Source organism: Buttiauxella noackiae, assembly GCF_000737905.1.
GTDB classification, from domain to species: domain Bacteria; phylum Pseudomonadota; class Gammaproteobacteria; order Enterobacterales; family Enterobacteriaceae; genus Buttiauxella; species Buttiauxella noackiae.
In genome coordinates this window covers 922,399-979,034 of sequence record NZ_JPRU01000001.1, presented here as the reverse complement: position 1 = coordinate 979,034, position 56,636 = coordinate 922,399, and the positions used below count along the sequence as shown (strand labels likewise).

Genomic DNA, 56,636 nt, shown 5'->3' with positions numbered 1-56,636 from the left:
GTGAAATTTCAGGATGAGGACGGGCGGCTGTTTGTTAAAGCTCAAGAACAGTTGCAGCCGGTACATGGCTTGACAAGCGAGTCTGTGGCTTCGGTCGCGCATTGCGAGCTTTGCCTGCAACAAGTGAAAGAAAAACCAGACACCCTGACGCATCTTAATGCGCAAGTATTTGTGGCGAAAAATGATCCTCGGCTGGCGTTTCGCGCCAGCCTGGATAGTTCGATTGCTACAGCGGTATGGCTGCAAACCGAATTTGATAAAACAGTAGCACTTTGGCTGGCGGATATTCGCTCGTTGCTCGGCAACATTATGCGTGCTGATGCACTGGAACAGGCGCTGGCAGAACAACAAATCTTTGGTTTATCGGCTGATGATTTACACCGTTTATCGCATCAACCGCTGAAATACCTTGGGCACGATCATCTGGTTCCTGATGCGGCTCATGGGCGTGATGTTGCGCTGTTAAATCTGCTGCGCACCAAAATTCGTGAAACAGAAATCTGTGCTGCAACGGTGTTTATTGGCGCGGATTACCACGTACAAAAAGCCGATTTATTGCAAGCGCTAAACCGGCTTTCTAGCGCGGTTTATGTACTGATGATCCTGTGTCTGAAAAAAGAGTGGCCAAATGCGGATGCGCTGCAACGGCGGCTGGCAGGAGGCAAACATGCTGCTTGATCGCTGTCGTCGCCAGGCGCAAAGCCAGCCTAAGCGTATCGTCTTTCCGGATGCGCAAGATGCCCGCGTAATTGAAGCGGCGCATTACCTGCAACACCACGCTCTGGCGCAGCCCATTCTGTTGGCCAATCCGTTTGCCTTACGCCATTTTGCCCTTGCTGCTGGATTACCGCTCGACGGGTTACACATCATTGACCCGGCAGCGTCACTTGACTGGCAGGCACAGTTTTACCAGCAGCTTGTGCAGCGTCTGGGCGATAAAACCCCGGATGACGCAGTAGAACGCTTGCGCGATCCAATCTGGTTTGCGGCGGCGATGGTTCAGGCAGGTAAAGCTGATGTGTGTATCGCCGGAAATATCTCCTCTACCGCTGCTGTTTTACGCGCGGGATTGAAAGTCATCGGCCTGCGACCCGGGGTAAAAACGCTCTCTTCGCTGTTCTTGATGTTACCGCAAGAAGGTGAGCGGATCCTTGGATTTGCTGATTGTAGTGTGGTGCCACAACCCACCGCCGCACAGCTTGCTGATATTGCTATCAGCAGCGCAGAAAGCTGGCAGGCCATCACAGGGCAATCCGCTTGCGTCGCCATGCTGTCATTTTCAACTAATGGGAGCGCCAGGCATCCTTGTGTTGCCAGTGTCCAACAGGCGACAGACATGGTACGTGAACGTGCTCCAGATCTCTGTGTGGATGGCGAGCTGCAATTTGATGCTGCGTTTGTTCCCCAGGTCGCGGCGCAAAAAGCGCCAGAAAGTGTGCTGGGAGGGCAGGCGAATGTATTCGTTTTCCCGTCGCTGGAGGCGGGCAATATTGGCTACAAAATTGCACAACGCCTGGGAGGATTTCGTGCTCTTGGCCCATTGATTCAGGGATTGAACGCACCTTTACACGATCTTTCTCGTGGCTGCAGTACGCGTGAAATTATTGAGCTGGTGTTGGTTGCTCAAACGACCCTCATCCCATCTCTTTCCCTGAGGGAAAGGGAGCAAACAGTCGAACTCTTGACGTAAGGGAGAGGGCGATTATCGAACCCGCATGAAAACAGATTTTTAACCGAGTGAGAGGAATAAATCATGGAAGCACTAGGACTTATCGAAACCAGAGGTTTGGTTGCAGTGATTGAAGCATCGGATGCGATGGTTAAAGCCGCACGCGTCAAACTGGTTGGCGTGAAGCAAATCGGCGGCGGGCTGGTAACCGCAATGGTTCGCGGTGATGTGGCGGCCTGTAAAGCTGCAACGGATGCCGGGGCCGCTGCAGCCCAGCGTATTGGCGAATTGGTGTCTGTTCACGTTATCCCGCGTCCACATGGCGATTTGGAAGAAGTCTTCCCGATTGGCCTGGGTAGCGACAAAACCATCGATTGATAATCGGTGACGTCATCCCTGGACGTCACCTTTCTTTAACTCGATTAACGGGCAGCCTGGGCTGTACCTGAATGTTGTCCGGAGGCGAGCATGAAGCTGGGAATGGTCATTGGTCAAATCGTTTGCACAGTCCGCCACAGCGGGCTTGAGCACGACAAATTGTTGATGGTGGAAATGATTAACCGCCAGGGTGAACCGAGCGGCGAGTGTGCAGTAGCCACCGACAGCATTGGTGCCGGGAACGGCGAATGGGTGCTGTTGGTGGGGGGCAGTTCCGCCCGCCAGGCACACCACAGTGAAGCCTCTCCGGTCGACATGTGCGTGATAGGCATCGTCGATGAAGTGGTCATGGATAGAGAGATAATCTTCCATAAATAGTGAGGGTTAAGCGACATGGATCGGCAACAAATTGAGCAAGTGGTGAAAGCCGTGCTGGCAGGTATGGCCGCTAATGCGACCTCAGAACCCGTCACAAAACCTTGCAGCGTAGGTGTATTTTCCTCCCTGGATGATGCGGTTCAGGCAGCCGTTACAGCACAAAAATCTTTAACCAGCGTGGCGATGCGCCAGAAAGTAGTTGCGGCAATCCGCTTCGCAGGTGAACAACATGCGCAGGCGCTTGCAGAAATGGCTGTGGCTGAAACTGGAATGGGCCGGGTTATAGACAAATGCGCTAAGAATATTGCTCAGGCGCGTGGTACGCCTGGCGTCGAGTGCCTGACACCTCAAGTGTTAACTGGCGATAACGGTCTGACACTCATCGAAAACGCCCCGTGGGGTGTGGTGGCCTCTGTTACACCATCCACCAACCCGGCGGCAACCGTCATCAATAATGCCATCAGTATGATCTCCGCAGGAAATAGTGTGGTATTTGCGCCCCATCCGGCAGCAAAAAAAGTCTCGCAGCAAACCATTACCTGGCTTAACGAAGCGATTGTGGCAGCTGGCGGGCCGGTGAACTTATTGGTGACGGTTCTGAATCCAGATATCGCTACCGCACAGCGTTTATTTAAATATCCCGGAATCGGTTTGCTGGTGGTCACCGGTGGCGAAGCCGTTGTGGATGCTGCGCGAAAACATACTAACAAACGTTTGATTGCCGCGGGTGCCGGTAATCCGCCAGTGGTGGTGGACGAAACCGCCGATATTCCTCGTGCAGCAAGAGCCATCGTGAATGGTGCTTCGTTCGATAACAACATTATCTGTGCTGACGAAAAAGTGCTGATCGTAGTGGAAAGCGTAGCTGATGCTTTGCTGGAAGAAATGAAGCGCAACCACGCGATTTTGCTCAACGATGAGCAGGCTGAAAAGCTGTTACCTATTTTGTTGAAAAATGTTGATGAGCAGGGAAAAGGGCAAGTTTGCCGTGATTGGGTTGGGCGTGATGCCGCCAAAATCGCTGCGGCTATTGGTATTAACGTAGCGCCTGAAACTCGCTTGTTGCTGGTACAAACCACGGCGCGCCATCCCTTTGCTGTAACAGAAATGATGATGCCAGTATTGCCGGTGATCCGCGTGGCTAACGTGACAGAAGGTATTTCTCTGGCTGTGAAACTGGAAGGCGGATGTCACCACACGGCGGCCATGCATTCGCGCAATATCGATAATATGAACGCCATGGCGAATGCCATCGACACCAGTATTTTTGTCAAAAATGGATCTTGTATTGCCGGTCTGGGGCTGGGGGGCGAAGGCTGGACTTCCATGACCATCACCACACCAACGGGCGAAGGTGTGACATCGGCCAGAACCTTTGTGCGCCTGCGTCGTTGCGTACTGGTCGACGGTTTCCGTATCGTTTAAGGAGAGTAGTCAATGGCTCGCACGGAACAGACCTGGCTCAATGAACGTTTATGTAACGCGTTTTTGTTGTGCAATGGGCAACCCAATGTGGCGCAACAACCGCTGTGGCTGGGTATCGATCTTGGCACATGCGATGTGGTGTCGTTGGTTGTTGACAGCGACTGCCAACCCGTTGCCGTTTGCCTCGACTGGGCCGATGTGGTGCGTGACGGCGTGGTATGGGATTTCTTCGGTGCGGTACAAATTGTGCGCCGCCACCTCGACCGACTCGAGCAGCAGTTAGGTTTTCGTTTTAGCCATGCCGCAACGTCATTCCCTCCCGGCACCGACCCGCGAATTTCAGTCAATGTGCTGGAATCTGCGGGGCTGGAAGTCAGCCGTGTGCTGGATGAACCGACAGCCGTTGCCGATATGCTGCAACTCGACAAAGCGGCGGTAGTAGATATTGGCGGTGGTACAACGGGCATTGCGGTGGTTGCACAAGGGCGCGTGATTTACTCCGGTGATGAAGCCACTGGCGGGCACCATATCTCCCTCACGCTTGCGGGTAATCAGTGTATTGCACTGGAAGACGCTGAACAGATGAAGCGTTGCGGCGATGCTAGTCTCTGGCCGGTGGTTCGTCCGGTGTACGAAAAAATGGCAGACATTGTCGCTCGCCATATTGAAGGCCACGACGTTGAACAGCTTTGGTTGGCGGGTGGCTCTTGTATGCAGCCCGGTGTGGAAGGGCTTTTCCGTCAGCATTTCCCTGAAAAAACCGTAATGCTGCCGCCGCACTCTATTTTCATGACGCCGCTGGCAATCGCCGTTTGCGGTATGACACAAGCGGAGGGCGCACATGCACAGTGAACAAATGCAATCCGCGCTGTATCAGGCGCTGGACATGATGAATGCCCGTAATGTGCATGAATTTGCTGTACCGCCCACCACCTTTATGGGGCCAGGTGCAGTGGCTCGTTGTGGTGAGGCGTTACGTGAGCGCGGCATTCAACACCCTTTGGTGATGGTTGATGGCATGTTGCATCGTGCCGGAATGACGGATGTTCTGGAACGTAATCTGAAGCACAGCGGCATCGCATATGAAATCTGGTCTTGCCCACCGGGCGAACCAATTGACAGCGACATCGGTGCCGCGGTTGAGCAAATCAGCCGTAGTCAGTGCGACGGCATCGTCGCGCTGGGTGGTGGTTCGGTTCTGGATGCCGCAAAAGTGGTGGCGGTGATTGCCACCAATCCTGCGTTGGCCCTCGACAATTTAGTAGCCGGAACGGCATTAAATCGCCGCCTGCCATTTATCGCGATCCCCACCACATCAGGCACAGGTTCGGAAGCGACCAATGTAGCGGTGATTATCGCGGCAAACACGCACCGTAAACAGGTGCTGGTTCATGCCATGTTAATCCCGGACTTAGCGATTATTGATGCGTGTCTGACGCTGGGTGTTCCGCCGCATATTACCGCCGCCACGGGAATTGATGCTTTAACCCATGCCATTGAAGCTTATGTGGCAAGCAATGGCACGCCGTTGACGCGCGGACTTGCGTTTCGCGCCATCCACAGTATCGGGCAGGCATTACCGCAGGCGGTCGGGCAGGGGCAAAACCTGAAGGCTCGCGAAGCCATGATGCTCGCGTCTTACATGGCGGGAATGGCTTTTTCTAACGCGGGTCTTGGTTTGTGTCATGCCACTGCACACCAGATTGGTGCGGCCTATGGCATTCCCCATGGCAAGGCTAACGCCATCATGCTTCCTTCGGTGATGAAGTTTAACCAGCTCGTTTGTAAAAGCGCCTATGGCGAAATCGGCCACGCACTGACGGGCAAATCGTGTGCGGCAAGCGAAACAATCGCTTTCGTAGAACACTTTATTAATGAACTTGAACCAGGCATTGGATTACGCGCCGCAGGTGGTTGCGAAACCGACTTTGCCAATTTTGCCCGCGCGGCGTTGAGCGACATTTGCATTACCACCAATCCACGCACTGTGACGGAAGCCCAGATTATTACGCTGTATCAGGACGCCTGAACGGATATCACACCCGCTTGCTTGCAGGCGATGAAGGAGAAGGGACATGGGTATTAACGACATTATCATGTACATCATGATGATTTTTATGCTGATTGCCGCCGTTGACCGCATTTTTACTCAGTTTGGCGGCTCAGAAAAAATCCTTGGTTTTATCGGTCTTGGCAAACTTGGGAAAAGTATCTCCGGTTCAGGAGGCCAGTTTGAAGAAGGTTTTATGGCTATGGGAGCGCTGGGATTAGCGATGGTCGGGATGACGGCGCTGGCACCGGTTCTGGCTTACTTACTTGGCCCAGTGATTATCCCGGTCTATGAAATGCTTGGCGCAAATCCGTCGATGTTTGCAGGTACCTTACTCGCCTGCGATATGGGCGGTTTTTTCCTCGCTAAAGAACTGGCTGGAGGCGATGTTGCCGCCTGGCTTTACTCTGGGCTTATCCTCGGTTCCATGATGGGGCCAACCATCGTGTTTTCGATCCCCGTAGCGCTGGGGATTATCGAACCTTCTGACCGTCGTTATCTGGCGTTGGGCGTGCTGGCGGGAATTGTCACGATCCCTATTGGTTGTATTGCGGGCGGCCTGGTGGCGATATATTCCGGCGTGGAAGTAAATGGGCAGCCGATTGAATTCACCATGAGCCTGATTCTGCTCAACATGATCCCCGTGTTGATCGTCGCGATTCTGGTGGCGCTTGGGCTGAAATTCATCCCGGAAAAAATGATTAACGGTTTTCAGATCTTCGCCAAAATTCTTGTTGCGATTATTACCGTTGGCCTTGCCGCCGCGGTGGTGAAATTCCTCGTGGGCTGGACGATTATCCCCGGACTTGATCCTATCTTTATGAGTGAAGGGGACAAACCCGGCGAAGTGATGCGCGCCATTGAAGTGATTGGCTCAATTTCTTGTGTACTGCTTGGCGCATATCCGATGGTGCTGCTGCTCACTCGCTGGTTTGATAAACCGTTAATGCGCGTCGGCAATTTACTGAAAATTAACAACATTGCTGCGGGCGGCATGGTGGCAACACTGGCTAACAATATCCCGATGTACGGCATGATGAAGAACATGGATGCGCGGGGTAAAGTCATCAACTGTGCTTTCGCAGTGTCAGCGGCTTTCGCTCTCGGCGACCATCTGGGTTTCGCAGCGGCCAATATGTCACCGATGATCTTCCCTATGATTGTCGGCAAGCTTGTCGGGGGTGTCACGGCGATAGGTGTTGCGATGATGCTGGTGCCCAAAGAAGAAAGCACCCAGGTGATGGCTGAATCTGTGGAGGCGCAATCGTGAAAATTCGCGAACTGCTTAGCGTTGGCATTGACGTCGGAACTACCACTACACAGGTGATTTTCTCCTGTCTGGCATTGGTGAACCGGGCTGCTATTTCGCAGGTGCCGCGCTATGAGTTCGTGAAACGTGAAATTACCTGGCAAAGCCCGGTCTTTTTTACTCCAGTGGACGTGGATGGGCATCTGCGCGAAGCCGAGCTGTTAAGCCTGATTCTCGCGCAGTATCAGGCCGCAGGTATCGCTCCTGAATCCATTGATTCAGGGGCCATTATTATTACCGGTGAAACGGCCAAAACTCGTAACGCAAGACCTGCGGTGATGGCACTTTCCCAACAGCTTGGTGATTTTGTTGTTGCCACCGCAGGGCCACATCTTGAATCAGTTATTGCAGGTTATGGCTCCGGCGCACAGGCGTTATCCCAGCGCCAGTTAAATCGGGTCATTAATATTGATATCGGTGGTGGCACGGCGAATTACGTGCTGTTTGAAGGTGGCAAGGTGGTGGCTTCGGCCTGCCTGAATGTGGGGGGACGACTGTTTGAAACCGATACCCACGGCAACGTTACGTTTATTCATCGACCAGGGCAGTGGATTGCTGACGAGCTGTTTGGTGAAGGCAAACATACGCTGACCCCCGAGCAGCTTGAAACTGTTGCAGACCGTATGGCGCAACTGCTTTACGAAGTGATCACTGGCGAAATTTCACCGCTGGCCCAGCGTCTGTTAATGACCGATGCGCTGCCGGTGGGTAAGCCTGCTGATGTGATTACGCTTTCTGGTGGGGTGGGAGAATGCTATCGCCAGCCGCCAGAAACCCCGTTCGGCTTCGGTGATATTGGCCCGCTTCTGGCTCAGGCGATTCATTGCCATGCCGGATTTACCACGCTGCCGCTGCGTGTCCCTGAACAAACTGTACGCGCCACCGTAATTGGCGCTGGTGCGCACACGCTCTCGCTTTCAGGTAGCACCATCTGGCTCGATGAGCTGGCGTTGCCATTACGCAATATTCCTGTAGTTCATGCCTTAGAAAATGATGATCTGGCGCAGGGCTGGCAGCAGGGGCTTGGGCTGATGGATCTTAATCCGACGCAAGATTGCTACGCGCTAGCGGTGCCTCCCGAATATTCAACCAGCTACGCGACCGTACAACAAATCATTAATGCGTTGAAAATTTTCATCCAACACTTTCCCAGTGTGCAGCCGCTGATTGTCGTGGCAGAGCAAGATTTGGGTAAAGCGCTGGGGATGCTGCTTTATCCACAAATGGGGCAGCGAAAAGTGGCGGTGATCGACGAAGTGGTCACCCGTACTGGCGATTATATCGACATTGGTTTGCCGTTGTTTGACGGATCGGTTGTCCCGGTAACTATCAAATCACTCGCCTTTCCTTCCTGAGGGATCGACACAATGAAACTAAAAACCACGCTGTTTGGGCAAGTTTATCAGTTCAAGGATGTTAAAGAAGTACTGGCGAAAGCCAATGAATTACGCTCCGGCGATGTGTTGGCTGGTGTTGCCGCACATAGTTCGCAGGAGCGTGTGGCGGCTAAACAAGTGCTGTCTGAAATGACGGTTGCCGATATCCGCATGAATCCCGTTATCGCTTATGAAGATGACTGTGTGACGCGAATTATTCAGGATGATATCAACGAAACGTCCTATGCGCGGATTAAAAACTGGAGCATTAGCGAGCTGCGCGAATACATCCTCAGTGATGAAACCAGCGTCGATGATATTGCCTTTTTGCGTAAAGGCATTAGCTCTGAAGTTGTAGCGGCAGTCGCTAAAATTTGTTCCAACGCGGACTTAGTCTACGGTGGCAAGAAAATGCCGGTGATTAAAAAAGCCAATACTACCATTGGCTTACCGGGCACCTTCAGCGCCCGTTTGCAGCCGAACGACACGCGCGACGATGTACGTAGTATTGAAGCGCAAATTTATGAAGGGTTGTGCTTCGGCGTGGGCGATGCGGTTATTGGCGTGAATCCGGTAACGGATGATGTGGGTAACCTGACCCGTGTTCTCGATACCATCTATAGCGTCATCGACAAGTATTCTATTCCGACGCAAGGCTGCGTACTGGCTCACGTCACCACGCAAATTGAAGCCATCAAACGCGGCGCACCCGGCGGACTTATCTTCCAGAGTATTTGTGGCAGCGAGAAGGGGCTTAAAGAGTTTGGCGTTGAGCTTGCGATGTTGGATGAAGCCCGTTCTGTGGGGGCTGAGTTTAATCGTATCGCCGGAGAAAACTGCCTGTACTTCGAAACCGGGCAGGGATCGGCATTGTCTGCCGGGGCTCATTTTGGCGCAGATCAGGTCACCATGGAAGCGCGAAACTACGGGCTGGCCCGCCATTACGACCCTTTCATCGTGAACACCGTGGTGGGGTTCATCGGACCGGAATATCTTTATAACGATCGCCAAATTATCCGCGCCGGTCTTGAAGACCACTTTATGGGCAAACTCAGCGGCATTTCTATGGGCTGCGATTGTTGCTACACCAACCACGCCGATGCGGACCAAAACCTCAATGAAAACCTGATGATCCTGCTGGCGACCGCCGGGTGTAACTACATCATGGGTATGCCGCTTGGCGACGACATCATGCTCAATTATCAGACCACGGCATTTCATGACACGGCCACCGTGCGCCAGTTATTGAATCTGCGACCGTCACCGGAGTTTGAAGCCTGGCTGGAAACAATGGGGCTGATGGCTAATGGCCGTTTAACGTCACGGGCAGGCGACCCGTCGCTGTTCTTCTGAAATCATCAGGGAAATCATCATGGATCAAAAACAGATTGAAGAAATTGTACGCAGCATTCTGGCCAATATGGAAAAACCAGCAATCGCAGCACAACCCACGGTTGCGGTCTCTCCAGTCATGCCAACCGTACCTCAAAGTACAGAAGAGAGTTGTAGCGTCGATTTAGGCTCTGATGAAGCCAAAATGTGGATTGGTGTGCAGAATCCGCATCGCGCCGATGTACTTGAGGAATTACGCCGCAGCACGGTTGCTCGCGTTTGCACCGGGCGTGCTGGGCCGCGTCCTCGCACTCAGGCTTTGCTGCGCTTTTTGGCTGACCATTCACGTTCGAAAGATACCGTTCTCAAAGAAGTACCTGCCGAATGGGTGCAGCAGCAGGGATTACTGGAGCTGCAATCAGAAATCAGCGACAAAAATCTCTACCTCACTCGCCCGGATTTGGGGCGTCGCCTGAGTGCTAACTCCATCGAATTACTGCGTACCAGCTGCAAACAGAACCCGGACGTTCAGGTTGTCATTTCTGACGGCCTTTCAACCGATGCTATCACCGCCAACTACGGTGAGATTTTACCCCCACTGCTGCAAGGGCTGGAGCAATCCGGACTGCATGTCGGCACTCCGTTCTTTGTGCGCTACGGGCGCGTGAAGATTGAGGACCAAATCGGTGAGTTGTTGGATGCGAAGGTCGTGATTTTGCTGGTGGGCGAACGTCCAGGGCTTGGGCAATCAGAAAGTCTATCGTGTTACGCGGTGTACTCGCCAAAAACTGCTACTACGGTAGAAGCTGACCGCACCTGTATCTCAAATATTCACCAGGGTGGCACTCCGCCAGTAGAAGCGGCTGCCGTGATTGTTGATCTTGCAAAACGAATGCTGGCGCAAAAAGCGTCGGGCATCAATTTGAGTCGTTAAAGGGAGCGTTACCATGCCAACTTTAGATTTGATTAAACCGAATGTGAAAGCGATGCGGGTTATCGCAAACATTAGCGAAGGATTCGCCCGCGAACTGAAATTGCCTTCCCATATTCGCAGTCTGGGTTTGATTACCGCCGATTCTGATGATGTCACTTATATCGCCGCTGACGAAGCCACTAAACAGGCACAAGTTGAAGTGGTCTTTGGGCGTTCGTTATATGCGGGGGCGGCACATGGCCCGTCACCTACGGCTGGAGAAGTGCTGATTATGCTGGGCGGGCCAAACCCTGCGGAAGTGCGAGCGGGTCTGGATTCAATGTTGGCAACTATCGAGCAAGGCCCAGCTTTTCAGTGGGCTAACGACGCAGAAGACACTGCATTTTTGGCGCATTTGATCTCTCGCACGGGGTCGTATCTTTCTACAACAGCCGGGATTTTGCTGGGTGACCCAATGGCTTATCTGGTTGCGCCCCCGCTGGAAGCGACATTTGGCATTGATGCTGCGTTGAAATCTGCCGATGTACGCATCGTGACTTATGTGCCACCACCATCGGAAACCAACTACTCGGCAGCATTCCTGACGGGCAGCCAGGCCGCGTGTAAAGCTGCGTGCAATGCTTTTAGTGACGCCGTGCTTGATATCGCGCGTAATCCTATTCAGCGTGCATAGGAGGTAAATGATGAACTCTCTCGGGTTGCTCGAAGTGTACGGCCTTGTGGCGGGGATTGACGCGGCAGATGCCATGCTGAAGGCTGCGAATGTGCGCTTATTAAACCACGAAGTATTGAATCCTGGAATGGTAACGCTGGTTGTCGAAGGAGATCTCGCCGCGTGTCGTGCTGCCCTGGATGCGGGGGTAGCCGCTGCAACTCGCACCGGGCGTGTCATTAGCCGCAAGGAACTTGGCCGGCCTGATGAAGACATTGAACGGTTGGTTTGCAGTTTTGGCCGCAAGCTTTCGGGCGTCAAAACGCAGGCATCACAAGCGTTGCTTGAGGTATTACAAACACAGGGCCACGGCATGACAGCAGGTGAAGTTGCTGCACATTTTAACTGGTCGATTGAAGAAGCCAGAATACAACTTGAGGCTTTATTTCATGACGGGAAACTGCGCAAGCGTAGCAGCCGTTATCGTCTGAAATCTGAGTAGTGACGCAAGGAGCCGCATATGAGTAAGAAAATGAATGCTGACTTACATCATCTGCGTAAAACTGAGTATACGCGGGACGAAAAGGTGACGCCTCTTATTGAAGAAGAGAGCGTCCACCAGCGCGTGACAAAAGATGTCTATGAACATGCTTGTACTATTACGGCGTGGCAACAACTCTATGATCAGCTTCAACCCGGGCACTTTCAGGGGGAACTGACTGAGATGTTGTTTGATGACATCCAAATGTTCCGGGAGTACACCAACCTTGCGTTGCGCCAATCATGTATGGTGTGGCCGAATGCTTTTTGGTTTGGCATTCCGGCCATAAATGGTGAGAAAGGGTTTATCGGAACTCAATTGTTGGGAAAAGAAGAGATCGCAGCCCGCCCTGGTGGAACTGAGTTTGAACTCAGTACGCCAGATGAATACACCATTCTTGGTGTGGTGATTGCCAACGATGTGTTATTTAGCAATGCAGGGCTGTTTCATCAACCCGAAACTTTGTTTGATCTTTTGCAAAATAACTCGGCGCTGGATGTGTGTCAGAAGAAAAAAGAAGCAATATGGTGCTTTATTAATCAAGCGCTTGCGTATGGTAGCCACTCACCTGAATGTATGCGCAACGAAAACGTGCGTCGGGTGCTTACGCATAATTTGCTGTCGGGTATGAGTGAACTGCTTGAAAGCGCTCAACCGGTAGCTTCTGAGTTGATGTCTCGTAAAATTAGCTATCAGCGCCTGGTGTCACAGGCGCGCGACTGCGTGCTAAGCCGCACATCGGAACCGGTAACGGTTCTCGAACTGTGTAATGAACTACACGTTAGCCGCCGTACCTTACAAAATGGTTTTCACGCCGTGCTGGGCATCGGTCCAAATGCCTGGCTTAAAACACTCCGCTTAAATGCAGTACGCCGGGAATTGATAAGCCCATGGTCAACCTGGGACACTGTGAAAGATGCCGCGATGCATTGGGGCTTCTGGCATCTCGGACAGTTCGCTACCGATTATCAACGCTTATTCCTTGAAAAACCTTCTGAGACGTTACATTTACGCGGACGTGAATGGCAGTGAAAGAGCGCGGTTATTTTATTACATTGCCACCAGCTCATTAATCATTGCGGATTATGTTCGTGCATCCGTAATATCTTCAACGATGAGCCCGAAGGAATGCTACGATTTTTCTCCAGGATCTGAATCAGAGATTGTGCATCCGATTTTTGCTAACGTCAGCAAAATTAATGACAACAGGAGGTCGTATGCGTCAACGAGTTATCGTCTGCCCAATCATTGAAAATAATGGCGAGGTGTTGCTGTGTAAGATGGCGAACGATCGCGGGGTTTTTCCAGGACAATGGGCGTTATCAGGCGGTGGAATGGAGCCGGGAGAACAAATGGAAGAGGCGCTGCGACGAGAAATTTGTGAGGAGCTGGGCGCAGAACTTCAGATAACCAGCATTAAGCCGTGGACCTTTGCCGACGATGTGCGAGTGAAGACGTACGCGGATGGTTCAAAAGAAGAAATTTACATGATTTATCTGCTATTTGACTGCGTGAGCGCTAACCGCCATGTCACGTTTAACGAAGAGTTTCAGGAAGTCGCCTGGGTTAAACCTGCTGAACTTGGCAACTACGATTTGAACGAAGCGACCAAAATCACCTTTAGTAAAAAAGGGTGGATCTGAATCCTGCTTAACCTCTCCCCATAATAAGGAACGCGATGCTAAGAGTTCTCATCTGGCTGATTCTCACCGCGCTGTCTGGTGGCGGCGTGGTTGTCTATGCCCTGTATCAGCAGTATGAAGAACAAAGTGCGGAGTTCCGTATTTTGTATCGCGATATCACGGTTAAGCTTGCGCAAAACGATGTCATTCTCGCGCTACTTTCGAACAGTAGCGACCCCGCTGTGGTGCAGCATAAATTTCCCTATATTTTGCGCTGGCAAACTCAGCCTCATGACCCTCCGCGCCCGGATATTAATCCCGCTCGTGCTGGCACTTATTGGATAAATTCACCTCAGGGTTCGTTACTGATTGATTTGCCAACGCTGCTTACTGATTTTGTGCATACACAGAAATTTCATCACTTTAGTCTGAGCTGGAAAGGAGTCGCACTTCTCACGCAGGGAGCGGAAGGACATGATGATTGGTGGCGCTGGGAAAAACAGATAATCAGCCCATCGCAACCCCTTAATCTGGTGGTAACGAATAATCCAGACTGGCGAAATTTACCCTGGTTAGTTCTGCTGTTAATGGGGGTTTTCTGGGCAATAGCTATCTATTTATATAACCAGTATCAGATGACGAAACGCCAGCGCAATATCGCTGATTTGCGCGCCCACTTTTCAGAGCTCGCACGGCTTAATGCGATGGGGGAAATTGCTGCGGGTATGATGCATGAGCTGAATCAACCGCTTACGGCCATTTTGAGCTATTCACAAACTGCGCAGCGCCTTATCGCACAACAGCAGGCTGAAAAAGCCCAGCCACTGCTGGAAGCCACGGTTATACAAACTAAGCGTATTAGCGCATTGCTGTTGGAGTTTCGGGAGAAATTACACAGTGATGAACAAACATTACAACCGGTAGATTTGCACAACACCTGGGAGAGGGTGGCGGTGCTTTTGGGTAATGAGATTGAACGTGGAAAAGTCACGGTAATAAACCAAATCCCTGAATCATTCCCCCCATTTATGGCATCACCACTCGCTATTGAGCAGATATTCCATAACCTGCTCAATAACGCCATTCAGGCGCAGCAGCAGACGGACAAAGCCTGGGTGGCAATCAATGCTCGCCAAACCGGGAATGACATCGTGTTAACAGTCACTGACGGTGGACCTGGTTTGACCGAACAGGCCTTAGAACAGGTATTTATGCCTTTCTTTACCACCCGTAAAGATGGACTTGGGTTGGGCATGGCGTTGACCGAAACGCTAGTGCAGCGTCTGAACGGCAGTATTCAGGCGGAAAATAGCCCCAACGGCGGTGCACGCTTTACCCTGAATTTCCCTCTCACACAACAGGAGGCGTGATGGCGCAACGTATCTATCTTATTGATGACGATGAAGCGATACGTTTTTCGTTAACGGCACTGCTCGCTACTATGGGGTGGGAAACACTTTCCTTTGAGAGCGTACACAGCTTTCAGGCATCACATCCTGACCAGGCCGCTCTTAACGGCTGTTTATTGCTGGATATTCGTATGCCCGGAAAGTCAGGCATCACACTGCTTGAGAACTGGCAGCAAATGGGCTGCACTTTGCCGGTTATCATGATGACCGGACATGGCAGTATCGATCTCTGCCGTCGTGCATTTAAAAATGGTGCGTTTGAATTTTTGACAAAACCCATTGATGCCGACCTGTTGATTGAAACGGTGAGTGCTGCACTTGAGCAACAAAAACAGAACCAACAACAGCGTAAAAATCAGGCCGATTTGCAGGCCAAACTGGCGACGCTTTCTGCCCGTGAGCAAGAGGTGATGGTGCTTATCATGCAGGGAAAATCAAACAAAGAGATGGCTCGTGATCTATCGTTGTCGCCACGAACCGTGGAGGCGCATCGCGCAAGTTTGTTTGCGCGGCTAGAAATCAACTCGTTGGCGAAGTTAATAAAAATCTACGGCGGGCTGAAAGGCACTACGTAAAATTACCTGGTTTGCCTGGTATTCATCCGAATGGTTTTGCGCAACTGAGATCGCTACCTTAACTCTCGTTAGTTAATCACAATCGAGTTGAGGGAAGAAACCATGAAAAAATCCATCCTGTTAGCCGCTGCTCTGTTCAGCACTGCCGCGGCAATGCCTGCATTTGCAAGCAATGTTCTGAACGAAAAAAATCTCTCTCTCGAGTTTGCAGATAAACTCGCACAGAGCGCTATTCAGGCCTGTAGTGCCAAAAACTACAATGTCGCGGTAACTGTTGTTGACCGTGCCGGTGTTGTGAAAATCGTTAAACGTATGGATAACGCTGGTCCACACACCGTTGAAGCCAGCCGCATGAAGGCCTATACCGCGCTGACCACCAAAAATACCACCGGCGATGTTATGAAGAGTGCACAGGATAATGCCGGTGCGCAGAATATGCGCGATATCCCTGGTTTCTTATTATTGGGCGGCGGGATACCGGTGAAAGTGGATAATCAAACCATCGGCGCTATTGGGATTGGCGGTGCGCCGGGCGGCCATTTGGATCAGCAATGTGCGGTTGACGCACTTGAAGCAAATAAGGCTGCTCTTAACGCTTCCTGATAAAGGTTTTCGTGACGTTGCAGGTGTATTTCGACCGGCAGCGTCACGGACAAAAAGAGTCGTGAAAACATCCCCCCTTTGCCCATGTTGAAATTTTTTGTCAAAATAATGTATTCAGCGTCAAATACTTTGCGTATTACACGGACGTTTTTTATACATTGATGGGAAATAAGGGAGCTAAAATGAAGTATATATTCACGCTTATATTGAGTCTGACATTATCCGGATGCACAGCGAGTGATTGGGTAGATGCTGCTGGTGGAATAATGCAGGCTACTGATAAAAATGAAAAAGACGCAAGAGATAAGCGCATTAAAGCGGCTAACAAAGCTGCAGGTTATTAAGATTTAAACAAATTGTAAAAGCGGATTAAGCAATTCCTCTTCTGGCTGTATTGAGTAAGAAGAGGAATGCTGATGATGTTAATGGCATCTGAATAGCTGATTATTTTTCGCACAAGCGTTCAAGCTTGAAGCACTCCGCACCCTTATATAAGCACTCATCATAAATACGATAACCCAGATATTCAGCTACGCGAATTGAGGCCGGGTGATGTTTCACAATAAGGCAAACGGTTTTGGGGGGCGAAAATGAATCAACATACCAATGGTGTGCGGCTTCGGCAGCTTCCTTTGCAATCCCTCGGCCCTGGGCTGTGCGTGAAATGACCCATGAAGCTTCGGCGCAGTTATCAAACTCTTCATCAATACCTCGATGAAAATTAGCCAGCCCCGTTTCCCCTAAAAAAGCATCATCAGATTTTTGGAAGATGGAAAATATCCCGAATCCAAACGTTGACCAGTGCCCGATATTTCTCAAAATACGATTCCATCCTTCTTCCGGTGTAAATCCAGGAGAATTTGTTACCTGGAAAATTTGTGGGTCAGCGTACATCGAAAACCACACGTCAAAATCTGCGATGGCCTGAGGACGTAAAATTAATCTTTCGGTTTCAATATTTGTCATCAATTTATCTTTTATCGAAATTCTGAGTAAAGGGCTGAAAGTGTAACTTCCAGCCTAGAGTCAACTTACTCAGCAGCCGTTTCGCCAGGTTTACTTCTCAGAGTATCAAGATCAATGTCAGCATCGTTTGTTTCCAGCAGCTGCGTTAACAAAAGAAGATTATTGAATTCATTTAAAAGTATCTCAGCGTCACTCTTCAGGGGAGTATCAGCCGCATCCAAAGCAGCATTGATTGCCTTTCTGACGTTTTCAAGCATTTCATTCATACCGCCATTTTTGCCAATGGTCAGTAACAGTGCCCCTATAAGCAAAGACTGAGCTTCGACTTTTGCCGCCAGTTGCTTGGCTTCAGCATCCATTTTTGAAATTTTTGCTATCACACTCAGTATTAAGTTTTTCATGAAAGCTCCTTTTTAGTCAGATAAGCCCTTAACAACATAAGGGTGAGGTTTGTTTGATGAAAATGAAAATAGCCTAAGTTGTGACTGTGCACCACTTCCGGATTGAACAAGAATGTTTTAGGCATTGACGGCGAAGATCATGGTGCTGGCAGGAACCATTGATTGCATAAATTGGTATTTTCTATACATCTTCTCTCTTCTACCGGCTAAGCTTTCTATACCTAAATAAACCCCATTTCTTTCATTAGCTTAAATAGCTCTTTTCGTCATCTGCAAGAGTTTCAGCAGGGTCTATCCTTAGTAAAGACGCCCAAAAAATCAGCATTTCGTGAATACCCCTGTTATCAGGATGTTGTATTGATAATTGTTATCATTAACATAGGGTATTGGCCTTTGGGCGGCAAAACATAAAGAGGTGAACTATGGATGTGCAAACCGATAGCTTCGATCCCAGTGAATTTGCCTGGAAGGGACTGACGTTAACCCCTGATGCGAGCGCACATATTCGCAAACTGGCAAGCCAACAGCCTGGCTTCCTCGGTGTGCGTTTGGGCATTAAACAGACCGGCTGCGCGGGCTTCGGCTATGTACTCGATACCGTAAAAGAGCCTAAACCTGACGACCTCCTTTTTGAAACAGACGGCGCAAAACTGTGGGTGCCAATTTCAGCGATGCCGTTTATCGACGGAACGGAAGTCGATTATGTGCGCGAAGGATTAAACGAAATATTCAAATTTAACAACCCGAAAGCACAGCACGAATGTGGCTGTGGTGAAAGCTTTGGGGTGTAGGCGGGATTATGTCACGTAACACTGAAACGTCTGAAGAAGTGCAAACCTGGGCGGGCAGTCATTCTTATAAAGAAGGCTTTTTCACTCAGTTGAAAACCGACGAAATGGCGCATGGCATCAACGAAGATGTGGTGCGGGCAATCTCTGCGCGGCGTAATGAGCCAGAGTGGATGCTGGAGTTTCGCCTGAGTGCCTATCGTGCCTGGATTGAAATGGAAGAGCCGCACTGGTTGAAGGCCCATTACGACAAGCTGAACTATCAGGATTACAGCTACTACTCAGCTCCGTCTTGCGGCAGTTGCGATGACAATTGCGAATCGCAACCCGGCGCTGTCCAGCAACCTGGTAGCAACGCCTATCTGACTGGCGAAGTCGAAGAGGCATTTAAACAGCTCGGTGTTCCGGTGCGCGAAGGCTCGAATATTGCCATGGATGCGATTTTTGACTCCGTATCAGTGGCGACGACATATCGTGAAAAACTCTCTGAGCAGGGGATTATTTTCTGCTCTTTTGGTGAGGCAATTCATGAATTCCCTGAGCTGGTGCAAAAATATCTCGGCACAGTGGTTCCGAGCAACGACAACTTCTTTGCTGCGCTGAATGCGGCTGTCGCCTCTGACGGCACGTTTATTTATGTGCCAAAAGGCGTGCGCTGCCCAATGGAACTGTCGACCTATTTCCGTATTAATGCGGAGAAAACTGGCCAGTTCGAACGCACAATTTTGGTGGCGGATGAAGGCAGCTACGTGAGCTATATCGAAGGGTGTTCGGCGCCGGTGCGCGACAGCTACCAGCTGCACGCTGCAGTCGTGGAAGTCATCATTCATAAAGATGCCGAAGTGAAATATTCGACCGTGCAAAACTGGTTCCCGGGCGATGGCAACACCGGTGGCATTCTCAACTTCGTGACCAAGCGTGCACTGTGTGAAGGGGCGAACAGCAAAATGTCCTGGACGCAGTCGGAAACCGGTTCAGCGATCACCTGGAAATACCCAAGTGTGATTCTGCGCGGCGATAACTCCATTGGTGAGTTCTTCTCAGTGGCGCTGACGGCGGGCAATCAGCAGGCGGATACCGGCACCAAAATGATTCACATCGGTAAAAACACGCGCTCGACCATTATCTCCAAAGGGATCTCGGCCGGACACAGCCAGAACAGCTATCGCGGCCTCGTCAAAATTATGCCGACGGCGACTAACGCTCGTAACTTCACACAGTGTGACTCCATGCTTATCGGCCCGGACAGTGGCGCGCACACCTTCCCGTACGTGGAATGCCGCAACAACACCGCCCAGCTTGAGCACGAAGCGACGACATCGCGCATCGGTGAAGACCAGTTGTTCTATTGCCTGCAACGCGGGATAGCCCAGGATGATGCGATTTCAATGATCGTCAACGGGTTCTGTAAAGACGTGTTCTCGGAATTGCCGCTCGAATTCGCGGTGGAAGCACAAAAACTATTAGCAATCAGCCTTGAACACAGCGTCGGATAAGAATTAAGGGAAAATTATGCTGAGCATTAAAGATCTACAGGTAAGCGTTGAGGATAAAGAGATCCTGCGCGGTTTAAGCCTTGAAGTGAAACCGGGCGAAGTGCACGCCATTATGGGGCCAAACGGTTCCGGGAAAAGTACGCTTTCCGCAACGCTTGCCGGGCGCGACGACTATGAAGTCACTGGTGGTGAAGTCCATTTTAAAGGCAAAGACCTGTTGGAATTGTCGCCTGAAGATCGTGCGGGTGAAGGTATTTTTATGGCGTTCCAGTACCCGGTAGAAATTCCCGGCGTCAGTAATCAATTTTTCCTGCAAACCGCGCTCAATGCGGTGCGTGAATATCGCGGACTCGAAGAACTCGACCGTTTTGATTTCCAGGACTTGATGGAAGAGAAGATCAAATTGCTGAAAATGCCGGAAGATTTGCTGGCACGTTCAGTCAACGTCGGTTTCTCCGGCGGCGAGAAGAAACGTAACGACATATTGCAGATGGCAGTGCTTGAACCTGATCTATGCATTCTTGATGAATCCGACTCCGGGCTGGACATCGATGCGCTGAAGATCGTTGCCGAAGGGGTGAATTCACTGCGCGATGGCAACCGTTCGTTCATTATCGTCACGCACTACCAGCGTATTCTTGACTACATCAAGCCTGATTTTGTTCATGTGTTGTATCAGGGCAAAATTGTGAAATCGGGTGATTTTAGTCTGGTGAAACAACTGGAGGAGCAGGGTTATGGCTGGCTTACCGAACAGCAGTAACGGCAACGCCCTGCAACAGTGGCACCACCTGTTTGAAACACAGGGCGAAAAACGTAGCAAAGAAGCTCAGGAGCATATGCAGCAAATGCTGCGCCTGGGGCTACCGACGCGCAAACATGAAAACTGGAAATACACGCCGCTGGAAGGGTTGTTGAATAACCAGTTTGTATTGCCTGTGCCCGAAGCATTGACGGAGATCCAGCGTGATGCACTGGCGTTATCGGTGGATGCGTGGCGGCTGGTGTTTGTCGATGGGCGATACAGCCGCGAATTAAGCGACGATCTGACCAACAGTGGTTTTGACGTGAGCGTTGATGAAAACCGCGAGTCTTTGCCTGCGGCGGTGCAGGGCGAAGTGTTTCTGCATCTTACGGAAAGCCTTGCACAAACGGTGACGCATATTCATGTGGCTCGTAACCATAGCCCCGCCAAAGCATTGTTGCTGATGCATATCAGCCGTGGAAGCCCGCAAGGGGAAATGAACACCGCGCATTATCGCCACCATTTATCTCTCGGCGACGGCGCAAAAGCGACCGTGGTTGAGCACTACGTCAGCCTTGATGAGTATGCCCATTTTACTGGTGCACGCTTTACGGCGGAGATTGGTGCAAACAGCCAGTTCCATCATGACAAATTGGCTTTTGAAAATGCTCAGAGTTACCACTTTGCCCATAATGATTTAATCATTGGTCAGGACGCGACGGTTGAAAGCAGCAGCTTCTTGCTGGGAGCCGCGGTATTACGCCACAACACCAGTAGCCAATTAAATGGCGAGAATACCCAACTACGCATGAACAGCCTCGCGCTGCCAATCAATAACGAAGTGTATGACACCCGCACGTGGCTTGAACATAACAAGGGCTACTGCAACAGCCGTCAGTTACATAAAACGATTGTGCGTGATAAAGGCCGCGCAGTGTTTAACGGCATGATCAAAGTGGCGCAGCACGCGATTAAAACCGATGGGCAGATGACCAACAATAACCTGCTATTGGGGCGACTGGCGGAGGTGGATACCAAGCCGCAGCTGGAAATTTATGCCGACGATGTGAAATGTAGCCATGGTGCCACCATTGGTCGTATCGATGACGAGCAGATGTTCTACCTGCGCTCACGTGGAATTAAAGAACAGGCCGCACTTCAGATGATTATCTTTGCCTTTGCCGCAGAGCTTACGGAAAGCATTCGTGACGAGGCATTAAAACAGCAGGTGCTGGCGCGGATCGGCCAGCGCTTTGCAGGGGGCGAAGCATGAGTTTTTCCATAGAACGGGTGCGTGCTGATTTCCCGATTTTAAACCGGGAAGTGAATGGGCAACCGCTGGTTTATTTAGACAGTGCCGCCAGTGCGCAAAAGCCGCAGGCGGTGATTGACGCCGAGCTGAATTTTTACAGCCATGGTTATGCGGCGGTGCATCGCGGTATTCACACATTGAGTGCCGAAGCCACGCAGCTTATGGAGAATGTGCGCAACCAGGTTTCACGTTTTATTAATGCACGCACGCCGGAAGAGATTGTCTTTGTGCGCGGCACCACCGAAGGGATCAATCTGGTGGCTAACAGTTGGGGGCGCGCCAATATTCATGCTGGTGACAACATCATTATTTCCTCAATGGAGCACCACGCCAATATCGTGCCATGGCAAATGCTCTGCGAACAAATGGGTGCGACGCTGCGCGTGATTCCACTGAATCAGGATGGCACGTTGCAGCTGGATGTTTTTCCAACGCTAATTGATGAACGCACAAAATTGCTGGCTATTACTCAGGTTTCGAATGTGCTCGGAACTGAAAACCCTGTTCGTGAGATGATCGCTACCGCTCATCAGGCTGGTGTAAAAGTGCTGGTGGATGGCGCGCAGGCCATAATGCACCATGCCATTGACGTGCAGGCGATGGAGTGCGATTTCTATCTTTTCTCAGGCCACAAAATTTACGGGCCGACGGGGATTGGCGTGCTGTATGCGCGAGAAGAAATCCTGCAAAACATGCCGCCGTGGGAAGGCGGTGGGTCGATGATTGCCAGCGTTAGCCTGACAGAAGGCACTACTTATGCCGCATCCCCATGGCGTTTTGAGGCGGGCACACCAAACACCGCCGGGATTATCGGGCTGGGGGCCGCTCTACGCTACATAGAGAGCCTCGATCTTGCCGAGGTGAGCGAGTATGAGCGCTCTCTGATGCGCTATGCGCAGCAGGCATTACAAGCGGTTCCCGATTTGACAATCTACGGCCCTGAACATCGTCTTGGGGTAATCGCCTTTAATCTCGGTAAACATCATGCCTATGACGTGGGAAGCTTCCTTGATAATTACGGCATAGCGGTGCGCACCGGGCACCATTGTGCGATGCCGCTGATGGCGTTCTATAAGGTCCCAGCGATGTGCCGCGCTTCATTTGCTATGTACAACACTGAAGAAGAGGTGGATCGTCTGGTGGCTGGTTTACAGCGGATTCATCGCCTTTTGGGCTAACAGGGAGCAAGCCATGGCTACATTGCCAGATAAAGAAAAACTGCTGAAAAACTTTAGTCGGTGCAGCAACTGGGAAGAGAAATATCTCTATATCATTGAGCTGGGCGCGCGTCTCCCGGAGTTATCGCAAGCTGAGCATAAAGCAGAAAACATTATTCAGGGCTGTCAGAGTCAGGTATGGATTGTGATCCATCAACAGCCCGATGGTGTCATTACGCTTGAGGGGGATAGCGACGCTGCGATTGTCAAAGGGCTGATTGCTATCGTATTTATTCTCTACCAAAAGATGACTGCACAGGATATTGTCGCGTTTGATGTGCGCCCCTGGTTTGAGAAACTTGAACTGGCTCAACACCTTACCCCTTCGCGTTCGCAAGGGCTTGAAGCAATGATCCGCGCTATTCGTACCAAAGCCGCCAATCTTAGCTAAACTCAAAGAACAGCTTTCATCCTGTTAACGCGAGGTAATTTCATTGCCTCGCATGGCTTTCAGCATTCCGGCATTCAGCCGGTGAATACAGGAATTCAGTATGAAACGCGCGTTCTCTCAAATAACATTATTTTTAATTAGCGCTCTGGCAGCAAGCCAGTCGGCGTGGGCTGTCGATTATTTACTCCCACCATCGGGCAGTCGGATAATCGGTGAGAATCAAACTTATATTGTCCCTAATGACGGTAAAAACCTTGAGGCAGTCGCGGCGAAATATAATACCGGTGTGCTACTACTGCTTGAGGCGAATAACACTGTCGACCCATTCCTGCCAAAACCGGGCAGCGAGATAACTATTCCGTCACAAATGATCCTGCCGGATACGCCACGTGAGGGAATTGTCATTAATCTTGCTGAGTTACGACTGTATTACTATCCGCCAGGTCAGAATCGCGTTGAGGTTTATCCATTGGGGATTGGCCAACTGGGGCGTGAAACCCCCGTGATGGTGACTCGTATCAGCCAAAAGATCCCAAATCCAACCTGGACACCAACTGCTAATATTCGTGCGCGTTCAGCGGCCCAGGGTATTACGCTGCCTGCCGTGGTGCCTGCGGGTCCCAATAACCCTCTGGGACGTTATGCATTGCGCCTCGAGCAGGGCGGTGGTGAATACCTGATTCATGGCACCAACGCGCGTAACAGTATCGGTTTGCGCGTGAGTTCGGGTTGTATGCGTATGAGGGCGCCAGATATCAAAGCGTTATTTAGCCAGGTTGCCTGGGGCACTCGGGTGCAAATCATCAACGAACCGGTGAAATACAGCATTGAGCCTGATGGCAGGCGCTTTGTGGAAGTGCATCAGCCTTTGTCGCGCAACGATTGGGAAAACCCGCAGACTGTGCCGATTGCAATTTCAGCCTCATTCGGTTCGTTTATCGACAACCCAATGAGCGACAAGGCGCAGGTCGATAGTGCCATTTCACGGCGAGCGGGTTACCCGGTGCTGGTGAATGCGCCGCAGGGTGTACCGTCGCAACCGGTGAATATCACGCCTATACAGAGCGTCAGGACGACGACAGGTAGTGCGCCAGTCACAAGTAGTGGTGCAAGTGTCATAAGTGGGCAAAGCAGCGTGGTGATGAATTAGTGCAGTATTTCGAGTTGCAGGAATTTAAGGCAAAAAAAATGGCGCACAATGTGCGCCATTTTAATACAAGTACTCTTACTTACGGTAAGAGTGAGCTTGGTTGTCCAGACGCTGGTTAGCGCGTGCTGCGTCGTCTTTAGCAGCTTGAACGTCAGAACGCATTGCGTTCACGTCGTTGCTCAGCTGATCAACTTTAGCGTTCAGAGTCTGAACGTCAGAAGACAGTTGATCAATTTTAGCGTTAGAAGAACAACCTGCCAGCATAGTAGAAGCCAGGATTACCGCGCCCAGTACCAGTTTAGTACGATTCATTATTAATACCCTCTAGATTGAGTTAATCTCCATGTAGCGTTACAAGTATTACACAAAGTTTTTTATCTTGAGAATAAATTTTTGATGGGAATGCACTTAAATTTGATCGTTCGCTCAAAGAAACACCGAACCGGGGCTAAAATCTAAAAAAAATAGAAAAAACAGAGGATTTTAATCGGATTCATCTTACTAAATTGCGACTTAAATAGAGCAGGCCGATTTGCTTTTCAATGCGAATTGTCCATTTAAACGAATAAAAAAAGCGCCCGCGGGCGCTTTTTAAGCAAATTATTCGTTCACAGGAAATTTACAGTACGTGAACAGATGCAGTATTGGTGGTGCCACTTGGTACCAGAGCACCAGAAACCATCACTACGATATCGCCTTTACGAGCCAGACCGCTTTCCAGCGCAACTTCTTTACCCAGACGGTAGAAATCATCAGTAGATGCGATTTCTTTAACCAGCTGAGGAACAACGCCTTTGCTCAGAACTAACTGGCGCGCAGTGACTTCGTTGGTGGTCAGAGCCAGGATAGTTGCGTTAGGGAAGTATTTGCGCACAGCTTTAGCAGATTTACCGCCTTGAGTCGCAACAACAACAACTGGAGCGTCCAGTTTTTCTGCAGTTTCAACTGCACCACGGCAAACGGCTTCAGTGATACGCAGTTTACGGCTGTCTTGATTGTTATCCAGACGGCTGGTCATCACGCGGTCAGTACGCTCACAGATGGTTGCCATGATGGTCACAGCTTCCAGTGGGTATTTACCTTTAGCTGACTCACCAGACAGCATGACTGCGTCGGTGCCGTCGATGATGGCGTTAGCAACGTCACCCGCTTCTGCGCGAGTAGGGCGTGGGTTTTTGATCATGGAGTCGAGCATCTGAGTTGCAGTGATAACAACTTTACGTGCGCGAACACATTTCTCGATCATCATCTTCTGAGCGAAGATAACTTCTTCAACCGGGATTTCAACGCCCAGGTCACCACGAGCAACCATGATGCCGTCAGAAGCTTCGAGGATTTCGTCGAAGTTGTTCAGGCCTTCCTGGTTTTCGATTTTGGAGATGATCTGGATGTTTTCGCCGCCATGAGCTTTTAAGTGCTCGCGGATTTCAACAACGTCAGAACGTTTACGGATAAAGGACGCAGCAACGAAATCAACGCCTTGCTCACAACCGAAGACCAGGTCTTGCTTGTCTTTTTCAGCCAGTGCTGGCAGAGCGATGGAAACGCCTGGCAGGTTAACGCCTTTGTTTTCGCCCAGATCGCCGTTATTCAGTACTTTACAAACAACGTTTTTGCCTTCGATTGCAGTCACTTCCATACCGATCAGACCATCGTCTACCAGTACAGTGTTGCCCACGCTCAGGTCGCTGGTGAAACCTTCGTAAGTTACAGCAACGATATCGCTGTTACCCACAACAGTTTTGTCAGTGGTGAAAGTAAAGGTCTGACCCGCTTTCAGGGAAACGTCGTTGCCGCCTTCCAGTTTGATTGTGCGGATTTCAGGGCCTTTGGTGTCCAGCAAGATTGCTGCTTTCTTACCAGACTTTTCCATCACGTTGCGCAAGTTCTTGATACGCTGACCGTGCTCTTCGTAGTCACCGTGGGAGAAGTTCAGACGCATTACGTTCATGCCAGCATCAAGCATTTTGCTCAGCATTTCTTCGGATTCGGTTTTTGGACCGATGGTGCAAACAATTTTAGTCTTTTTCATGACAGTCTTATCTGTAAGTTGAGAAGGATTGTGGAAATTCGGTTCCGGTAGATACGGGCGCCGGAGCGCAAACTAAAGCTGATATTGTTCAAGTGCCACCCGGTAAGGATAGGTGACAGAAATAAAGCGTGCAGAGGAAAGTGTGCTTGCGGTTCAGCCTGCCGGGGATATTGATTGTTTTCTAGTGTATTAAGACAGTTCAATGCGCTGAAACCATTCAAGTCAAGACCTCGCCTATTATAGAGACAACTTCCTGTGAAAGGAATTAAAAACGCTGTTTCAAATTCGGAGTGCGCATAAATACAGCGAAGTGTTATCAATGCGTTAAAGATCTATTAATGAGATGAGTGGTGGAAATAAGAGATAAGGCAGATTAACAGGAATCTTTGGGTAACGAAACAAAAGCATTTTTCGTTATTTGGTTAAAAATTCAAATTTTAGTGATTTATTAAAATTTATTTGCAGAATAAACTGTTTTTGTCTGATATTAACGCGAGTAAGACTGAGTTTGTGTACCGATTCAGGCATGGTAAGCACTCTTTATTCTGGGTAAGTTTGAAAATCACTCCTGCTCTATGTTTCTATTTTCGTGAAGAATTTTTCAATGATTAAGTTTTTGATTCCTGGTTTTATTGTGGTGGCTTTCATCGCAGCTTGCTCGACTGCTCCGGCGAAGCGGATAGCTGAATGTGAGAATCACGGTGAAAGAGCAGGGGTATGTGCGGCGCATGAATGGGATTTTGATATGGAAAGTCCGTATCCAGATAACAACCTTTCGGTATTGGCAAGCCGCGTAACCGCTCAGAAGTAAGCCGTCACGCGGGCGTTGTTACCGCCTTTTCATCCTCGGCAAACGGTGTAATCCCGCCTAAAGTGCGCGAGCGACTTTCTCTCCCGCCCGGCGTGCCGTTGCTGGCAATAAACTTGCCGTCGCCACATAGCCATCGGGATCGAGACAGCGATCCCATTCCAGCGCCTGTTCAAGAATGCCTGCATCCCAATATAATTTTTTACGATGATCGCCCTGAGTGGTCAGCGTTGCTTCCATCGTGCCATCAAGCGCTCGATACTGGCGCCAGCTACCGCCAGGCACAGAAATCACCGATCCCTCTTTCGCCACTATAGTGACCTCTTCTCCCGGGCGATTCCATGTCACTTCTAATGTACCTTTGAACACCATTAACACCTGAACATCCGGGCAGCAGTGCAGGCCGACACGTTTTTCGTTCTGAATACGGAGCCATTCCACCGAAAAACCATGCGGGTTAAGAATCGGAGGTTCGTTATGACGATCCTGCGATATGCCATAGCCAATGACCGGCGCCAGTTCGCCACCATGCCCGGGTAAGATAGCGTCGAGCAGGGCATTTTCCGACCACTGACGCTGTTCGCCTGTTACAGCGCGTTGGCTCATTTCTTCAACGGAATAATCGCGCAATGCGGCAATATGTTCCGTGCCGAGCGGCTGCAGCAGATCATTCTCACCGGGTAAAGTGTCTCCAGCTTCAAGGTCAATGAGCATATTATCCCGGCTCAAATACATCCCATATTCGCGAGCCGCATCGAGAATCGATGGGTGCCAGATAATGCCACCGGTGTTATTCCCTCCCAGTACGGTAAACACCATGCCGCAGGTATCGGTTGGGCTGACGTTAGTAAACCCACGGAAAATCCAGGTCGGGATCGACAAAATCGCCGGAGCGCTGAATTCGGCTTCATGCTCGCCATTTGCACCCCAGCGAAAACGCCAGCTCCCTTCATGTATCAGAAACACTTCGGCGGTGAAATGCAGATGCAGATTATTGGTCACCCCTTTAGGCATTGCGGCGGCGCCAATATTAAAACCGTGTGGCTCTGGAATATTGACTACTTGAGAGGCCGACTGCGTCACGCCAGGACCAATAAAGGAATAGTTTTGCTTGAGATGCGAACCCGGTAGTTTGCAGTCGATAAAAGCAACACTACAGGAAACGCGATCTTCCGGGCGCACCAGACGGCGCTGTGCTTCTTCTTGTGTCAGAGTGATGTTTTGCATATTTTCTCCATTAGTATCCAGATGTGCCGGTGGCAGGTGCAGTTTCGCCGCGAGCGGCAGCGATGGCAGTGCGTGCTGCACTGCCAAGCTGCATAACGTCGTTGGCGGGAGTCACGAAATGAAAACCCTGAGCCAGTCGATTCGCTGCGGCTTGCCCGGAAGTACAGAAAATTCCGGCAAGTTTGTTGTGCGCCCGACAGCGATCCAGCACTCGCTCGACTGCTGCCAGCATCTCGGGGTGTTGGGACTCGGCACTCGCACTGCCAGTAAGCGTTAACGAAAGATCGTTCGGACCGATAAATACGCCGTCCAGCCCGTTGGTATCGAGAATGGCATCCAGGTTATCCAGCCCCTCGCGAGTCTCAATCATCGCCAGCGTCAGAATCTCTTCATTGGCGTACTGTGGATAATCTTTTCCGCCGTAAAGTAGCGCGCGTGCCGGGCCAAAAGAGCGGTTACCGAGCGGTGGGTAACGACAAGCAGAAACAAACTGCTGAGCTTGCCCAGCCGTTGAGATCATCGGGCAAATAATTCCCCAGGCTCCGGCATCAAGCAGGCGCATAATTTGTGCAGGATCATTGGTGTTAACCCGTGCCAGCGGTGTGGCGGGGGTGGCGGAAATGGCCTGGAGCATTGACAGCGCGCTCGCGAAATCAATCATGCCGTGCTGCATATCGACAGTGACCGAGTCGTAGCCCTGATGCCCGGCTATTTCGGCGCTGTAACCGGAGGGAATGGCCAGCCAGCCGTTGATAATCGGTTGCTGCTCGCGAAAGGCGGTTTTTAGCGGATTTTTTCTCATGCTTTTGACTCCTGTATCCAGTTACGCATGGCGATTGCCGCCAGCTGTGGTGCTTCAAGGGGGATAAAATGGCCGCTGTCGGGAAGGGTTATCCAGCGTGCATAAGGCGCAGCTTCGGCAACAGCCTGGTGATGCTGTGGGGTACAAATCACGTCATAAGCGCCGTTCAGTATCAGCGTTGGCGAGCGAAACGCTGCCAGTGCGCTGCGGCGATCGGTGCGGGAAATGGCGATTTCAGTTTGCTGGGCGAAAGTGTCGATGCCGGTCTCTTTGGCCATTTGGATGATGGTGTTGTACAGGGCCGCGTCATCAAGCCGATGTGGGGCAACATATTTCACCCAAAGGTTCTCGGTTAACCAGCGGGCCAAACCGGCGCGAGCCGCTTGCGCAACAGCTGCTCGCCGCACGGGCGCATTTTCCGGCAGATCGCACAGTGGATTGACCGATAGCAGAGCAAGACCAGCGATGCGTTCTGGTGCCAGCGCCATCATTTGCAGCGCGACCATTGCGCCCAGAGAGAATCCAGCCAGGCAAAAACGCGCTGGCAATACCTCAAGCAACAGGCTTGCTACTGCATTTGCGCAATCGGCACCGCTGATGGTCACGCAGCTAACATGGCTGACATTAAGTTGCTCGACCAACTGCTGCCACAGCCGGGCATTGCACAGCGTTCCGCCGAGTAAAATCAATGGCGCGTGGTGGTTTTCCAGTAACGGGAGTGTATTCATGTTGCCGTCCATCCCCCATCAACCATTAATGATGAGCCTGTGATCAGCGCCGCAGCAGGCGAGGCGAGAAAAACCACTGGCCCCATAACATCCTCCAGCGTCCCCAACCGTTTCAGCTTGATGTTATCCAGCACGTATCGACTGAACGTGGGATCGGCCAGATTTTTACGTGACAACTCAGTGGCAATAAATGTCGGGCAAAGCGTGTTGACGCGAATACCCGAGCCGCCAAGTTCCAGCGCCATCGTCTTGGTCAACCCTTCAAGTGCGAACTTCGACGCACAATAGACGCTGCGATCCGGGCCACCGACATGGCCCATTTGCGAAGAAATATGAATAATCGAGCCGGAGATTTGCTGCCTTCTCATACGGCGTGCAACCTGCTGGCTGATAAAGAATGTTGCTCGCAGATTTAGCGCCATGACCGCATCGTAATTATCTTCACTGACTTCAAGAAAAGGTTCGTGACGGGCAAGCCCGGCACTGTTCACCAGAATGTCGAAATCCGGGAGCGTTGCCAGCGTTTCAGCAACTTGCCGCGTGTCGGTAATATCCAGTACTACGCTATTAAGGTGCAGGTTTTCTGTTGCAGCACTTTTGACCGCCTCCTCAAGTTGCGATTGCTGGCGGGCGATAATCCACACTTCAGCCCCGGCGTGAGCCAGTGCAATGGCTGCCGCAAAACCAATACCACGGGAACCGCCGGTGACCAGTGCACGGCGGTTATCGAGGCGAAACTCCGGGGGACGAGGGAGGGCCATCATCACGAGGCCTTCTCAATATCGGTTGCCGGAACCGCACCTGCGTAAGGCACATCTTGTTTACCGTAGCGGCGCACACGAATATTGGCCTGCTCAGCATGGCCAGAAAAACCTTCCAGCTGGCAAAGGCGCGAGCAGTAGCTGCCAATTTCTGTCGATGCTTCATCGCTCAACACTTTTTGCCAGGTACAGGTTTTCATGAATTTCCCAACCCACAGCCCGCCGGTGTAGCGCGCGGCTTTTTGCGTTGGCAGGGTGTGATTGGTACCGATGACTTTATCGCCATAAGCGACATTGGTGCGCGGGCCGAGGAACAGTGCGCCAAAGTTAGTCATATTAGCGAGGAACCAGTCGTCGCGTGCAGTCATAACCTGCACATGTTCGGAGGCGATACGGTCAGCTTCCTGCAGCATCTCTTCGTAACTTTCGCAGACGATCACCTCTCCATAATCTCGCCACGCCTGGCGGGCAATCTCAGCGGTAGGCAATTGCGTCAACAGGCGCTCGACTTCACGCATTGTTTCTTGCGCTAGTTTCAGGGAATTGGTTAGCAAAATGGCGGGCGTCGTCACGCCGTGTTCGGCCTGGCCTAATAAATCGGTGGCGCACATTTCTGCATCTACCGTTTCATCGGCAATAATCAATGTTTCAGTCGGGCCAGCAAACAGGTCAATCCCCACTCGGCCAAACAACTGGCGTTTAGCCTCAGCAACAAATGCGTTACCAGGGCCAACCAGCATATCGACCGGTGCGATAGTGTCAGTGCCCAGCGCCATGGCACCAATCGCCTGAATGCCGCCTAAAGCATAAATTTCAGTTGCCCCAGCCATTGCCTGTGCAGCCACAATCGCTGGAGCAGGGCGGCCATGGAAAGGCGGGGCACAACTAATAATGCGTGAACAGCCCGCAACGTTGGCGGTAATGATCGACATATGCGCGGAAGCTAATAGCGGATATTTCCCTCCGGGAACGTAACAGCCGACTGCATTAATCGGGATATTCTTGTGACCGAGAATAACGCCAGGACGAGTTTCAATTTCAAGATCGGTCAGGCAACCTTTTTGTGCGCTGGCAAAATTGAAAACTTGCTGCTGGGCAAACTCAATATCTTTAATATCCTGGCGACTTAATTGTTTGATGCAGGCATTAATTTCCTGCTGTGATAAACGGTAATCCTGGCGGTCATAATTATCGAACTTAATGGATAATTCACGAATAGCTTCGTTACCGCGTTGTTCGATATCTGCCAGTATATTTTCAACAATAATACTGGTTTGTTTATTCGCTTGTTGACGTTCTGATAAAGACTTACTGGTTTTTAAATATTGCGCCATGATGCGTTCCTTTCCTGTTTTATGCGTGACAATCCCGCCCAGTAATTTGGGTGAAACGGTAAATCAGAATTAAATCAGGTGTTACATACTAAAGTTTATTGGCATAACCCCGAGCCTGTGCAGTAGAGAGTTGTTGCAGATTCTTAATCGCGGCTTTTGACTGGCGTTGATATACACTTCGCGCCGCCATGGGGGTCAGGAAGGCTGCAATAACACTCAGCGCGCCAATCATCAGATAACCGGACGATAAATTAATGTGTTGCAACATCAAGCCCATTGCCACCGGGCCAATAAACATGCCGACAGAATAAATAGTCTGGAATAACCCCATACGCGTGGATTGCTCATCCTCGACGGTATTCACCACGCTCAGAGACATAAATACTGCAAAAGCCATCCCAAATGAGAAACCAGCAATCGCCTGGAATACGTAGATTAAGTACATATTGCTGGTGAACGGGATGCCAATACTGGAAACCACTTGCAGAATAATGCCGATAACGGCGGTCTTCACCAGGCCGAGGCGTTTGTAAAACACTGAACTACAAAGCGCGATGGCTAACGCGTAGAAAATCAGATGCACGTTACTGAGCAGCGTCAGGATCCCGGCTTTTGCGCCGAGCTGCTGGGCGTAGATGGGTGTCAACGTATCGCGGGTGGCGAAAGGCACCAGAATCACAATGGTTGCTAGCAGGCCGATAAACCACACGGACCGGTCTGCCAACTGACGTTTTGCACTATTTATGCAGGCTTTCAAAGTGGGAGCACGAGCGGCATCGTGAACTTCTTTAATACGAAACGTCAGAATTAGTGCCAACAGCGCTGAAACGCTGGAGACAAAATAGCCGATGTTTTTGTCAAAAAAGTGAATCAACACGCCACCGATACAGTTACCGAGAAATACGCCAAGCGGCCCTGCTAGCGCTAATAATGCTACCGCAGCAGGGGCATCTTTTTTATCAAAATAACGAATAAACAAGATGTTATAGAGAACCCATGTGGCGGCAGTAAAACCATCGGCGGCTTTTGCCAGGTAGAGCGTGGTGGCATTAGGTTCCAGATAAGCAATCGGCCAGGTGATCAGCGGAAGCAGCAGGCTGAACTGGATAAAGATTTTTCGGCTCTTTACTACGTCGGACAAAATGCCAATCGGGAAGCGCACAAACAACGTCGCTAATCCACTGGCGCCCATAATCATTCCCACTATTTCAGGTTGCATCCCCTCGCTGATTAACATCGGTGCCAGGAAGGCGTCAATGCTGTGGATGCAAATAAAAAACAGCACGCTAATGGAAAAAAACAGCCTGACTTCAGAACGACTAAATAGTGCACGAAACATGGTGGTGAACCTCTGAAAGATTAATGGGTTATAACCAATCAAGTACGGCATTAACCGGTGCAATTCTTCGTCGCGACTTTGCGTCACCGGTAAAAATTGACGGTGTGATTTTTCTTTTGTGCATACGTATTCAAAAAATGAAGTTACGAAAAGGTTTCAATTTTGTAAAGGGTGATTATGTAAATGTGAAAAAAATAATTTTGTCTGTTGCATACGCATGCAAAGATGGTGTAAGTATAAAAAACAGGCTTTCCAGCAGGGATGTGGATAAGGAATACCAGACCATGAAACGTAAGACTTTTGGACCCGTGACTTCGCAGCAGGTGGCGCAGATAGCGGGAGTGTCGCAATCGGCGGTATCGCGAACGTTCACTCCGGGGGCGAGTATTTCACCGGCGACGCGTGAAAAAGTGCTGAAGGCTGCACGTGAGCTGGGTTATCGGCCAAACGCCATTGCCCGTTCGCTAAACACGGCTCGCTCCCGGATCGTCGGTGTGGTGATGTCCTATTTTGATAACCAGTTTTACCCGCAGGTGCTTGAAGCGCTGGCGCAAAAACTCGATGAATTGAACTACCACTTGCTGCTTTTCGTTGGCGATCGTGACGGCAATGTCGACCGGATTTTTGACCAGATCATGCAGTATCGCGTTGATGGCATCGTTTTGGCCTCGGTGTCGCTGTCGGTTGAACTTTCAGAGGAGTGTGTTGCGGCCGGTATTCCGGTCGTGCTGTTCAATCGCAGTGAAGAAAATGCCACCGCGTCGAGCGTGAACACCGATAACGAAGCAGCTGCGCGCAACATTGCTGAGTTCTTGCTTGCCGGGCAGCATCAGCGTTTTGCTTATGTCGCCGGGCTTGCAGATTCTTCGGCAAACCTCGCAAGACAAAAAGGTTTTATTACCGCGTTGCAAAGCCATGGCGTGAAAGATATTCGCGTGGTGCAGGGCGATTACGATGCGCAGAAAACGGCCCAGGCCGCCGGGGAACTCTTTTCCTCGCCGCAACCGCCGGATGCTATTTTTGCCGCCAACGACCATATGGCGCTGATGATCATGGATATCGCGCGTTACGAATTTGGCCTGCGCATTCCTGAGGATCTTTCGGTGATTGGCTATGACGATACAGGTCCTTCCGGTTGGCCTTCCTATGCGTTGACTTCAGCCTCGCAACCTGTCGAAGCGATGGTGAGTTCCACCATAGGGCTACTCATGAAACAGATTGAAAGTGAAAACATTGAGCCGGAGCAGGTGGTTGTGCCCGGGGTGCTGGTGGTTCGCCATTCCGCAAGGCGTCCACAGTTTGGCGTTATCGAAAAAGACGGGCTGTGTTTATTCCAGCCGCAGGAGGTTGAATGACCAGGTTGCCGGGCTTTAGTCCCCAGTTTGATTCAATACAGCAATTTATTTTGACCCTGACTCATGTGGTATGGGAGCAAAAAGACATCGGCCAACTGGCGGATTTTTACGCCACGCCTGTGGTGTTCCATACGCCGGAAAAACAGCTCACTGACCTCTCGCAATTCATGCGTCTGACACTTGAAGCGATGCACAGTTTCCCGCAGCGCACGGTGCTAACCGAAGATATTCTCTGCTCTCATACGCCACAATTTGAGTACTACGCCGCACAACGTACTCTGGCCTGCATTCAGCACCAGGGCGAGGGGTTCTTTGGCAAACCGTGCGGCAAATCAATTTGGGTCCGTACCTGGGCCGATCGCGTTTGCTCCGAAGGGGCGGTGCGTCAGGAGTGGTTATTGCAGGATAGGGCCGCCATCGTTTCTCAAATTGGGATGGATGTGCGTGATTTTGCCCAACAGCTGGCACACTCGCGCCGTGAAGCGGGTCTTGAAAATATCTCAGCTGAAGAGATGGACGCTCGCTGGGCGGGTGGCCCGGAAGGCGATGATGTCGATGGCCCGTTGGCTGGACTGGTGGAGCGCTATTTGTCGATGTGGGCAGGCGGTAACAGCGGTGTGGTGCCGGGGCTTTATCACCCCGCAGCCACGTTGCATGGGCCAGGGCATGTCTTACGAACCGGTGAACAAGATATTGGTGGTTTTCTTTCCGGTTATCGAGCCTCGTTCGCTGACAGCGAAACGCATTTGCATCACCTTGTAGTGCGCCGTGATGCTAACGAACCGGTACGTTTATCGCTGCGTTGGTCGCTATTAACCTGGCATGATGGCTATGGGAAGTTTGGCATGCCGACGCGCCGTCCGGTTTCTATTACCGGAATTAGCCAGCTGGAATTACGCGATGGTTTAATTATTCGTGAATATCTTGGCGTCGATGAATTAGCTATCTGGTCACAGATCCTGAATTAATTACGTTAAATTAATGACAGGGGTATATTCCCCCTAAAATAAAACATCTGATTATGGTAATTAATTTATCAGGTGTTTCTATTGCTTAAATCTTGGATAAACGATTATCGCCATTTGCAGGTGAGGGGTATTCCTATCCCTGAATAATGTGCGCTGAGAAAAATAACAGCGCATTCATATAACGCAGGAGGTCATATGTCTTCAACTGAAACAACCAATAAAACACCGGTAACGTCGGAAAAAAGCAATGCGAAAGCCACGCGTGATGAACAGGTATTACAAGTGGAACGCCGTGACTTTGTCGACCTTGTCCCGGAAAAACGCCCGCGAGCTCAGTCATTAAGAGGTTTTGATGATTGTTATACCGATATTGTCGATTACATCGTGCGTTGTACCCATAAAATATGGGATGAGCGTGATGTCGGATTAATATATTCCCACTATACCCACAACTGCGTTTTATATAATGCGCTTGGCACCATGTATAACCGTGAGCAGGTGGTTCAGGATACATTGCAACGCCTGGTTGCCTTCCCTGAGCGCCGCGGCATGGCTACGCAGGTTATCTGGAACGGAAATGATGTCGAAGGATTTTATACCTCGCATCTGGTAACAGGCTCTGGTCGCCACACTCAGTACAGCCACCTTGGTAAACCGACAAACCGCACATTTGTGACGCGAACCGTCGCGGACTGCATGATCCACGAGAACAAAATTTACCGTGAGTGGGTGGTGAGCGACAACATGTCGATGATGCGCCAGCTCGGTCTGGACACTGACGCCGTCGCCTACGGTATGGCTAAAGAGCAATTTGATAAAGGTTTCCGCGTCACCGACATCGGTGAGAACCGCCGCATGGTGGGGCAATATCCACCAGAAATGGAATGCGATGTTTCTATCGCTCATACCGATACCGAAGAGCAATGCCTGCGTTGGCTACACGAAATCTACAATCGCCGTATGCTGGGAAAAATCAAAGATGTCTATGCACCTAATGTGCAGTGGCATGGCCCGCTGATGAAAGAGTTGTATGGCCAGGCCGCAGTGATTCACCAGACATTGGCGCTGATTGGCATGATCCCGGACGGTGCATGGATGCCGCAGCATATCTGTTCTAACCCTTGCGAAGAAGGCGGCACCAAAGTGGCGGTACGCTGGATCATGGAGGGGCACCACCTGGGTTATGGCGAGTTGGGCAAACCAACCGGTGAGCGCCTGTTCGTGATGGGCATGTCCCACTACCACATTGTAAACGGCAAAATTGTCGATGAGTGGGTGGTCTACGATCATCTGGCTCTGCTGGCGCAAATTAAACTGGGTCAAATGGAGGAATAAGAAATGGGCAAGATTTCTGAGGCTGATGTTGAGTTTATTAAACGTCCGCAGGGGCAGGACGTGCAGGCTGACCGCACGCTGACCGAGACGGTGCAGAACATTATTGACCAGGTGCGTGAGCGCGGTGATGCCGCGCTGCGCGACTACTCGGCAAAGTTTGATAAAACAACACCGGATACTTTTGAAGTGTCGGAAAAGGAAATTGCCCGAGTGTTGGCAGACCTCGACCCGCAAACGCGTAAAGACAGCGAGTTTGCTATTGCACAAGTGAAGCGTTTTGCGCAGGCGCAGCTGGCAACGATGCAACCCCTGGACGTTGAAACACTGCCGGGCGTGCATCTGGGGCACCGTATTATTCCGATTCAAACCGTGGGCTGTTATGTTCCAGGCGGGCGCTACCCGATTCTATCTGCACCGGTTATGTCGATTGTTCCCGCGGTGGTGGCGGGTTGCGACGAAATTATTGCTTGTCTGCCACCGGGTGCGCATTCGGCGATGATCGCCATTTGCCATCTTGCGGGAGCGCATCGCATCTTCAAAGTGGGTGGCGCACAGGCGATTGCCGCAATGGCATGGGGAACGGAATCTATCCCGGTGGTCGATAAAGTTGTGGGGCCTGGTAACGCATTCGTGAATGAGGCCAAGCGCCAGGTATTCGGTAAAGTCGGCATTGATGCGTTGGCAGGGCCGAGTGAAATATATGTCATTGCTGATGAGAGCGCCGACCCGAGAATTCTCGCAGCAGACCTTTTGGCTCAGGCCGAGCATGATGTCCATACTCGCGTTGGCATGGCAACAACCAGCCCACAAATTGCACACGAAACACTGGCAGAAATTGAACGCCAGTTATTGAATTTACCAACCGCTGCTACAGCGGGTGAGGCGTGGAAGCGGCAGGGGGAGATTGTTTTGTGCCGTGACGAAGCGCAGCTTATTGAGTGGGCAGACCATATGGCAACTGAGCATTTACAGGTGCATACCCGTGATCCTCATGCGACGGCCAGCAAAATCCGTAATTACGGCTCGTTGTTTATTGGGCAAAACGCCAGCGTCGTGTTCTCTGACAAATGCTGCGGTACAAACCACACGTTACCGACGATGGCCGCAGCCCGCTACACCGGGGGATTGTGGGTTGGTGCTTACGTGAAGATTTGTACCCATCAGTGGATTGACGACCACGGCATTGCTGCTGTGGCGCAACCCGCAGTGCGTCAAAGCCGCACCGAAGGGATGCAGGCTCACCGCCGTGCGGCAGAAATTCGTTTGTTGCCCGACAGTGTTGACGCGATAACAAATGGGGATCGTGATTAATTATTTATTCACAGCTGAACAGTATTACAGCAATCCACTTGAAATATCTTCAACATTAATTTTATTAATGTTTATTCTCTTGATTAGGTTATTTCTTAACTACATTATTATCTTGAAAGGGATGGGTGGTAAATGAATTACCCCCAAGTGTTAATATTAATCACGGATTTGGATTATGCTGTCACTGGAAATGGAAGACGATGTTGTCCTGCGGGTAAAAGGCATGGAAAAAATGCTTGAAGGGATTGTCCGCGAACTCAAAGCCAATAATGGTGTTGTTGACGAGTTTATCCGGGATGATATCGCAAGGTTCCGGCACTGTTCAAAAGATGTAATAACGCACCATGTTCAGGTATCTCGTAACGTGCGTAAAAGACTGGAAGATGTCACCATCCATTCTCAAAAATGCGTTCGTAAAACGGCCCAGAATAATTTGTTATATGGTGTATTGTGCGGAATGTCATTCTGCATGCTTTTACAATTGATGTAATTGGCATCGATGCATTATGGGAGAAAGTTACCTTTCTCCCTTTTTTATTTCTGGAAGACTGCGTGCTGGCTTGAATGCAACTAAGGTTTTTTAGTTATGTATTGATACATTTCCGCAGAAAGAGGGATATGTAGATTAATATTCTTTCCAGGCAGCTGACTGTTAAACCATTGCTCATAAAATTGTTTGAAATCACCGCGATTGAATCGTGCTGAAAGATTTTTATCAACAATATTTTTTAGCTCTATATCATCATGGCGCAGCATTATACTCAAGTCTTGCGCATTCCCAAGTGTCAGTTTTGATATCTGGTAATCCTTCATATCCTCACTGCTTTCAATGAGTTGCTTGAGAGAAATTTCATTTATCGCGGTGGCATAACTTTTATTGCTGCTCGTAGCAGAAAATGCTTCCTTCATTGTAGGTTGAGTAAGAACCATAATGTTAAGTTTCTGCAAGCGATTAAGACTGTTAATGTTAATTAAATCAGTGGTGCCTTTTGCCACACTGATCGTTCTTCCTGCTAAGTCCGAATAGGTATTAATATTATTTCCTTTGAATGAACCCAAACGTGTATAGACACACAGGTAATGGCGGGAGAAAAGAACAACATTTTCGCGACTCACCGTATCAGTATTAACAGAGCAGTCCATGTCAATGATATTATTGCTGAGCATTGTGGTACGCATGGCTACTGGTGTTGGAATATAATTCACAACCAAATCATTAATGTTCAGGCTTTTTTTCAACGATTCGGTTACATCTCTGCATAAATCAATGACATAACCGACCACATGCCCATCACTGGTTTTATAAGAATAGGGTGGCGCATCACGATAGCCAATATTAATAATTTTATGGCTGGAAATTCTCTCCAGTGTGGACATGTTTGTCTCTGCCTTCAAAAAAACGGCATAACAAACCAACGATAAACTTAGTACATATTTCAGAAGATGTTTCTTTTTCATTTATCTATTTTTTTGTGGTTGACGGTTATCTTCAAGGTCGGGTACAAACGAAGAGTAGTTAATAAGAATAAAGAGCAGTCGAGGTAAGCGACTGTTTTAATTCAGGTGACATTGGCCAGTTGAGAGTAATTCCCTGAGGCATTATGGGCTCAAAAAACCATTTATTATAAATGTCTATGAACTCTTTGCTCAGCAACAGGCGCTTCATGGAGTGGTTAATCAGACCGGCAAAATCGTCATTATCTTTTTGCATCGGCATACCAATGGGGAGTCTTGGACTAAGGGTATCTGCCGATATAGCAAACGCCTGGGGATGCCCGGAAAGCGCTATTTGCCCAAGTAGCAGAACGTCGCTTGAGACTATCGCGGGTGTTTGCCCGCTTTCAAGCGCGGAGAAAGCTTTAATATTGTCGGTTCCAAGATCAATATTCAGTGATAGTTGATGCTCAGAATTAGCTTGCTGGATGTGTCTGACAAACACGGTGCCGCTTTTAACCAACACGGTATGGCCGTTGAGCTCGCTGATATCCGAAATACGATCTTCTTTACGTGATACGTAACGGGTTGCTGAGAAAAAATACGGCTCCGAGAATGTCACTATTTTTTGGCGTTCCGCTGTGTAGACTGTCGGAATGCATCCCATATCGATAGTTTTATTTTCAATGGTTAAAAATTGAGTTGCTGTAGCGACAGGAACCCACTTAATTTTCAACGTCGGGAGTTGTAGCTTCTGCTTAAGCATATCGACCAGTCGATTGCATATTTCAATGGAGAAGCCTCGCGGTTTATTGCCTTCAACATATGAAAAAGGAAAGACATCAGCCTGGTAGCTAAGCGTGATAGTCCTGGTTTGTGCAATGCGTAATAAAAGATCATCGGCCCGGCTATTGGAAGGTGCCAGTAGTCCAGTACAGAGTAAAATTGCTACTGCCAGAGGAAATAACGTCTTATATAAATGAGTGGTTATAAATCGCATGTACTCTCCATTTTCTCCTGCTCCAGTTCTGCCATGACACTGGCATTTTCTACGGCCCGGCTAAAATAATATCCCTGAACGGTTATTTCTTCTCCGCTAAGGGAGGCAAAATATTCAAACTGTTGTTTTGTTTCAACACCTTTGGCGGTGACTTTCAACCCGCGCTGTAGTGCGTAACGAACGAGCATACCTACCAACACCTGGCTGTCTTCACACTTATCGAGTACATCAATAAGGGAGCGGGCAATTTTAATGTGGCTGAATGGGAAAATAATCAGGTAATCCAGTGTTGCAAACCCTGTTCCAAATTCGTCGAGTACAATGCCAACGCCTAATGCCTGAATTGCATTCAGTGTCGGCAGGATAACTTCGCGATCGAGTTGTTCAGACCCCGTAATCTCAATTTCCAATCGCGCGGGATCTAAGCCACTGTCTTGCAATGCATTGCGAATGATGTCCAATATTCCTGGATTACGAAGTTGATGGGGAGAGACATTCACCGCTACCGTTTTAGCCGTGGGCCAGTTAGCCGCGTCCATACAGGCGCTGCGTATCAACCATTCACCTAGCCTGGCAATAAGCCCAATATCTTCAGAAACGGAAATAAAGTGGTGCGGTTGTAGCAGGCCTTTGGTTGGATGTTGCCAACGAACCAGCGCTTCATAGCCTTCGATATTGCAATTTCTGAGACGAGTGATTTTTTGGTAATGCAGGAAGAACTCATTTTTTCTGATGCCATCTTCAATTTCCTTGCTAAAAAGAAGGTTATTAGACGGGTTCATCGTCATGCCATGAGAATAGAAATGGAAGCAATTACGGCCGAAGCTTTTGGATGTATAGAGTGCAAGGTCTGCATGTGCGAACAGATCTTCTCGGGTATTACCATGTTGAGGTGCGCAGGAGATCCCGATGCTACAACTGATAGAGAAAGTATGCCCGCTACAGGTGAAAGGTTGGTTGAGTGTATCTAAAACTCTTCGAGCCAATGTTTCAGCTTCAAAAATCGAGTCATTGTTAACCAGCTGAAGAAGGGCAAACTCATCACCACCAAGACGGATTGCCATATCTCCTTCATTAAGTAAGGCCGACAGGCGTGCAGCCGACTCGATAAGCAATTCATCACCTACGACATGGCCATAGGTATCATTAACGGGTTTGAAATTGTCCAGATCTATCAATAACAGATTGAAGATACTTCCTTCGGTTCTTAATTTTAATAACCTGTCGTCTATCGAGTTTCGGTATGCAACTCTATTTGGTAGCAATGTTAGAGAATCATGGTGTGCCATGTACTCCATCTTTTGCGCCATTTCTTGCATGCGTTGTAGATAACCCCGATCAACCATTGCTACGCGCAGCTTTTCAATCGCTTTTGCCAGTTCACCTATCTCATCTTCTTGATTCTGGAACGGGGTAACCTGGTCAGTTTGCTCATCCGCTATCAAAGTTACAGCCTGCACAAGGCGAGGGACCGGACGGAAAAGGTTACGCACTAGCCAATTAACGACCACAACCGTAATACCCAGGATCAAAATCAGCATCAATAAAGTATTTTTTAATAGCTGATTATGAGTCGCAAAAAGGGCGTTTCGCTCACCGATGCTACTGATAACTGCACCTATCAACTCACCGGAAAAGTTAACGATGGGAATTGAGCCGACGAAGTACTCTTTTCCATCAATGAAGACAAAGCCGCGGTAATACTCTTTGAGTGCTGAACTATTGGCAGCACCTTCAGTGATGCTGATTTTTTGTGATGTTTGAGTATTGGTAAAACCCTTTTTTTTATCGTAAGACAATAGCCACGTCGGATTATGGGTTTGTGTTGAAACCAGCGTCAGCATATCGGCCGGATCGAAGCCGGTCTGGATTACCGTCTCGTCATCGTAGAATGGACGTTCGGATTCAATGGAAGTGACCTGACCTTCATGGTTGGATTTTACTGTTACTGAGGTATAGATATTGCGGATGATATAACTGGTAATTTGCGAGTTAGTTGCTGCCTGTTTAAACCATTGTTCATGAGATATTCGGTTAACCTCAAAAACACCAGCGCCAGAACCAACTCCATAGGCAATCAGAATCCCCAACATAAGATAGATAGCAACTTTTCCGGTAATCGAATGATACCAGCGATGTTCTCCACGTAAGTTGGAATCCTTTTTATAGGGAAGCACAACCTCATGTTGAATGAGCTCTTTATCTACCATTTTTCTATTCGTACTCTTTTTTTGCGACTAAATAAGGCTCAAGTGGGGGTAATTATATAAATTACTTGTTCATTATTCTTAATATGCCGATGCATTGTTAATGTGTTATTTGTTTAATGTTAGTGCGTTGTGTGTTTTTGCCATGAGTCATGCTTTCGAGGAAACATGTTCGTAGGACAGGATTTGCTTTTATTATCAATTCTGGAGTATAGAGTTGACTAATTAATGCGTCAACGATAAACATTAACATATTCATGTCTCAGTACATTCATTTTGTTTTTTTCATGATAAACAAAATATCCAAAAAAATAGATTTTTTGCAAATAACAATACCCATTATTCATGATGAACAGAGTTAAGTGGTAACTCCAGAAGTTTGCATAATTTGTTAATAGGCTGTGGCCGATGAAACAGGAAACCTTGTGCCAAATGAATACCACAATTCTTAACTATTTGATGTTCTTCTTCTGTTTCCACACCCTCAATCAATACCTGGCTGCCTGAGCTTTTGCAAAGTTGCACGACGTGGTGGAGGAACGCTTCGCCACCTTCACGTGCCAATCCGAGCACAAGCGTACGGTCGAGTTTTATTTTATCCAGCTCATATTGTGTTAAGTACGACAATGTGGAATAGCCGGATCCAAAATCATCAAGCGCAATTTTGATACCCAATTGGCGTAGTTCAGAGAGAATCTCTATTACTTGCTCGGGTTTGTTAACTTTTTGTGATTCCGTAATTTCCATTTCCAACGTCCAGTCAGAAGGTAACGGATTACGCAGTAGTTTGCTCACCAGACTGAGGAAATTGGGGGCAAGTAAAGTTTGTGGTGAAATATTTACCGAAAGCGTCATGCCTGGAAAACGAGAAAGCTCATGATGAATAGCTTCAACTGCATTTTCAAGTACCCAAAAATCTACCTCTGGCATCATGCCAATTCGTTCATAATATTTTAAAAAATAAGGCGGTATTATTTTCCCATCATCACTTTGATGACGAAGCAATACTTCCATCGCGACAATTTTCTGGCTATCAACTGTTATTTGCGGTTGATACCAGAGTACAAAATTACCACTACTCTGTAGTTCATTAATATTGCGTCGTGCATCAATGTACTCATTTGCTTCGGAAAGATAATGATGCGGTGATTCAACTTCACGATGGCCTGGCACAGGCAATTGAAATTGGTTTTCTTTAACGGGAACAAAGCTGGTATTGCCTCCAGGGAGAGTGATCACTTTGTAATCACGTTTTTCCATATAACGCAGGAAAGGCCAGTAGATAGCAATGCCAGCACAAATTAAAAATATCTGGAACAACACGGCGCTCATTGCTCCATCTGTACCCAACCAGGCATTAATGATAGCAGGCGTTGCCCAGCCTACCATTTGCTGAAGGGGCGGTACAATGTGCCAAAGGGTGGCGTAGTAGGCAATGATGTAATCCACAGCAGGAGTCATTACAAACGGGATAAACATCACCGGGTTCAACACTACCGGTACGCCAAAGATGAGTGGCTCATTGATATTGAAGATAGCCAAGGGCAAGGAAACATTAATTAAATGTTTATTTGAAGGGTTGCGGCTAATGAGTAAACAAATTAACAGGCTAAGTGTGCCTCCACTACCACCAGATGCGCACCACGTCTCATAAAAGGGAACGCTTAAGATATTTAATGATTCGTGGCCGGCTTTCCATGCAGCTATATTAGATATCGTTTCATTCGATAACCTCAACCCGATATCCTGGAAAATATAATAGCCATGTACACCAAAGAACCACGTGGCTTCACGCACTACCTCATAAAGTAGCCCGTGGGTGAAATTATCAGGATATATTACTTTGGAAATATCCTGAGTTAACCAATCGCTTGCATTTAAAATGAGATGACCAATCAACACCAGAGTCAGAAGTTTACTGAAAAATATTAATATTATTTTTACTGAGGCCCAATTGAATTTTATTCTGTTGGTACGGAAGATTTTAATGTTCTTTTCTAAAATTAAATTGGTGAAAATTGCTGCTAGTAAAGCGACTGGTAGACTCACACCAACAAAAAAGTTAGGTTCATTGTTATTTTCAAGGCCAGTGATGCCAAGTAATACAGTCAGGCTAAGAGAGATGCTGAGCATTATCGATAAACGATATCTAACGGCCCATTGTAGAGAAAAAATGATATTTAAAAGTATAGGGAGGAATACAAGCATGCTTTGTTGCAGGTGTTCCAACCAGGTAGAAGCTTTAACCCAGTGAAAGTTCAGACATAACGTACTTGCAACAACAACCAACGCTCGTAACACAGAAAATGGCATAATTGCCATAGTGCAACTGAGAACTGCTTGTGAAATACGATTGTTAATGAAATTTAATTTTATTTTGTGAAATATGCTAATCGCGTTTCTTTTAGTTATTGTGTGGTTCATTCGTTACTTAATTGTAGGTTTGTATGTTATTGTTGTTACAATGTCAAAAACTACTATATCATCATATACAAAGTGACGATATTGAATTTTATAGCTGATACTAATTGAATGAGATGAATGCTTTTCAAATTAATATATTGTTTGAGCAGTCATCTGACCTGATGTATTTATTTTTATCCAAAAATAGACATTTATTGATAATCTAATTTGCCATGACCCGCAGTGAGGACATGACGAATGAATTTTATTCACTACCATTATCTGTGAGTCTTTGCAGCTTTTGCCTGCCTGACGGGGATTTTCCGCTATCGCTTAATATTGCTACACCGACGCTGAGGGTTGGGCTGGGTTCATTTTACCTCTTCTGGCAAGACGGCATATCCGAGAGCAGAAGCCAGCCGTGCGGAGTAGTTAATATCTTGATGCAGTGTTTATCTGACAGCCACCACAAACCGGCGATGGCTTTGTGGTGACGCAAAAATCATGTTATTTCAGCGTAATGCTATCTGCTGAGAGTTTTCATTCAGTTGGTAATGCTTCTACAGCTGTAGCATTGGCTTTATTACTGGAGTAAATAAAGAAAAGTGCTATTCCCAGGCAGACCACCGCACCCAGTCTTGTCGCAGAAAAATGAATCGCTTCATTTCCTAACCAACCAAAATTATCAATGAGCATGCTCATTGCCAGCTGGCCAAAGATGACCGCAACAGTAGCAACAGCCGCACCAATTCGCTGAACAGCCAGAACCATAATGACAATGTAAGGAACACCACAAAGTGCGCCAAGCAATTGCCATTTCGGCACATCCAGCAAGGTTACAGCATGCTTTGGTTCGAAGAAGAAAATGAGTAGCGCGGTCACCAGCGCGCCGACGGAAAAAGTCAGAAATGCACTGCGAAATACGCCAACATTGCTACCCAACCTTCCATTAATTGCAGCCTGCATGCTAAGAAATGCACCACCGACTACGGCCAGAATGATCATTAATATATTCACGAGTTCACCTCAACCTTTTGCCATAAGGAATAGGGCAGCAATAATAAAAATCAGCGCGATAATGCGCTTACTGTCAATTTTCCGATGAGAAGAACCAAACAGCCCGTAATGGTCAATAACCACACTTTTGGAGACCTGTCCTGCCAAAATACCAATCATGGTCATCGCAATTCCAATACTGGGAACGGCAACGGTGAGGATCACAACGTACACCGGGCCCAAAATACCGCCAAGCAGAGTCCATGATGGTTGGGTAAAGAAGGAAGGGCTGTTACGGGGGCTAAAGAACAACATTAGCAAGAATGTCAGCGCAGCACCGACTCCGAAAATACTGAACGTTGCCCATAAGTCACCGACTTCGCTTCCTAGTGGTCCTAATAAACCGGCTTCAACGGATAGACCCATCCCGCCAGCAACGACGAGTAATATAAATAAAAGCTGCATTAAAACGCTCTCCAGTGGTTGAGGTGGAGAATGCTATAGCAGTGGAGTGTAATGAAAAACGGTATAATCCAATAAACACCTTTGCATAAGTTGGGATAATGTACGAGCCAAGTGCCATAAATTTTCGCACACTGTTATTTTTTATCGGAGTCTTTGATACCCAAAGCTTTTCAATCGTAGCTCGGCGTGAAGGGGTCTCTGTATCAATGATTTCACGGGTCATCCTTCAACTGGAGGATGCACTCGGTCAGCAGCTTTTTTATCGAAATACCCGAGCAGTTATTCCCACCGAAGCCGGACGGTTATTCATTAGCTATGCTCGCGCCATGACTGAGCAATTGAGCGAAGCCCGTATAGAGATGCAGGATAGAGCCCTTGAACCAGCTGGGCTAATAAGGATTAATGCGCCTGTATTTTTCGGCCAGCGCCACATTGCCCCCTGGCTTAGCGAACTTTCTGCCCGCTATCCCCGACTGCTAATTGAACTGACGCAGACTGATGATTACATCGACCCCCATAGGGATGCCTCAGATGTTATTTTCAGAATTGGCACGCTGACGGATTCTTCTTTCCATGCGCGTGTATTTGGAACTCAGTGTTATCACCTGGTTGCCTCTCCCGGCTACATTAAAAAATTTGGAAAACCGGAATTTCCAGCCCAACTGAATGACCATAAATGCCTGGTTTACAGAGGATCATCGGGTCCAAACCGCTGGTTGTTTAGGGAACCAGCCGGCTCCTGGACTCACTATCCCATTACCGCATTACTGACCTCCAACAATGCTGAATCTCTTCTAATCAGCGCACTTAGCGACATGGGAATGGTACTGTTTCCTGATTGGCTTATTGGTGACAGTCTTAAAAAAGGTGACCTTGTCAGATTGATGGAGGGATTTGAGGTCGCGATCAATACTGAGCCGCAGCATATCGCCGCTATCTATCCCAACGCACGCCATCCTCCGCTGAATGTGCGGGCTGTGATCGATTATTTCGTAGAAGTTTACGGCGCGCCGCTTTACTGGCAGTTTGATTGACGCTTTGCAATAAGAGCCAGTTTATCGTTCTCCATGATGAATAAAGGCGCGAGGTTTAGTGCTTTCAATAATTATCAAGCACCCGTATTTGGCGCATGATTAACGTAAGAAGACCTGGAGCGGCACCTGTATGTATGGCTTTTCCTAAAACTTGAGGCTACTGGACCGAGGGCTGGGATGCCCCTTTCTGCGGGCACTGTCAAAGCTCGAATATTACCTTAACAGCGATGGTGGCAAGGACAAGCTTCCTGTACGAAGCGGCTGCCTGGCAACATTCTTCCATAAAGGTTCAGGGCTATTTTGAGGGACGCAGAACAGTGCATTGTGATTAGTCAACTACCAGATAAGGTCATTCTTATTTATTAGTAAGTGACTTAATTTAAGTCATTTCTGTGTCGTCAATTAAGTATTGGTCTACCGCTGATTTTGTTATTAATTACTCATGGGAGTATAGGGAAATGCATTTAAATCATTGTGAAGCAGAACTGATACAGATTATAAAAAAAGAGAATGGCTTATTTTTATCTTCCTACCAAATCTGCCAATCACTGGGGGACGCTTACAGCGCACTTTGGCAGCAAATACAGTCTGAATATGGAACAGAAGACGGCAGTGCTGAAATGGGAACAGGGGCCGGGAAACACTATTCGCCTGCATCATATGTAGCCCATTCTCTTGAACATTTAAGGAAGTTACACCCGCAAATAAAAAAAGAGTATTTCCGTTGCAAGGGGGTGACTTTTGAATCGGGACGTATAGAGCCTGGTTATACTGGCAATATATTAACCATTTGGGCGTGGCAGAAATAATCTTACTGGTCTCACTTGAACGCAAAACCACCTCGCATGGTGGTTTTTTTGGCAACCACAACTGTTACTCCTTCAACCCCACTTTCGAAAGGCAGAGCCACCGATACAAACGCTATGGGGCGCTCACTGTTCTATTTAATATTGTGTGAAAAGTTGTCGCTTTACAGTCAAACACTGTGTTGAATGGAAAAGAGAAAATGAAAAGAATATTGTCACTTCTTCTGGCATCTGTGCTTTTAAGCGGATGTGCAAGCATCGTTGGCGAACAGTCACAAACTCTATATATCGAGAGTAAACCAACGGGCGCAAATTTTGTTATCTCTGATAACAATGGGATGATCGCAGCTCGTGGAACCACACCGCAGTATATTACGTTACCTAAGGCTGATGGCAGCTACTTTGGCAAGTTATCTTACACAGTCACACTAATGCATTCAGATCACTACCCGCTGATAGTGCCATTGCAGTCGCGGCTCAACGGCTGGTACACCTTCGGAAATTTGCTGTTCCTCGGCGTACCAGGCTGGCTATTGATTGATCCATTCAATGGAGGCATGTACAAAATATATCCAGAGCACTTAAATGCCATAATGCGACCCTGCCCACGTGGCCCGTGGAGTTATACCTGTCCATAAATGGGGGCGACCGACTGATTTAATTGAGGCAGTAGATATTCGCCTCACGTGGGCTGTAGGAGCCCATTGTTAAGGTTGATACCAATACGTTGAGCACGCTCTGTTTTACTTCCACCTTTGCAACCTTCATTTCAGTTGTGATCTGAGTCTTATAATCTGATTGTAGATTTAAGTTACAGACACACTTTGCCGTTATTCAACTTTACGTGCTCATAAAAGACACCGTATTTCGAGCTACTTTTTAAAGGACTGCATCTACTTTGCTCGTGCGGAGCATATTGTATATAGAGCAGGGTTAATATGATAAAGCGAAACCTGAACATTAGCTGCCTACTGGTATGGAGCAAAACTGTGGGGGCATGTGTTATTTCAGAAAGGATGCAAGTAAACGGAAAATACAACGCTCAAGAGTTCATATCCAATGATTTTTTGGACCTCGAACAAGTCCTCCATCTTGATGATCAAATATATAGAAATTCTGGAGCCAGAATGGTTAAAAAATCAGTCATCAATATGCTGCATAACTATATTTCTGGCGAGAGCGAATCAGTTCCTGTTTTGGAATGCAAGGCTTAGCGAGTAACAATGAATTTATAGCACAGGAGATAATAACCTATGGCATTACCTTTTATTATATTGGGCGTCGCGGCAGCGGCAACGGCATTTGGTGGCAAAAAAGCATATGACGGTTACCAGAAAAAATCGGAAGCCGATGACGTATTAGATCGCGCACAGCGTCGCTTTGATAAGCATAAAGAGAGCTTTGAGGCGGCGAATGAAACAACGTCTAAAAAACTGGCTGAGTTGGGTGAAAAGGAACTGGAAATTGGTAATGATTTCAATGAATTCAATACTATAGCTATCGATCTTCTTGCTCGTATGGCAAAGGATGGGCATAAAAATCTTGAACTGACGGTGCCAAAGCACAGCATTAATAAGATCCAAAGTCTGGCAATTTCTGCCACGGAATATCTGACAACAGTCGTTGGCGCTGGGGTATCAGGCGCCGCAGCGGGTTTTGCCGTATACAGCGGCGTCATGGCGTTTGCCGCCGCTTCTACCGGGACGCCGATTGCCATGTTATCTGGTGCGGCGGCTTATAACGCCACGATGGCAGCGATTGGCGGCGGTTCCCTTGCCGCGGGCGGTTGGGGTATGGCGGGTGGTGCGATGGTACTTGGTGGCGCGGTCGTCGCTCCGCTGATTGCTATCGCGGGCTGGGCCTACGATAGTCATGCGGAAAAAGCGCTCAATAATGCTTATCAAAGCTCTCGTGAGGTGACTGAGGCAGTAGAGAAAATGAATGCGGCTGAAGCACAGTTAATGAAGGTGCAGCAGTATGTAAACAGCATTTATGAATCGATCGCTCGTATGCATAACGTCTTTGTTCAGCATTACTTTGCGCCGCTGAAAGCGATGCATGCCATTATTGTTGAACGTCATGAGAAGAACATCTCCACTGAGATTTCTGAGTCGGAAGAGATCATGGAAATTATCGACAATGGATACAAATTAGCCGCCATCATGACCGATGTGATTACTACGCCGCTGTTCAAGCCGATGACGCAGGAAAATGGCGAAGCCGTTATTGAAGATGGCGTGATCCAGTTGCAGACCGACAGCAACGGTATGAACCTACTGAACCAAAAAGTGCTGGATGACAAACTGGAGGTATCCGCCTCTGATTTCAACGCCTTTTCCTCTCATTTTTAATCGACCCGTCGGGCGAAGAGGCCCGGCATTTCTATGGACAGAGCACAATGAATGCAGCAAGGTTCGACTGGGGTGAAGAGTTACATGAGACGGTGGTCAAGAGCCTCACCACATCATTTGGGTTAGATTTTCTCCTCCTGGAAGATAAGCACGGAGGCGATGTAAACACTATTCACAACGTGCGTCAGGGGGTGTATGCCACTGATGCTGAACGTCAACGGTATGAGCAACGTGAAGGGTATGATTCGCACCATTACCACACCCACGAAAACTACATTGCCACCAATCGGGCAGGAAAAAAGGCGCATGAGGCTGGCACGCTAACTGATACCTATACCGGTGAACGTTTTAGGGCTAATGATAAAAAGAATCTCGACCATATTATTTCTGCCCACGAGATTCACCATGATCCCGGACGCGTTCTCGCTGAGTGCGATGGCGCTGAACTGGCCAATGACTCGTCAAATCTTACCTTCACGAACGAGTCGCTAAATAAGGCGAAGAAAGCGAAAACGATGGATGCCTTCTTACAAACGTTGCATGACCAGCATACCGCCACTACGCATGAAATTGCCCGATTACGCAGTCAACCTGCACTCTCTGAACAAGAACAGAAACAACTGAATAAACTGGAAAATAAAGCAGCCGCCGATTTTGAGCGCATGAAAGAGGCCGATAAGCAGGCGCGGGAGAAATACAACAGTACTATCAATCAGGAATATTACACGAGCAGCAAGTTTGCGAAGAATGTTGCCAGTGCAACGCTGAACAATGCATTTCGCATGGGAACGCGGCAGATGCTGGGGTTGATTCTTGCAGAAACATGGTTTGAATTCCGCGAGCGTATTCCGCAGATCTTTGAGAAACATCGTCATGCATTTGATGCAGGAGATTTTCTACAGGATGCTAATGAGGTATTACGTGCTGTCTGGCACCGGGTGCAGAAAAAATTTAGCACCTTCCTTACTTCCTTTAAAGACGGTGCAATTGGCGGCATGCTATCCAGCATTACCACGACGCTCTTCAATATCTTCTTTACTACAAAGAAGATGATAGTGAAGCTGATTCGTGAAATGTGGAACAACCTGGTGCAGGCCTTCAAAGTGATGGTCTTTAACCCAGAGGGTTTAGCTCCGGGGCAGTTGGCGAAAGCAGTAAGTAAGTTGGTGGCTGCTGGGGTGGCCGTCGCAGCGGGTGTTGTGGTTAACGAAGCACTAGCAAAAATTCTTGTCTTTCCTTTTGGCCCGGAATTAGCTGCTTTCTGCGGCGCACTGGCAACAGGTGTTCTGACACTGGTGATGAACTATTTTCTTGAATACAGCGCCTTAATGAAAAAGGTCTGGGCATTTCTGGATACTTTCAAAGATAAGTATCAGAAAGCACTTGAGTATTATCGACAGGTTAATAGTGAACTCGATCGTTACCTTCTGGAGCTTTCGGCGCTAGAGTTCGCGATAGATACCTCTGAGTTGGCGTACTTTACCCGTCATCTTGGCGCAGTGAATAGCGAAATTGAGCGTGGCCTTTTGCTACGAGCCGAGATCGAGCGTCGAAATATCGCGCTGCCGTTTGAGGCCGGGAATACACGCTCCATGCGAAGTTGGTTAAGCAAGCTATGAAGATCACTCCGGCATTTCCTTGCAACCAGTGCGGAGCCTGCTGCCGCCATGTTGTTCGCGCCAGCGAAACACAGTTCCTCGATCGTGGAGATGGTATTTGTCGGCACTATCAAATGGAGACTAAGCTGTGTGCGATTTATGAAACGCGTCCACTGATTTGCCGAGTTGAAAAGCAATATCATCTTAACTACCAGCAGCAATATAGCTGGCAGGAGTTTATTGCGCTAAATCGCGAGGCGTGTCTGATTTTGGAAAAGCTCTAAAGCAAAGAGAACAGAGGGGCTTTCATTATAAAAATAGCCCCTGACCCTCCTCAGTTGCGGCCAGCTAAGTCTGTTAGCTCACTTTCTCCAGCTCATGCTTTACCGCCTTCAGTGTCCTTTGCCGAATTAAGCCGCTTCCCAATCTGATTGCCAGCCAGTATCCGGTCATTTTTAGCCGTGTCGCTCGGTCAGGGCAGTATATGAATGTCTCTGTGCAGAGAACATATTTATTGTTGGCAAGTTGTTGTACCTGATATCGCAGCAGTAGTTTTGCGTTACCCGGCTGAAGGACTGCGCAATAGGCATTAGCATCTGGGACATCCTCAAGACCAAAATCGGGTCGCCAGAATTGACCTCTTAAGCCATAGCAAAGTTCGGTTGGCGAACTTTCTAATAAAGTAAAGCTATGTAGCCCAAATTGATTAATAGTTTTTTCAGACTTATGGCGTAGTAATTTTTGTGGCAGTTGTCGCACTGACATTAATGTTTTAATAAGGAAATCCTGTTGGATATCATAATCAGCAATCGCCGGTAATATTTTTTCGGGGTGGGTAGTTCTTATCGTAGTGCTATGCCGCTCGTAGAACTGAAAGTGTGGCATATATAGAGGTGTATTCTGCCATTCAGCCAGCGCTTTCTGAGTAACAAATCCGAGTGCTAACATATTCACTCCCTTAAGAAGTATAATCCTGCAATGCTTGAAGTAACGCATTGAATGTATGTATTTTATAAGCGTATTTCTCAACTATCAAGCGAAGGATGTTTTGCCTGCTTGTATAGGTTGTCCGTATTTTTTATAAGGTTATGAGCTGAGCTATACTAGCCATTTTTCATTTTTTCTACCTCTTGATAAAACTAAAGCAGAATAAATTTCATCCCCTTTAACGGCATTTCTTTCACTTAAATCAAAAGATGATTAATATCCTTGCTTATTTAGGGTTATTATTGATCTTATTAAACTGGCTCTGTATGGGGTGAGACTATGCTCCTGATTGTAGGCCGAACGTGCTCCGATGTTAAGCTGATTTAATCATAAATATCATTATGATAGATGGTTATTCCTTTCCTTGTAATCTACCCTAAGTCTCCCGATTAACCGCTACTGGCCTCCTTTAATTCCAGTTGTGAACCCTATGGGAAGGGGCTTCTTTACCGATGTCGATTACATCACCGCACCAGAACATGAAGATAATTCATGTTCGCTGAAATTTAATCACTTTTACTCTATCAATGACTCTGGCATAAATTACCTACTGCAATTAGCTACAGACAATATGAAAACTACTGAATAAGTAACCTGAAAAGAAAATTTAGCCATGCTGAAAAAGCAAAAAATAAATTCAGGTTTTATCAGACATTAGGATACCCAATCGCGATGAATAAAGAATTTGAATTTATTATTAAAAGTCTTTCTTTCGATGAAAATTATAACCCATCAGAAAATACGCGCATTACAACTAACTTTGCAAATTTGGCCAGAGGAAGTAAGCGTCAGGAGAACTTGCGCAATGCTTTAAAGATGATTGATGATCGCTTCAATTCGTTGGCGCATTGGGATAATCCTACAGGGAATCGTTATTGTGTCGAGCTTGAAATCATCTCCGTTGAGATGGATGTTGAAGGCAAGGGCGAAACTTTCCCAGTAATTGAAATATTGAAAACAAATATTGTTGATCAAAAAACCAACGAACGTATTGAAGGTATTGTCGGGAATAACTTTTCCTCTTACGTGCGGGATTATGACTTTAGCGTCGTGCTGTTAGATCACAACAAGAATAAACCGGGGTTTAGCACACCAGCTAACTTCGGTGATCTACATGGAAATCTATTCAAATGCTTCGTTAACTCAACTGCGTATAAAGAGCGCTTTAATAAGCAACCTGTTATATGTCTCAGCGTATCCAGTAAAAACACCTATCATCGGACTGAAAATCAGCACCCTGTATTGGGTGTAGAATATCAGCAAAATGAATCCTCCATGACCGATCACTATTTTAATAAAATGGGGCTTCAAGCTCGCTATTTTATGCCGCCGAATAGTGTTGCACCTTTGGCATTTTATTTTGTTGGTGACTTGACGAGTGATTACACGAATCTTGAGTTGATCGGTACCATTAGTACAATGGAGACTTTTCAAAAAATTTATCGACCTGAGATTTACAATGCTAATTCTGTAGCAGGAAAAGACTATCAACCAAACTTGAATCAACAGGATTATTCATTAACGAAAATTGTTTATGATCGAGAAGAACGCAGCCAGTTAGCTATTGAGCAGGGTAAGTTTACTGAAGAGAATTTCATAAAGCCATACCAGACTATCCTTGAGCAATGGTCCGCAAATTACGTTCTTTAATTAACTAAAAATATAAGGTCATCTATTATGAAAATATTATTACCTACGTCGACTGCGGGCAGTTTACCTAAACCTTCCTGGCTTGCACAACCTGAGACACTTTGGTCACCCTGGAAATTGCAGGGCGAGGAATTAATTGATGGCAAACAAGATGCTCTGCGTTTGTGTCTGGAAGATCAGCTACAGGCAGGTATTGATATCGTCAGTGATGGCGAGCAAACGCGCCAACATTTTGTCACTACGTTTATTGAGCATCTCAGTGGTGTTGATTTTGAAAAACGTGAAACTGTCAGAATTCGCAATCGCTACGATGCGAGTGTCCCGACAGTCGTTGGGCCTGTGTCACGTCAAAAGCCCGTTTTTGTTGACGATGCCAGATTTTTACGTCAGCAAACCAGTCAACCCATTAAATGGGCGTTACCAGGTCCGATGACGATGATAGATACTCTTTATGATAGCCACTATAAGAGTCGTGAAAAGTTAGCCTGGGAATTCGCCAAAATTCTCAATCAGGAAGCCAAAGAATTAGAGGCTGCTGGCGTCGATATTATCCAATTTGACGAACCCGCATTTAATGTATTTTTTGACGAGGTGAACGATTGGGGAATTGCCGCTTTAGAGAGAGCAATTGAAGGACTTAAATGTGAAACTGCCGTACATATTTGCTACGGCTATGGCATTAAAGCTAATACTGATTGGAAAAAGACATTGGGATCAGAATGGCGGCAATATGAAGAATTCTTCCCCAAACTGCAGGCATCTAATATCGATATCATCTCGCTGGAATGCCAAAACTCTCGTGTTCCAATGGATCTCATTGAACTCATCCGTGGTAAAAAAGTCATGGTTGGGGCCATTGATGTGGCAACCAATATCATTGAGACGCCAGATGAAGTCGCGAGTACGCTACGAAAAGCACTGCAGTTTGTCGATGCAGACAAACTCTATCCAAGCACTAATTGTGGCATGACCCCCTTATCTCGCCG

The 56,636-nt window shown here is 48.4% G+C and carries 59 protein-coding genes (2 of these 59 only partly in view); 40 read left to right on the top strand and 19 right to left on the bottom strand.

The window, feature by feature from the left end; translation table 11 throughout:
* The 19 genes from eutT to IX31_RS23475 all read left to right on the top strand — a co-directional run.
* Nucleotides 1–678: the 3' portion of an ethanolamine utilization cob(I)yrinic acid a,c-diamide adenosyltransferase EutT gene (gene eutT / locus IX31_RS04395; RefSeq protein ID WP_034455946.1), read on the top strand. It extends 132 nt beyond the left edge of the window; the window shows 678 of its 810 coding nt (coding positions 133–810); its start codon lies off the left edge, out of view; its stop codon occupies nucleotides 676–678.
* Entirely contained in the window at nucleotides 668–1,690 is a 1,023-nt protein-coding gene (gene pta, locus IX31_RS04390) for a phosphate acetyltransferase (RefSeq protein WP_034455944.1), read from the top strand. The genes eutT and pta overlap by 11 nt, the downstream gene beginning before the upstream one ends.
* A gap of 63 nt (nucleotides 1,691–1,753) precedes the next feature.
* On the top strand, nucleotides 1,754–2,047 hold the full coding sequence (gene eutM / locus IX31_RS04385; protein ID WP_034455942.1) for an ethanolamine utilization microcompartment protein EutM: 294 nt from the start codon (nucleotides 1,754–1,756) through the stop codon (nucleotides 2,045–2,047).
* 90 nt (nucleotides 2,048–2,137) lie between these two features.
* Nucleotides 2,138–2,425, top strand: coding sequence for an ethanolamine utilization microcompartment protein EutN (gene eutN / locus IX31_RS04380; RefSeq protein WP_034455941.1), 288 nt, complete (start codon nucleotides 2,138–2,140; stop codon nucleotides 2,423–2,425).
* Between the two features lie 15 nt (nucleotides 2,426–2,440).
* Nucleotides 2,441–3,850, top strand: coding sequence for an aldehyde dehydrogenase family protein (locus IX31_RS04375; protein ID WP_034455940.1), 1,410 nt, complete (start codon nucleotides 2,441–2,443; stop codon nucleotides 3,848–3,850).
* Nucleotides 3,851–3,862: 12 nt separating this feature from the next.
* On the top strand, nucleotides 3,863–4,702 hold the full coding sequence (gene eutJ / locus IX31_RS04370; protein WP_034455939.1) for an ethanolamine utilization protein EutJ: 840 nt from the start codon (nucleotides 3,863–3,865) through the stop codon (nucleotides 4,700–4,702).
* On the top strand, nucleotides 4,692–5,879 hold the full coding sequence (locus IX31_RS04365; protein ID WP_034455938.1) for an iron-containing alcohol dehydrogenase: 1,188 nt from the start codon (nucleotides 4,692–4,694) through the stop codon (nucleotides 5,877–5,879). The genes eutJ and IX31_RS04365 overlap by 11 nt, the downstream gene beginning before the upstream one ends.
* A gap of 46 nt (nucleotides 5,880–5,925) precedes the next feature.
* Nucleotides 5,926–7,170, top strand: a complete 1,245-nt coding sequence (gene eutH, locus IX31_RS04360; RefSeq protein ID WP_034455937.1) for an ethanolamine utilization protein EutH — start codon at nucleotides 5,926–5,928, stop codon at nucleotides 7,168–7,170.
* The gene (gene eutA / locus IX31_RS04355; protein ID WP_034455936.1) at nucleotides 7,167–8,564 is read left to right on the top strand and encodes an ethanolamine ammonia-lyase reactivating factor EutA; all 1,398 of its coding nucleotides are present in this window, start codon (nucleotides 7,167–7,169) and stop codon (nucleotides 8,562–8,564) included. The genes eutH and eutA overlap by 4 nt, the downstream gene beginning before the upstream one ends.
* 12 nt (nucleotides 8,565–8,576) lie before the next feature.
* The gene (locus tag IX31_RS04350) at nucleotides 8,577–9,938 is read left to right on the top strand and encodes an ethanolamine ammonia-lyase subunit EutB (RefSeq protein WP_034455935.1); all 1,362 of its coding nucleotides are present in this window, start codon (nucleotides 8,577–8,579) and stop codon (nucleotides 9,936–9,938) included.
* A 19-nt stretch (nucleotides 9,939–9,957) separates the two neighbouring features.
* Complete coding sequence (gene eutC, locus IX31_RS04345; protein ID WP_034455933.1) at nucleotides 9,958–10,851, top strand: ethanolamine ammonia-lyase subunit EutC; 894 nt, start codon at nucleotides 9,958–9,960, stop codon at nucleotides 10,849–10,851.
* 13 nt (nucleotides 10,852–10,864) lie between these two features.
* Nucleotides 10,865–11,524 (top strand): ethanolamine utilization microcompartment protein EutL, encoded by a 660-nt coding sequence (gene eutL / locus IX31_RS04340; RefSeq protein WP_034455932.1) that lies wholly within the window; start codon nucleotides 10,865–10,867, stop codon nucleotides 11,522–11,524.
* A gap of 7 nt (nucleotides 11,525–11,531) precedes the next feature.
* Entirely contained in the window at nucleotides 11,532–12,005 is a 474-nt protein-coding gene (gene eutK, locus IX31_RS04335) for an ethanolamine utilization microcompartment protein EutK (RefSeq protein ID WP_034455931.1), read from the top strand.
* A gap of 18 nt (nucleotides 12,006–12,023) precedes the next feature.
* Nucleotides 12,024–13,076 (top strand): HTH-type transcriptional regulator EutR, encoded by a 1,053-nt coding sequence (eutR, locus tag IX31_RS04330; RefSeq protein ID WP_034455930.1) that lies wholly within the window; start codon nucleotides 12,024–12,026, stop codon nucleotides 13,074–13,076.
* Between the two features lie 185 nt (nucleotides 13,077–13,261).
* Nucleotides 13,262–13,687, top strand: coding sequence for a nucleoside triphosphatase NudI (nudI, locus tag IX31_RS04325; protein ID WP_034455929.1), 426 nt, complete (start codon nucleotides 13,262–13,264; stop codon nucleotides 13,685–13,687).
* A 35-nt stretch (nucleotides 13,688–13,722) separates the two neighbouring features.
* Nucleotides 13,723–15,036, top strand: coding sequence for a sensor histidine kinase (locus IX31_RS04320; protein ID WP_034455928.1), 1,314 nt, complete (start codon nucleotides 13,723–13,725; stop codon nucleotides 15,034–15,036).
* A complete protein-coding gene (locus IX31_RS04315; protein ID WP_034455927.1) occupies nucleotides 15,036–15,650 on the top strand; it encodes a response regulator transcription factor in 615 nt (204 codons plus the stop codon). Before IX31_RS04320 ends, IX31_RS04315 begins: the two co-directional genes overlap by 1 nt.
* Before the next feature lie 102 nt (nucleotides 15,651–15,752).
* Nucleotides 15,753–16,253, top strand: coding sequence for a GlcG/HbpS family heme-binding protein (locus IX31_RS04310; RefSeq protein ID WP_034455926.1), 501 nt, complete (start codon nucleotides 15,753–15,755; stop codon nucleotides 16,251–16,253).
* 182 nt (nucleotides 16,254–16,435) lie between these two features.
* Nucleotides 16,436–16,597, top strand: a complete 162-nt coding sequence (locus IX31_RS23475) for a hypothetical protein (protein WP_167350265.1) — start codon at nucleotides 16,436–16,438, stop codon at nucleotides 16,595–16,597.
* Nucleotides 16,598–16,697: 100 nt separating this feature from the next.
* On the opposite strand, the gene IX31_RS04305 is transcribed toward IX31_RS23475, so the two are convergent.
* Together IX31_RS04305 and iraP are read right to left on the bottom strand one after the other, a co-directional pair.
* Nucleotides 16,698–17,219, bottom strand: coding sequence for a GNAT family N-acetyltransferase (locus IX31_RS04305; RefSeq protein ID WP_034455925.1), 522 nt, complete (start codon nucleotides 17,217–17,219; stop codon nucleotides 16,698–16,700).
* Between the two features lie 65 nt (nucleotides 17,220–17,284).
* Nucleotides 17,285–17,620 carry an anti-adapter protein IraP gene (iraP, locus tag IX31_RS04300; RefSeq protein WP_034455924.1) on the bottom strand — a complete coding sequence of 112 codons (336 nt, stop codon included), beginning with the start codon at nucleotides 17,618–17,620 and terminating at the stop codon, nucleotides 17,285–17,287.
* 422 nt (nucleotides 17,621–18,042) lie between these two features.
* Here iraP and sufA point away from each other — a divergent pair, with 422 nt between their 5' ends.
* The 7 genes from sufA to ldtE all read left to right on the top strand — a co-directional run bounded on the left by sufA (nucleotide 18,043) and on the right by ldtE (nucleotide 24,719).
* Entirely contained in the window at nucleotides 18,043–18,411 is a 369-nt protein-coding gene (sufA, locus tag IX31_RS04295) for a Fe-S cluster assembly scaffold SufA (protein WP_034455923.1), read from the top strand.
* An 8-nt stretch (nucleotides 18,412–18,419) separates the two neighbouring features.
* On the top strand, nucleotides 18,420–19,904 hold the full coding sequence (sufB, locus tag IX31_RS04290) for a Fe-S cluster assembly protein SufB (protein ID WP_034455922.1): 1,485 nt from the start codon (nucleotides 18,420–18,422) through the stop codon (nucleotides 19,902–19,904).
* Nucleotides 19,905–19,920: 16 nt separating this feature from the next.
* Nucleotides 19,921–20,667 carry a Fe-S cluster assembly ATPase SufC gene (gene sufC, locus IX31_RS04285; RefSeq protein ID WP_034455921.1) on the top strand — a complete coding sequence of 249 codons (747 nt, stop codon included), beginning with the start codon at nucleotides 19,921–19,923 and terminating at the stop codon, nucleotides 20,665–20,667.
* Entirely contained in the window at nucleotides 20,642–21,922 is a 1,281-nt protein-coding gene (gene sufD / locus IX31_RS04280; RefSeq protein WP_034455920.1) for a Fe-S cluster assembly protein SufD, read from the top strand. Before sufC ends, sufD begins: the two co-directional genes overlap by 26 nt.
* Nucleotides 21,919–23,139: a cysteine desulfurase SufS gene (sufS, locus tag IX31_RS04275; RefSeq protein ID WP_034455919.1), complete on the top strand. Its 1,221-nt coding sequence runs from the start codon at nucleotides 21,919–21,921 to the stop codon at nucleotides 23,137–23,139. Before sufD ends, sufS begins: the two co-directional genes overlap by 4 nt.
* A gap of 13 nt (nucleotides 23,140–23,152) precedes the next feature.
* On the top strand, nucleotides 23,153–23,569 hold the full coding sequence (sufE, locus tag IX31_RS04270; protein WP_034455917.1) for a cysteine desulfuration protein SufE: 417 nt from the start codon (nucleotides 23,153–23,155) through the stop codon (nucleotides 23,567–23,569).
* A 100-nt stretch (nucleotides 23,570–23,669) separates the two neighbouring features.
* The gene (ldtE, locus tag IX31_RS04265) at nucleotides 23,670–24,719 is read left to right on the top strand and encodes a L,D-transpeptidase LdtE (RefSeq protein WP_034455916.1); all 1,050 of its coding nucleotides are present in this window, start codon (nucleotides 23,670–23,672) and stop codon (nucleotides 24,717–24,719) included.
* 75 nt (nucleotides 24,720–24,794) lie between these two features.
* Here the strand turns inward: ldtE and IX31_RS04260 are convergent, their stop codons facing one another.
* The 3 genes from IX31_RS04260 to ynhH all read right to left on the bottom strand — a co-directional run bounded on the left by IX31_RS04260 (nucleotide 24,795) and on the right by ynhH (nucleotide 26,954).
* A complete protein-coding gene (locus tag IX31_RS04260) occupies nucleotides 24,795–25,031 on the bottom strand; it encodes a major outer membrane lipoprotein (protein WP_034455915.1) in 237 nt (78 codons plus the stop codon).
* A gap of 307 nt (nucleotides 25,032–25,338) precedes the next feature.
* Nucleotides 25,339–26,751, bottom strand: coding sequence for a pyruvate kinase PykF (pykF, locus tag IX31_RS04255; RefSeq protein WP_034455914.1), 1,413 nt, complete (start codon nucleotides 26,749–26,751; stop codon nucleotides 25,339–25,341).
* On the bottom strand, nucleotides 26,748–26,954 hold the full coding sequence (gene ynhH / locus IX31_RS23765) for a protein YnhH (RefSeq protein WP_422110224.1): 207 nt from the start codon (nucleotides 26,952–26,954) through the stop codon (nucleotides 26,748–26,750). The genes pykF and ynhH overlap by 4 nt, the downstream gene beginning before the upstream one ends.
* Nucleotides 26,955–27,355: 401 nt before the next feature.
* On the opposite strand from ynhH, the gene IX31_RS04250 reads away from it, so the two are divergent.
* A complete protein-coding gene (locus IX31_RS04250) occupies nucleotides 27,356–27,562 on the top strand; it encodes a hypothetical protein (protein WP_034455913.1) in 207 nt (68 codons plus the stop codon).
* Nucleotides 27,563–27,619: 57 nt separating this feature from the next.
* On the opposite strand, the gene IX31_RS04245 is transcribed toward IX31_RS04250, so the two are convergent.
* The 6 genes from IX31_RS04245 to IX31_RS04220 form a co-directional block, all read right to left on the bottom strand.
* Complete coding sequence (locus tag IX31_RS04245; RefSeq protein ID WP_034455912.1) at nucleotides 27,620–28,786, bottom strand: cupin domain-containing protein; 1,167 nt, start codon at nucleotides 28,784–28,786, stop codon at nucleotides 27,620–27,622.
* A gap of 10 nt (nucleotides 28,787–28,796) precedes the next feature.
* The gene (locus IX31_RS04240) at nucleotides 28,797–29,588 is read right to left on the bottom strand and encodes an HpcH/HpaI aldolase family protein (RefSeq protein ID WP_034455911.1); all 792 of its coding nucleotides are present in this window, start codon (nucleotides 29,586–29,588) and stop codon (nucleotides 28,797–28,799) included.
* Nucleotides 29,585–30,316, bottom strand: coding sequence for an alpha/beta fold hydrolase (locus tag IX31_RS04235; RefSeq protein WP_034455910.1), 732 nt, complete (start codon nucleotides 30,314–30,316; stop codon nucleotides 29,585–29,587). The genes IX31_RS04240 and IX31_RS04235 overlap by 4 nt, the downstream gene beginning before the upstream one ends.
* Nucleotides 30,313–31,080 (bottom strand): SDR family NAD(P)-dependent oxidoreductase, encoded by a 768-nt coding sequence (locus IX31_RS04230; RefSeq protein WP_241767174.1) that lies wholly within the window; start codon nucleotides 31,078–31,080, stop codon nucleotides 30,313–30,315. Before IX31_RS04230 ends, IX31_RS04235 begins: the two co-directional genes overlap by 4 nt.
* The gene (gene hisD, locus IX31_RS04225; protein WP_034455909.1) at nucleotides 31,080–32,411 is read right to left on the bottom strand and encodes a histidinol dehydrogenase; all 1,332 of its coding nucleotides are present in this window, start codon (nucleotides 32,409–32,411) and stop codon (nucleotides 31,080–31,082) included. The genes IX31_RS04230 and hisD (IX31_RS04225) overlap by 1 nt, the downstream gene beginning before the upstream one ends.
* Before the next feature lie 88 nt (nucleotides 32,412–32,499).
* Nucleotides 32,500–33,750: an MFS transporter gene (locus tag IX31_RS04220; protein ID WP_034455908.1), complete on the bottom strand. Its 1,251-nt coding sequence runs from the start codon at nucleotides 33,748–33,750 to the stop codon at nucleotides 32,500–32,502.
* 284 nt (nucleotides 33,751–34,034) lie between these two features.
* Here IX31_RS04220 and IX31_RS04215 point away from each other — a divergent pair, with 284 nt between their 5' ends.
* From IX31_RS04215 to IX31_RS04195, 5 genes are all read left to right on the top strand, one after another.
* On the top strand, nucleotides 34,035–35,105 hold the full coding sequence (locus IX31_RS04215; RefSeq protein WP_034457147.1) for a LacI family DNA-binding transcriptional regulator: 1,071 nt from the start codon (nucleotides 34,035–34,037) through the stop codon (nucleotides 35,103–35,105).
* Nucleotides 35,102–36,073 carry a nuclear transport factor 2 family protein gene (locus tag IX31_RS04210; protein ID WP_034455907.1) on the top strand — a complete coding sequence of 324 codons (972 nt, stop codon included), beginning with the start codon at nucleotides 35,102–35,104 and terminating at the stop codon, nucleotides 36,071–36,073. Before IX31_RS04215 ends, IX31_RS04210 begins: the two co-directional genes overlap by 4 nt.
* A 195-nt stretch (nucleotides 36,074–36,268) precedes the next feature.
* Entirely contained in the window at nucleotides 36,269–37,408 is a 1,140-nt protein-coding gene (locus IX31_RS04205; RefSeq protein WP_034455906.1) for a nuclear transport factor 2 family protein, read from the top strand.
* Between the two features lie 3 nt (nucleotides 37,409–37,411).
* The gene (gene hisD, locus IX31_RS04200) at nucleotides 37,412–38,719 is read left to right on the top strand and encodes a histidinol dehydrogenase (RefSeq protein ID WP_034455905.1); all 1,308 of its coding nucleotides are present in this window, start codon (nucleotides 37,412–37,414) and stop codon (nucleotides 38,717–38,719) included.
* Nucleotides 38,720–38,894: 175 nt separating this feature from the next.
* The gene (locus tag IX31_RS04195) at nucleotides 38,895–39,209 is read left to right on the top strand and encodes a hypothetical protein (RefSeq protein ID WP_034455904.1); all 315 of its coding nucleotides are present in this window, start codon (nucleotides 38,895–38,897) and stop codon (nucleotides 39,207–39,209) included.
* Between the two features lie 80 nt (nucleotides 39,210–39,289).
* Here IX31_RS04195 and IX31_RS04190 read toward each other — a convergent pair whose 3' ends face one another.
* From IX31_RS04190 to IX31_RS04165, 6 genes are all read right to left on the bottom strand, one after another.
* Nucleotides 39,290–40,096, bottom strand: a complete 807-nt coding sequence (locus IX31_RS04190; RefSeq protein ID WP_034455903.1) for a transporter substrate-binding domain-containing protein — start codon at nucleotides 40,094–40,096, stop codon at nucleotides 39,290–39,292.
* Between the two features lie 139 nt (nucleotides 40,097–40,235).
* Complete coding sequence (locus IX31_RS04185; protein WP_051880538.1) at nucleotides 40,236–41,153, bottom strand: amino acid ABC transporter substrate-binding protein; 918 nt, start codon at nucleotides 41,151–41,153, stop codon at nucleotides 40,236–40,238.
* Entirely contained in the window at nucleotides 41,141–43,363 is a 2,223-nt protein-coding gene (locus IX31_RS04180) for an EAL domain-containing protein (RefSeq protein WP_051880536.1), read from the bottom strand. The genes IX31_RS04185 and IX31_RS04180 overlap by 13 nt, the downstream gene beginning before the upstream one ends.
* A 336-nt stretch (nucleotides 43,364–43,699) precedes the next feature.
* Entirely contained in the window at nucleotides 43,700–45,682 is a 1,983-nt protein-coding gene (locus tag IX31_RS04175) for an EAL domain-containing protein (RefSeq protein ID WP_034455902.1), read from the bottom strand.
* Nucleotides 45,683–46,303: 621 nt separating this feature from the next.
* Nucleotides 46,304–46,780, bottom strand: a complete 477-nt coding sequence (locus IX31_RS04170; protein WP_034455901.1) for a DMT family transporter — start codon at nucleotides 46,778–46,780, stop codon at nucleotides 46,304–46,306.
* Nucleotides 46,781–46,789: 9 nt separating this feature from the next.
* Complete coding sequence (locus IX31_RS04165) at nucleotides 46,790–47,224, bottom strand: DMT family transporter (RefSeq protein WP_034455900.1); 435 nt, start codon at nucleotides 47,222–47,224, stop codon at nucleotides 46,790–46,792.
* Between the two features lie 98 nt (nucleotides 47,225–47,322).
* On the opposite strand from IX31_RS04165, the gene IX31_RS04160 reads away from it, so the two are divergent.
* The 3 genes from IX31_RS04160 (at nucleotide 47,323) to IX31_RS04150 (ending at nucleotide 49,702) form a co-directional block, all read left to right on the top strand.
* Entirely contained in the window at nucleotides 47,323–48,258 is a 936-nt protein-coding gene (locus IX31_RS04160; protein WP_034455899.1) for a LysR family transcriptional regulator, read from the top strand.
* A gap of 458 nt (nucleotides 48,259–48,716) precedes the next feature.
* Nucleotides 48,717–49,067, top strand: a complete 351-nt coding sequence (locus IX31_RS04155; protein WP_034455898.1) for a hypothetical protein — start codon at nucleotides 48,717–48,719, stop codon at nucleotides 49,065–49,067.
* Nucleotides 49,068–49,264: 197 nt separating this feature from the next.
* The gene (locus IX31_RS04150) at nucleotides 49,265–49,702 is read left to right on the top strand and encodes a hypothetical protein (RefSeq protein WP_034455897.1); all 438 of its coding nucleotides are present in this window, start codon (nucleotides 49,265–49,267) and stop codon (nucleotides 49,700–49,702) included.
* Nucleotides 49,703–49,721: 19 nt separating this feature from the next.
* Here the strand turns inward: IX31_RS04150 and IX31_RS23760 are convergent, their stop codons facing one another.
* Nucleotides 49,722–49,844 carry a Bor/Iss family lipoprotein gene (locus tag IX31_RS23760; RefSeq protein ID WP_390886946.1) on the bottom strand — a complete coding sequence of 41 codons (123 nt, stop codon included), beginning with the start codon at nucleotides 49,842–49,844 and terminating at the stop codon, nucleotides 49,722–49,724.
* A 473-nt stretch (nucleotides 49,845–50,317) separates the two neighbouring features.
* On the opposite strand from IX31_RS23760, the gene IX31_RS04140 reads away from it, so the two are divergent.
* From IX31_RS04140 to IX31_RS04130, 3 genes are read left to right on the top strand one after another with little or no spacing between them, the layout of a single operon-like run.
* Nucleotides 50,318–51,415, top strand: coding sequence for a hypothetical protein (locus tag IX31_RS04140; protein WP_034455895.1), 1,098 nt, complete (start codon nucleotides 50,318–50,320; stop codon nucleotides 51,413–51,415).
* A 47-nt stretch (nucleotides 51,416–51,462) separates the two neighbouring features.
* Nucleotides 51,463–53,034 (top strand): ATP--cob(I)alamin adenosyltransferase, encoded by a 1,572-nt coding sequence (locus IX31_RS04135; RefSeq protein WP_034455894.1) that lies wholly within the window; start codon nucleotides 51,463–51,465, stop codon nucleotides 53,032–53,034.
* Complete coding sequence (locus IX31_RS04130; protein ID WP_034455893.1) at nucleotides 53,031–53,297, top strand: YkgJ family cysteine cluster protein; 267 nt, start codon at nucleotides 53,031–53,033, stop codon at nucleotides 53,295–53,297. Before IX31_RS04135 ends, IX31_RS04130 begins: the two co-directional genes overlap by 4 nt.
* Before the next feature lie 73 nt (nucleotides 53,298–53,370).
* On the opposite strand, the gene IX31_RS04125 is transcribed toward IX31_RS04130, so the two are convergent.
* Entirely contained in the window at nucleotides 53,371–53,961 is a 591-nt protein-coding gene (locus IX31_RS04125) for a pepsin/retropepsin-like aspartic protease family protein (RefSeq protein ID WP_034455892.1), read from the bottom strand.
* A 711-nt stretch (nucleotides 53,962–54,672) separates the two neighbouring features.
* Between IX31_RS04125 and IX31_RS04120 the strand changes: the two genes are divergently transcribed.
* On the top strand, nucleotides 54,673–55,650 hold the full coding sequence (locus tag IX31_RS04120; RefSeq protein WP_034455890.1) for a DUF1852 domain-containing protein: 978 nt from the start codon (nucleotides 54,673–54,675) through the stop codon (nucleotides 55,648–55,650).
* Nucleotides 55,651–55,677: 27 nt separating this feature from the next.
* Nucleotides 55,678–56,636 carry the 5' portion of a methionine synthase gene (locus IX31_RS04115; RefSeq protein ID WP_034455889.1) on the top strand. 73 nt of this gene lie beyond the right edge of the window, so the window shows 959 of its 1,032 coding nt (coding positions 1–959); the start codon lies at nucleotides 55,678–55,680; its stop codon lies off the right edge, out of view.

What these genes read in the sequence shown, in the direction of transcription:
- pta (WP_034455944.1), top strand. Translation starts at nt 668, where the DNA reads ATGCTGCTTGATCGCTGTCGTCGCCAGGCGCAAAGCCAGCCTAAGCGT.
- eutM (WP_034455942.1), top strand. Translation starts at nt 1,754, where the DNA reads ATGGAAGCACTAGGACTTATCGAAACCAGAGGTTTGGTTGCAGTGATT.
- eutN (WP_034455941.1), top strand. Translation starts at nt 2,138, where the DNA reads ATGAAGCTGGGAATGGTCATTGGTCAAATCGTTTGCACAGTCCGCCAC.
- IX31_RS04375 (WP_034455940.1), top strand. Translation starts at nt 2,441, where the DNA reads ATGGATCGGCAACAAATTGAGCAAGTGGTGAAAGCCGTGCTGGCAGGT.
- eutJ (WP_034455939.1), top strand. Translation starts at nt 3,863, where the DNA reads ATGGCTCGCACGGAACAGACCTGGCTCAATGAACGTTTATGTAACGCG.
- IX31_RS04365 (WP_034455938.1), top strand. Translation starts at nt 4,692, where the DNA reads ATGCACAGTGAACAAATGCAATCCGCGCTGTATCAGGCGCTGGACATG.
- eutH (WP_034455937.1), top strand. Translation starts at nt 5,926, where the DNA reads ATGGGTATTAACGACATTATCATGTACATCATGATGATTTTTATGCTG.
- IX31_RS04350 (WP_034455935.1), top strand. Translation starts at nt 8,577, where the DNA reads ATGAAACTAAAAACCACGCTGTTTGGGCAAGTTTATCAGTTCAAGGAT.
- eutC (WP_034455933.1), top strand. Translation starts at nt 9,958, where the DNA reads ATGGATCAAAAACAGATTGAAGAAATTGTACGCAGCATTCTGGCCAAT.
- eutL (WP_034455932.1), top strand. Translation starts at nt 10,865, where the DNA reads ATGCCAACTTTAGATTTGATTAAACCGAATGTGAAAGCGATGCGGGTT.
- eutK (WP_034455931.1), top strand. Translation starts at nt 11,532, where the DNA reads ATGATGAACTCTCTCGGGTTGCTCGAAGTGTACGGCCTTGTGGCGGGG.
- eutR (WP_034455930.1), top strand. Translation starts at nt 12,024, where the DNA reads ATGAGTAAGAAAATGAATGCTGACTTACATCATCTGCGTAAAACTGAG.
- nudI (WP_034455929.1), top strand. Translation starts at nt 13,262, where the DNA reads ATGCGTCAACGAGTTATCGTCTGCCCAATCATTGAAAATAATGGCGAG.
- IX31_RS04320 (WP_034455928.1), top strand. Translation starts at nt 13,723, where the DNA reads ATGCTAAGAGTTCTCATCTGGCTGATTCTCACCGCGCTGTCTGGTGGC.
- IX31_RS04315 (WP_034455927.1), top strand. Translation starts at nt 15,036, where the DNA reads ATGGCGCAACGTATCTATCTTATTGATGACGATGAAGCGATACGTTTT.
- IX31_RS04310 (WP_034455926.1), top strand. Translation starts at nt 15,753, where the DNA reads ATGAAAAAATCCATCCTGTTAGCCGCTGCTCTGTTCAGCACTGCCGCG.
- IX31_RS23475 (WP_167350265.1), top strand. Translation starts at nt 16,436, where the DNA reads ATGAAGTATATATTCACGCTTATATTGAGTCTGACATTATCCGGATGC.
- IX31_RS04305 (WP_034455925.1), bottom strand. Translation starts at nt 17,219, where the DNA reads ATGACAAATATTGAAACCGAAAGATTAATTTTACGTCCTCAGGCCATC.
- iraP (WP_034455924.1), bottom strand. Translation starts at nt 17,620, where the DNA reads ATGAAAAACTTAATACTGAGTGTGATAGCAAAAATTTCAAAAATGGAT.
- sufA (WP_034455923.1), top strand. Translation starts at nt 18,043, where the DNA reads ATGGATGTGCAAACCGATAGCTTCGATCCCAGTGAATTTGCCTGGAAG.
- sufB (WP_034455922.1), top strand. Translation starts at nt 18,420, where the DNA reads ATGTCACGTAACACTGAAACGTCTGAAGAAGTGCAAACCTGGGCGGGC.
- sufC (WP_034455921.1), top strand. Translation starts at nt 19,921, where the DNA reads ATGCTGAGCATTAAAGATCTACAGGTAAGCGTTGAGGATAAAGAGATC.
- sufD (WP_034455920.1), top strand. Translation starts at nt 20,642, where the DNA reads ATGGCTGGCTTACCGAACAGCAGTAACGGCAACGCCCTGCAACAGTGG.
- sufS (WP_034455919.1), top strand. Translation starts at nt 21,919, where the DNA reads ATGAGTTTTTCCATAGAACGGGTGCGTGCTGATTTCCCGATTTTAAAC.
- sufE (WP_034455917.1), top strand. Translation starts at nt 23,153, where the DNA reads ATGGCTACATTGCCAGATAAAGAAAAACTGCTGAAAAACTTTAGTCGG.
- ldtE (WP_034455916.1), top strand. Translation starts at nt 23,670, where the DNA reads ATGAAACGCGCGTTCTCTCAAATAACATTATTTTTAATTAGCGCTCTG.
- IX31_RS04260 (WP_034455915.1), bottom strand. Translation starts at nt 25,031, where the DNA reads ATGAATCGTACTAAACTGGTACTGGGCGCGGTAATCCTGGCTTCTACT.
- pykF (WP_034455914.1), bottom strand. Translation starts at nt 26,751, where the DNA reads ATGAAAAAGACTAAAATTGTTTGCACCATCGGTCCAAAAACCGAATCC.
- IX31_RS04250 (WP_034455913.1), top strand. Translation starts at nt 27,356, where the DNA reads ATGATTAAGTTTTTGATTCCTGGTTTTATTGTGGTGGCTTTCATCGCA.
- IX31_RS04245 (WP_034455912.1), bottom strand. Translation starts at nt 28,786, where the DNA reads ATGCAAAACATCACTCTGACACAAGAAGAAGCACAGCGCCGTCTGGTG.
- IX31_RS04240 (WP_034455911.1), bottom strand. Translation starts at nt 29,588, where the DNA reads ATGAGAAAAAATCCGCTAAAAACCGCCTTTCGCGAGCAGCAACCGATT.
- IX31_RS04235 (WP_034455910.1), bottom strand. Translation starts at nt 30,316, where the DNA reads ATGAATACACTCCCGTTACTGGAAAACCACCACGCGCCATTGATTTTA.
- IX31_RS04230 (WP_241767174.1), bottom strand. Translation starts at nt 31,080, where the DNA reads ATGATGGCCCTCCCTCGTCCCCCGGAGTTTCGCCTCGATAACCGCCGT.
- hisD (WP_034455909.1), bottom strand. Translation starts at nt 32,411, where the DNA reads ATGGCGCAATATTTAAAAACCAGTAAGTCTTTATCAGAACGTCAACAA.
- IX31_RS04220 (WP_034455908.1), bottom strand. Translation starts at nt 33,750, where the DNA reads ATGTTTCGTGCACTATTTAGTCGTTCTGAAGTCAGGCTGTTTTTTTCC.
- IX31_RS04215 (WP_034457147.1), top strand. Translation starts at nt 34,035, where the DNA reads ATGAAACGTAAGACTTTTGGACCCGTGACTTCGCAGCAGGTGGCGCAG.
- IX31_RS04210 (WP_034455907.1), top strand. Translation starts at nt 35,102, where the DNA reads ATGACCAGGTTGCCGGGCTTTAGTCCCCAGTTTGATTCAATACAGCAA.
- IX31_RS04205 (WP_034455906.1), top strand. Translation starts at nt 36,269, where the DNA reads ATGTCTTCAACTGAAACAACCAATAAAACACCGGTAACGTCGGAAAAA.
- hisD (WP_034455905.1), top strand. Translation starts at nt 37,412, where the DNA reads ATGGGCAAGATTTCTGAGGCTGATGTTGAGTTTATTAAACGTCCGCAG.
- IX31_RS04195 (WP_034455904.1), top strand. Translation starts at nt 38,895, where the DNA reads ATGCTGTCACTGGAAATGGAAGACGATGTTGTCCTGCGGGTAAAAGGC.
- IX31_RS04190 (WP_034455903.1), bottom strand. Translation starts at nt 40,096, where the DNA reads ATGTCCACACTGGAGAGAATTTCCAGCCATAAAATTATTAATATTGGC.
- IX31_RS04185 (WP_051880538.1), bottom strand. Translation starts at nt 41,153, where the DNA reads ATGCGATTTATAACCACTCATTTATATAAGACGTTATTTCCTCTGGCA.
- IX31_RS04180 (WP_051880536.1), bottom strand. Translation starts at nt 43,363, where the DNA reads ATGGTAGATAAAGAGCTCATTCAACATGAGGTTGTGCTTCCCTATAAA.
- IX31_RS04175 (WP_034455902.1), bottom strand. Translation starts at nt 45,682, where the DNA reads ATGGCAATTATGCCATTTTCTGTGTTACGAGCGTTGGTTGTTGTTGCA.
- IX31_RS04165 (WP_034455900.1), bottom strand. Translation starts at nt 47,224, where the DNA reads ATGCAGCTTTTATTTATATTACTCGTCGTTGCTGGCGGGATGGGTCTA.
- IX31_RS04160 (WP_034455899.1), top strand. Translation starts at nt 47,323, where the DNA reads ATGTACGAGCCAAGTGCCATAAATTTTCGCACACTGTTATTTTTTATC.
- IX31_RS04155 (WP_034455898.1), top strand. Translation starts at nt 48,717, where the DNA reads ATGCATTTAAATCATTGTGAAGCAGAACTGATACAGATTATAAAAAAA.
- IX31_RS04150 (WP_034455897.1), top strand. Translation starts at nt 49,265, where the DNA reads ATGAAAAGAATATTGTCACTTCTTCTGGCATCTGTGCTTTTAAGCGGA.
- IX31_RS04140 (WP_034455895.1), top strand. Translation starts at nt 50,318, where the DNA reads ATGGCATTACCTTTTATTATATTGGGCGTCGCGGCAGCGGCAACGGCA.
- IX31_RS04135 (WP_034455894.1), top strand. Translation starts at nt 51,463, where the DNA reads ATGAATGCAGCAAGGTTCGACTGGGGTGAAGAGTTACATGAGACGGTG.
- IX31_RS04130 (WP_034455893.1), top strand. Translation starts at nt 53,031, where the DNA reads ATGAAGATCACTCCGGCATTTCCTTGCAACCAGTGCGGAGCCTGCTGC.
- IX31_RS04125 (WP_034455892.1), bottom strand. Translation starts at nt 53,961, where the DNA reads ATGTTAGCACTCGGATTTGTTACTCAGAAAGCGCTGGCTGAATGGCAG.
- IX31_RS04120 (WP_034455890.1), top strand. Translation starts at nt 54,673, where the DNA reads ATGAATAAAGAATTTGAATTTATTATTAAAAGTCTTTCTTTCGATGAA.